Genomic DNA, 57,671 nt, shown 5'->3' on the forward strand with positions numbered 1-57,671 from the left:
GGCAGATATACCTGAAAAATTACGCTGATCTATGATTCGTAACTCTTCTCCTCTTCTAAAATTGTATCCTAATCTTATATTAAATCCGCCTTCTGGAAACAATTCGGCTCCTAAAATAGTATGCCTAATAACTTGACCTAAAAAACCTATTTTTTCTGATGTACTATTACCTCCTAAATCACTAGTAACACGTGCAGGGTTAGGTCTAGCAATTGGCCAATTCTGAAGATTTTCGAACGTTACATGCCAACGAATAGGTACATTTTCTAAACGCTGAGACATACCAAAAGAAACCTCAAAAGGCAAACGCTCATTCAAATCTGCATACGTTGTTATTTGGGTTCCTAAATTCCTAATTGACAAAGCCGCATGAAAATCTAAATCTTCATCTATATATAATAATCCTAAATCTACAGCAGCACCTAATGAATTGTATTGTTCTAATCTAGAAGTAATTAATTTTGCATTGGCTCCAAAATAAAAATCGGAATACCCTATCTGAAGTGCATATCCAAACGATAAAGCTGCTTCATTACCAGTAAAAGTGCCTGTAGAATTACCATTTTCGTCATAACCATCAAACGATCCATAGTTTACATAAGTAATTCCTGCGTGAAATGTTTGAGTACGTCTATCTACTGTGTATGCATATGCTGCTGTACCATAACTAATTCCCCCCAAATAATTTGAATAATTTATAGCTAACTGGTTATCCATATCTACATTTATAGTAGCAGGATTAAAAAGTGCTTGAGTTACATCGTAATCTACATTAGTTATTACTTTCCCACCTAATGCAGCTTGACGAGGTGACGACACCAAATTAAGAAATTGATAGGTAGCCTCTCCTCCAACTTGTGATATAGCAGTCACACACCAAGAGAAACAAATAAAAGTGATAATTTTCTTTAACATATTTACGATACAAAGTAAGCAAATCTATCTTTAAACGTTAGCAAGTTTTTTTTATTTTAAAACATAAAAAAACCTCGAAAATAAAATCGAGGCTTTTCGGTTTTTAAATTTTATAATTTCTTAGCGTTTTTAACTTTTTGATTAGTAAGCGCTAATTTTATAACATCACTCATATCTGTCACATAATGAAACGTTAAGCCTTTTAAATATTCAGGTTTAATTTCCTCAATATCTCTACGGTTTTCTTCGCACATTAAAATTTCTTTAATTCTAGCACGTTTAGCAGCCAAAATCTTTTCTTTAATACCTCCAACAGGTAGCACTTTTCCACGAAGTGTTATTTCGCCTGTCATTGCTAAACTTTTCTTTACTTTTTTCTGAGTAAATAATGACACTAAAGATGTTAGCATAGTAACACCTGCACTTGGTCCATCTTTTGGGGTTGCTCCTTCTGGCACGTGAATATGTACTTTATACTTATCAAAAACAGCTATATCAATACCAAATTCATCGGCATTTGCTTTTATATATTCCATGGCAATAGTAGCAGATTCTTTCATAACCTTACCAAGGTTACCAGTAATAGTTAATCCTCCTTTACCCTTAGAAAGAATAGATTCTATAAATAAAATATCGCCACCAACACGTGTCCAAGCTAACCCTGTAACAACGCCTGCAACATTATTATTTTCATATTTATCGCGTTCTAATTTTGGTCCGCCTAATACTTCTATAACATCATCATTAGATACTTTTATATCGTAATCTTCTTCCATGGCTATATTCTTAGCAGCATAACGTACCATTTTAGCTACTTGTTTTTCTAAACCACGAACACCTGATTCTCTAGTATAACCTTCAACAATTTTCTCTAATTGAGGTTTTGCTATTTTTAAGTGTTTATCGGTTAAACCATGTTCTTTCAACTGCTTTGGTAATAAATGACGCTTTGCAATTTCTACTTTTTCTTCAATTGTATAACCAGAAACATTTATAATTTCCATACGATCTAGTAAAGCTGGCTGTATAGTAGATAAACTATTTGAAGTTGCAATAAACATAACTTTAGAAAGGTCGTAACCCATTTCTAAAAAGTTATCGTAAAACTCGCTATTTTGTTCAGGATCTAAAACCTCTAACATGGCAGAAGAAGGATCGCCTTGATTAGAATTAGATAATTTATCAATTTCATCTAAAACAAATACAGGATTTGATGTCCCTGCCTTTTTAAGACTCTGAATAATACGACCTGGCATTGCACCAATATAGGTTTTTCTATGTCCTCTTATTTCTGCTTCGTCACGTAAACCACCTAATGAAATACGCACATATTCTCTACCTAAAGCTTCTGCAATAGATTTTCCTAAAGATGTTTTCCCAACTCCTGGAGGGCCGTAAAGACATAAAATCGGAGATTTCATATCATTACGAAGTTTCAATACCGCTAAATATTCGATGATTCTTTTCTTAACATCTTCTAATCCGAAATGATCGCGGTTTAAGACTTTCATAGCATGTTTTAAGTCGAATTTATCCGTGCTAAACTCATTCCAAGGTAAATCTAAAAACAGCTCTAAATAGTTACGTTGAATAGAATACTCTGCCACTTGCGGATTCATGCGTTGCATTTTGGCTATTTCTTTGTCAAAATGTTTAGCAACGTCTTCATTCCATTTTTTATCAACAGCACGCGCTTTCATATCTTCAATTTCTTCATCATGACTTACGCCTCCCAATTCTTCTTGAATGGTTTTCATTTGCTGATGCAAGAAATACTCACGTTGTTGTTGACTCATATCCATCTGTACTTTAGATTGGATATCGTTTTTAAGTTCTAGCTTTTGAAACTCAACATTCATAAACTTAAGCGTTGCCAGTGCACGCTTTTTAAGGTCATCCATTTCTAAAAGCGTCTGTTTTTCATTAACAGACAAATTCATATTAGACGACACGAAGTTTACTAAAAACGAATTGCTTTCAATATTTTTTATAGCGAAAGAAGCTTCACTAGGAATGTTTGGACTTTCTTTAATAATCTCTAAAGCTAAATCTTTAATAGAGTCTATAATAGCCGTAAACTCCTTGTTTTTAATAGCAGGTTTAGCTTCAGGTATATCTCTGATGGTGGCATTCATATAAGGTTCTTCGGTAAGTACCTCGGCAACCTTAAAGCGTTTTTTCCCTTGTATAATAACTGTTACGTTACCATCAGGCATTTTTAAAACACGTAAAATTCTAGCAACAGTTCCTGTTTCATGAATTTCTTTAGCCGTTGGATTTTCAACCGATTCATCCTTTTGCGCCACAACACCTATAACTTTTCCGCCTTTATTAGCATCATTTATAAGCTTAATAGATTTATCTCTGCCAGCAGTAATAGGAATTACAACACCAGGAAATAACACGGTATTACGTAATGATAAAATTGGCAGTGTTTCTGGCAATTCTTCATTATTTATTTCTTCTTCATCTTCAGGAGTCATTAATGGAATTAACTCTGAGTTTTCATCAAATTCCTGTAATGACAAACTGTCAAGGGTAGTAAATTTAGATTTCTTCATATATATATTTAAGTCAATGTGTCACCAAAACACATTAATCTTTTAAGATTAAAAATTATATAAAATTTTAAACAACTGAAAATCAATATTTTAAATTTAAAATAATTGATTCAACTTTTATATAAATTCAATAGCTATGCCATTATGCAGAATTCAATAACTAAATTTAATTATTACATTTTCCCAGCTTTCTGTAAAGCAAATAATAATAAAATAGGCAAAGCAAGTATTCCCACAAAAAGTAAATTGGTTTCAAATAGCCAAGGCGCAAAAACCAATGTAATAATATAGCCGCCAATAGCTCCACCAAAATGCGCATCATGGCCTATGTTACCTATTCTTTTTTTCATTCCGTAAATTGAATAAAGCAAATAGCCTATTCCGAAAACAAAACCTGGTATAATTATATTTATTTCCATCCAAGGGTCAAATAAAATTGCCGAATAGATAACTCCAGTAACCGCTCCACTAGCACCTACAGCATTATAATGATATTCATTTTTATGAAAATAAAATGATAATAAATTTCCAAAAATCAAACTTCCTAAATAAACAGCTAAAAAACCTATGGTTCCTAATTCATAAATGACTCTTCCAGAAAAAAAATAAAGTGTCACCATATTAAACAACAAATGCTGAGTATCTACATGTAAAAACCCTGAGCTAAACAAGCGTATTTTTTCTCCACGCTTTAAACCTCCAACATTAAACTTATATTGATCGAAAAAACTATAATCACTAAAGCCTTTATAAGATATAATAACATTAGCTGCTATAATTATAATTGTAACTAAATCTAAATTCCCCATTACTTAAAAGTTTAATTTCTAATTAGCATATATTTGCTGTTACAAATCTAAAATTAATTCATGCAATTTCTAGCATATATTCTTGTTTATCCACTTTTGTGGTTAATTTCTATTTTGCCCTTTAAAATATTATACTTTGTATCTGATGGTGTCTATATATTACTGTATTACATAATTGGGTATAGAAAAAAAGTAGTAACAAGTAATTTAAAGCTTGTTTTTCCAGAAAAAACAGAAAAAGAAATAACAATTATTAGAAAAAAATTCTATCACCATTTATGTGATATGTTTTTAGAAATGGCCAAAACCATGACTATTTCTGAAGCATCATTAAGAAAACGTTTTAAAATTAAAAATCCTGAAGAATTAAAACGACTTGAAGGTCTAAACAAAAGTATTATTCTCATTTTTGGACATTATGCTAGTTGGGAATGGTCTATTGTAATTCAAAACTACATTAACTTTAAAGGTCTAGCTGTCTATAAACAATTGGCAAACAAATATTTTGATAAATTAGTTAGAGATATTCGATCAAAATTTAACACCTCATTAATTAGCACAAAGGAAACCATAGCAGTTATTAACAAAAACGAATCTAATGGTATTAAAAGTATCACTGGATTTTTGAGCGACCAATCTCCTAGGCTTAGTAAAGATGTGCATTGGAGTGCTTTTATGGGTATAGAAGTTCCTTGTTTTACAGGTGCTGAACGTTTAGCTAAAAAATTAGATTTATCGACAGCGTTTTTAAAAGTAACAAAAACAAAACGTGGACACTATGAAGCTGAAATTATGACGCTTGCTGAAAACTCTAACGACTATAACGATTACGAACTTACTGATATGTTTTTAAGTGAAGTTGAAAAACAAATTTATGATGCACCTGAATATTACTTCTGGACACATAAACGCTGGAAACATAAAGGAAAGAAATAAAAATTCATAATTATTTAAAACGACAAAGCAATCTTGTAACAAGATTGCTTTGTCGTTTTTATTTTACTAAATAGTTTTAAATTTTAGCTATAGCTCCAATTTCTTTAATAAACTTATCAGCTAAAGCATCTGCTTCATCTTGAGATTTTGCTTCTGTATATATTCTAATAATTGGCTCTGTATTACTTTTTCGTAAATGCACCCAACTTTCAGAAAAATCTATTTTAACCCCATCAATAGTTGTTAGCTGTTCATTTTGGTAACGATCTTCCATTGCTTTTAAAATACCATCAACATCTAAACCAGGTGTTAATTGTATTTTCTTTTTACTCATAAAATAATTAGGATATGTTTTTCTAAGTTGGCTAACACTCATCCTTTTATCTGCTAATAAACTTAAAAATAGAGCAACTCCAACAAGAGCATCACGTCCATAATGCGAAGCAGGATAAATAATGCCTCCGTTACCTTCACCACCAATTACTACTTTATTCTTTTTCATGAGTTTAACCACATTTACTTCACCTACAGCACTTGCTTCATAAGTGCCTCCATGTTTTTCTGTAACATCGCGCAAAGCTCTAGTAGAACTCATATTACTTACTGTATTACCAGGGTTTCTACTCAAAACATAATCGGCACAAGCTACTAAAGTATATTCTTCACCAAACATCTCACCATTTTCATCCATAAACGCTAAACGATCTACATCTGGATCTACTACAATTCCAAAATCGGCTTTATGTTTTTTTACAGCTTCAGATAAATCTGTTAAATGTTCTTTTAAAGGTTCTGGGTTATGAGGAAAATGTCCAGTTGGTTCACAATATAATTTAATAACATCAACGCCTAAACGTTCTAATAATAATGGAATTGCAATACCACCTGTAGAATTTACGCCATCAACCACTACTCTAAAACGAGCTTCTTCAATTGGTTTTACTGTTACTAGTTCTAAATCCAAAACTTCAATAATATGTAAATCTATATATGCTCTATTCTTTGTTATACTTCCTAAACTATCGACATTAGCAAAATTCATAGCATCACTTTCTGCTATTTCTAAAATTTTAGCCCCTTCATCTCCATCAAGAAACTCACCATCTTTATTTAATAATTTTAATGCATTCCATTGTTTTGGATTATGACTTGCAGTTAATATTATACCACCATCGGCATGCTCCATAGGAACTGCAACTTCTACAGTTGGTGTTGTAGAAAGACCTAAATCAACCACATCAATTCCTAGTCCAATTAAGGTATTCATAACCAAATTCTGCATCATCTTACCAGAAATACGTGCGTCTCTACCAACAACTACTTTGTAGTTCCCCTTGTCACGTTGCTGCTTAATCCAAACTCCATAAGCAGATGCAAATTTAACTGCATCAATTGGCGTTAGGTTTTCGCCTACTTGTCCGCCAATAGTTCCTCTAATTCCTGAAATTGATTTTATTAATGTCATAGTTACTTTTTAGTTAAAAAAACAAATATAGTATTTCAAACTTGTATTTGTTAATTCGTTATTCGTAAATTTCACAAATGAATTATTTAGCACATATATACCTTTCTGGAGATAGTGATTTAATTACAATCGGTAATTTTATAGCCGATGGCATTAAAGGAAAAGATTACAAAAAATATCCTAAAGACATTCAAATTGGCATTTTATTGCACAGAAACATTGATACCTATACTGATGCGCATAAAACCGTTAGAAAAAGCACGAAGCGTTTACATGAAAAATACGGACATTATTCTGGTGTTATTGTTGATATTCTTTACGATCATTTTTTAGCTAAAAACTGGAGTAAATATTGTAATATACCTTTAGAAGATTATGTAAACACTTTTTACGATTCTCTTGAAGTACATTATGATATGTTACCTTTAAGAATTCAAAAAATGATGCCTTTTATGATAACCGATAATTGGCTATTTAGCTATGCGTCTATTGAAGGGATTTCTAGAGTTTTAGATGGTATGAACAGGCGAACTAAGAATCGTTCTGGTATGAATGAAGCTATTCAAGAGCTAGAAGAATTTTACAATGAATTTGAAAATGAGTTTACAATATTCTTTGATGAGCTAATTACTTTTTCTAAACAAAAGCTAGAAAAGCATTCTTTAGAATTACTTTAAAAAATTTGTTTCGCCAGAATTCCTTTTTCAAAGATTAACTACAAACTCTTTTACCGATAATCGAGGACATATAACATCTATCGGTTTTTATCGTTTTCACTATATTAATTAGCTATTAATTAATAATTTAGAGGCATATTAATTATTTATCTAAAAGTTTAATAATTAAATCTATGCCCATCAAATCAAAAAAAATATTAAAAATAGTAACAGGTGTAATTATTTTCTTCACATTACCAAGCTTACTTTTTTTTGGTTTTCTTTATTTTAAATACAATGAAGATTTACCTACTGGTTTAGAAGGTGATCAAGCAGATGCTCTAGCTAACAAAATGCTAAATGCATTAAACTATGAAGCTTACAAAAATACAGATTACATAGAATGGACTTTTAAAAAACGTCGTCATTATAAATGGAATAAAACAAAAAAAATCTGTGAAGTATATTGGAAAGAAAACAAAGTGATTCTCGATCTAAACAACTACTCAAAAAGTAAAGTTTATATACATGGTTTTATTATAGAAAGTGAACTAAGAGAAGAGCTTATTGAAAAAGCTCTTAAATTTTTTAATAATGAGTCTTTTTGGTTAATTGCGCCTTATAAAGTTTTTGATGATGGTGTAGAACGCAAACTAGCTACTTTAGAAAATAATACAGAAGCCTTGTTAGTTACATACAAAACTGGCGGCTCAACACCAGGAGATTCATACTTATGGTTGTTAGATAATACTGGCAAACCCAAAGCTTTTAAAATGTGGACTTCTATATTACCCATTGATGGCTTAGAGGCTTCTTGGTCAAATTGGGTTACTTTAGATAATGGTGTATTATTACCTACATTTCATAAATTCCTTTTCTTTGGCTTAGAGATTACCGATATTAAATCTTCTAATTAATCCTTTCAATATCAAAAAATTAACATTATACAAATCACTATCTGCGAATTCAATAACTAAAAAAATACTATCTCTTTCAATTGCTTCTAATCTGTTGTAATAAATGCCTCCTAAATAATATTAATAGGTCACACTAGATATCACTAATGTATTTCCAAATTCTTAATGATTTCATGAGTTAAATAAATAAATTTTAATATATATAAAATCATATTATATTAAAATTTAGTAAATTTATAAAATTGGTCGCCGTACAATAGTAACACCAAAATATTTATTGACTTATTATATTGCATGTTATATCTAATAAGTTATAGTTTTTTTATAGCTAAAATTTTAGAATAATTTTCAACTAATAATATTAATCTTAAAACTAAAAAAAATGAAACAAAAACTACTTTTAATCATATTACCAATGTTGCTTTTTACAGCAACATTACAAGCCCAAGACATAAAATATTGGGACTTTGGAGCCAAAGAACTAGGTGCTGGATATGAAAACATGCTTCCTTTAGAATATTTAAATGCCTTTGCTAACTACAATCGCCAAATAGAATATAATGATGGAACTAATATTTACACACCAAATGCTGGTTATGTTAATGAAAGCGGACAAAGCCGTGAAGCAATTTACAATACTACTTTTAATGCAAATTACGCTTCTGGCAATTTTCAAATAACATCTAAAGGTTCTTCACCTACACCTCCAGGAGGAACTTTATTAAGTGGAGAAAGTTTATATACAAAACCACCATTACCAGATTTAGATGGTACCATTGATTTGGTTTTTGCTAGAGATAGTAATAGTGATAGAATTATAACTACAAGAAAAGATATTACTCGCTATGATGATCCTTTAACTATGCCTGATGGAATGGATAAAGATTTATTTCCTGGTTGTATACAATTTACAACACCAGGAGATAAAAGATACAATACTAGTAGATATAGAGGTTTTAGTATAAATTTAGAAGCTGGACAATGGATTACTGTTGTAGGATCTGGACAATATACAGATATTGAAGGTGATGGAAGCTTAGGCTTTAAGACTGGTTATTTTAGTTTTGAAACTTTAGGAGGAACAGGAGCAGTTGTAGAAGTTGCAGATCAAGGTGAGGGTCTAGGTAATTTTGATGGACCTATAGACGGAACTGATAAAGGTGATGAAGCTGTTAGAGTTATGCAGTTTCAAGCAATAGATGCAGGATATTATAGACTTGCCAATAGAGGTGGTAAAATAAGAGTTTATAGAATATATTTAGGTCAAGTTGACGCTTCTCTTGGTGCGGGTCTTGAAACTAAAATTTATGTTAATGGTGTTTACAGTAAAACATTAGGTTTAGAAAAAAACACTCGTGTCTCAACGGATGTAAAAGCTGTTAACAATAGAGTATATATCTCAAACGTTAAATCCCAAACCGAAGTAAAAATTTATAATATTACTGGTGCTTTAGTTAAATCTATCAAAACAAATGAAGATACTAATTTCACATTTAAGTCTGGTCTTTGGATCGCTACTGTAAAAAATGCAGAAGGTCAAAAATCGGTAAAATTACTTACTAGATAATAATCTAAAAATTATAATTTTTAAAGGGTGTGTATTATAAAATACACACCCTTTTTGTTTCAAATTATGCAAAGTTACAAAATTGGTCGCCGTTCAAAAATTACACCCTTACTCTATTATTTTGATAATATTGTATAATAAATTTATTTACAATGCAAAAAAAATTACTTAAATACATTTTACCTCTCCTGTTTTTTACAGCAATTTTACATTCCCAAGATATTAAATATTGGGATTTTGGAGCTAAAGAATTAGGAGATGGATATGAAAATGTAATGCCTTTAGAATATTTAAACGCATTTGCTAACTACCAAAGACAAATTGAATATATTGATGAAAATGGAGTAGCAAGATTTCCAAATGTAGGTTTTGAAAATGAAAATGGTCAAAGCAGAAATTCAATTTTCTTAGCTACTTTTAACTCAAATTATGCAAGTGGAGATTTTGAATTATCTGCAAGAGGCACAATTCACACACCACCAGGTGGGACTTTATTAAGTGGAGGTAGTGATTCTACAAAACCTAAAAACAAACCAGATTTAGACGGATCTACCAATTTAGTTTTTCAAAGAGATAGTAATAGCGACAGACTTCTAACCACAAGAACCGATATTACAAGGTATGACGATTTATATACTATGCCTGATAGTATGGATTCTAATTTATACCCTGGTTGTATCCAATTTACAACTCCAGGAGAAGAAAGATGGGACAAAAGAGATGGTCGTGGTTTTTTAATAACTTTAAATGCAGGACAATGGGTAACCATAATTGCTTCAGGGCAATATACTGAAATTGGAGATAATGGAAGTTTAGGTTTTAGCACAGGCTATATTAAATTTGAAACGTTTTTAGGCTCAGGAACACCTGTTAACATTGATGATAAAGGCGCAGGTACTGGTAGTGTTTCCGGACCTATAAATGGCATCGATACAGGAGATGAAGCTGTAAGAGTTATGCAGTTCCAAGCAGTTGACGCAGGAACTTACAAACTTGCAAATAGAGGTGGTACAATACGTGTTTATAGAATATATTTAGGCAAAGTAGACGCTTCTCTTGGGGATAACCTTGAAACTAAAATTTATGTTAATGGTGTTTACAGTAAAACATTAGGTTTAGAAAAAAACACTCGTGTCTCAACGGATATAAAAGCTGTTAACAATAAAGTATATATCTCAAACGTTAAATCCCAAACCGAAGTAAAAATTTATAATATTACTGGTGCTTTAGTTAAATCTATCAAAACAAATGAAGACACTAATTTCACATTTAAGTCTGGTCTTTGGATTGCTACTGTTAAAAATGCAGAAGGTGAGAAATCAGTAAAATTACTTACTAGATAATAATTTAAAAATTATAATTTTTAAAGGGTGTGTATAATATAATACATACCCTTTTTGTTTCAAATTATACAAAGTTACAAAATCGGTCACCGCTCAAAAATTACACAGTTTTATTATTCATTTACCAATATTGCATATTACACTTTACAATTCAGACACAAACTAATTTATAAACTATTACAATTATATGCATAAACGTTTTTCAGGTGTTGTAGTACCCATGATAACACCACTAAATAAAGATTTCACTGTAGATATTGACGCTGTAAAAAGGCTTGTAACTTTATTTTCAGAAAACAATATACATCCGCTTGTTTTAGGAACCACCGGTGAATCTAGCTCTATAAATGAAACCGAAAGTTTTAGATTGGTTAAAGCCGCTGTAGATTCTAAAGGAGAAAACCAATGTATTTATGCAGGTTTAGTTGGCAATCAGGTTGGTGATTTAATTAATCGTGGTAATACATATATAGAAATTGGAGCCGATTGTGTTGTTGCTACGCTTCCCTCATATTACGGACTTACCCCAGAGCAAATGACTTCTTTTTACAAAACACTTGCTGACAAAATATCTGGACCAATAATGATGTATAACATTACAGCAACTACTCAAATGTCTATTCCATTAAATGTAGTGGAGAACCTATCTACACATCCAAACATATGGGGACTAAAAGATTCTGAGCGAGATGAAAATCGCATGAAAAAGTTTATAAACTTATATAAAGAAAATGAAAACTTCTCTTTTTTCTGTGGTTGGGGCGCTCAAAGTGCTGAAAGTTTAAAACTAGGTGCCGATGGAATTGTTCCTAGTACTGGTAATTATGTGCCAGAAATGTATAAAGCGTTCTATGACGCTGCATTAAAAAAAGATTGGAATAATTGTGATAGATTACAAGAAGAAACTGATGTGATTGCACAACAATATCAAAAAGATAAAACCTTAGGACAATCATTAGCCGTTTTAAAGTCGCTATTGAACATAAAAGGAATATGTAATAAAACCATGATGCCACCATTAACCGAGGTGGATTAATAAATACCAATTAAACTAAATTATTATGCTAAACATTCATTGGATTGATATTGTTATTGTAATTATTTCTGTTGCCTTTACTCTAGGAGCAGGTTTTTACTTTGCAAATCGACAAAAAAGTTCCGATCAATATTTCTCAGGAAGTAAAACTATACCAGCTTGGGCAATTGGAATTTCAATATTTGCAACTTTAATAAGTAGTGTTACATTTTTAGCATATCCAGCAGCGGCTTACAAATCTAACTGGATTTTACTCGTTCAAGGTTTAATGGTGCCTATTGTACTAATTGGGTTAATTTGGGTTATTGTGCCACTGTTCCGAAAAGTAATCAGATTAAGTACCTATGAATATTTCGAGCGTCGTTTTAGCGTATTTGCAAGAATGTACAGCTCTGTCGCCTTTATTTTAACGCATTTTTCAAAAATGGGAACCGTTTTATATTTGGTAAGTTTAGCGTTAGCAACACTTACAGGTATAGATGTTACTACCTTTATTTTATTTTTAACAGTAATCATTATAATTCTAACATTATTAGGCGGTATGGAAGCTGTTATTTGGATGGATGTTATTCAAGGTTTTTTACTTATTGGAGGCGGATTGTTATGTGTAGGTATTTTATTATTTAATTCTGAAGGAGGTGCTGGACACATGATAAGTGAAGCCGTTTCAATGAAAAAAATAGATTTTGGCCCTTATGATTTTAGTTTTTCAGAATTAACCTTTTGGGTACTGGTTATTAATGGAGCATTTTATGCTTTACAGAAATATGGCACTGATCAAACCATTGTGCAGCGCTACTTAACTGCCAAGAATGATAAAGATGCTAAAAAAGCCGCCTATATTGGTGTTTTAGCAAGTGTCCCTGTTTGGGGTTTATTTATGCTTATTGGCTCTTTGCTATTTGTATTTTATAACACAGGAGGAGCCAGTTTACCAGAAGGTATGAAAGCAGACCAAGTATTTACGTATTTTATTGGAACCGAATTACCCGTTGGTGCCGTAGGCTTAGTACTAGCTGCTTTAATTGCAGCAGCAGTTTCTAGTTTAGATTCTGATATGAATTGTTTAGCAGCTATTGGTGTCGAAGATTTTTATCAGCGTTTCAACCCTAATCGTACAGATAAACAACGCCTAATTGTTGGGCGTTTATTGGTATTATTTGCAGGAATTTCTATGGCAGGTGTCGCATTATTATATGCTGCATGGAGCGGACAAGGTGTATTAGGTGTCGTTTTTAAATTATATGCCATTTTCTCAGCCGGTATTGTTGGAATCTTTCTTTTAGGACTATTCTCAAAACGAGCTAACAAACAAGGTTTGCACATTGGTATTGCGACTTGTATCATTTTTACAGCTTATGCCATATTAACAACAACAAAAATTGGAGATGCGTTAATATTAGATTTAGGTGATTATAATTTTCCACATCATAAATACATGTTAGGAGTTTATAGCCACCTAATTGTATTAGTCGTTGGTTATTTTGCTAGTTTCCTGTTCAAATCTGAAGAAGTAAAAGACGAATTAACCATCTACGGATATTTCAAATTAAAAGAAAAAGAATCATAACATACAAAATGAATTCAATCACATTATTACAACCTCAAAAAATTGTTTTCGGAGAAGATTCAATAAAAGATCTTTCAAAAGATGCTATTATAGAAAATTCAAACAGTATATTATTATTGGTTGCAACACCTCTATTATCTGCTGTTAAAACAACCGTAAAAGATATTCAATCTAAAAACAAAACAGTTCTACTTGTAGAATACAAATATGTTGGAGAACCTACATTTGCTCAATTTAATGAACTTATAGAAGCAACCAAATCATCCAATCCTGATTGTATCATTGGTGTTGGTGGTGGAAGCGTATTAGATTGTGCAAAACTACTTGCTGCACTCATCAACAATGAACAAAATCTTGAAGATATTGTAGGTATTGGTTTTTTAAATGGAAGAAAAATAAAACTAATTTGTATTCCTACTACATCAGGTACAGGAAGTGAAGTGTCACCAAATGCCATTTTATTAAATGAAGAAACACAAGCTAAAAGCGGTATTATTAGTCCTTATTTAGTGCCAGACGCTTGTTATCTCGACCCAATATTAACACTTACATTACCTCCAAAACTAACCGCTGAAACTGGTATTGATGCTTTATCGCATTGTATTGAGGCCTACACTAATAAATTTGCACATCCAGCAGTTGATACTTACGCATTAAAAGGCATCCAGCTTATTTCTGAAAACATTCAAAAAGCTTATGAAGATGGAAATGATATTGAAGCGCGTTCTGCCCTATTATTAGGTTCAATGTATGGAGGCTTATGTTTAGGACCTGTAAACACTTCTGCAGTTCATGCATTATCCTATGGATTAGGTGGAAAATTCCACATTGCACATGGTTTATCAAATGCTATTTTAATGCCCGGAGTGTTACGCTTTAATTTATCGGCAAACCCGAAAAGACATGCCGATGTAGCACGTGCTATGGGAATAACGTGGAATGGTAAGGATGAGCATATTGCAACCGTAGGTATAGAAAAAATTGAAGCCTTATCAAGAGCATGTAATATACCACAAAAACTATCTGAAATTGGAGTTTCTGAAAACGATATTCCCGAACTAGCAGACATCGCTATGAAAGTAACTCGATTGCTTAAAAACAATCCAAGAGAAGTTACACGAGAAGATGCTATAAATATTTATACAAAATTGCTTTAAAATAAAATTGATGAAATCAAAAATAGGAATTTCAATGGGCGATCCTGCAGGCATTGGTCCAGAAATAATCATAAAAACATTAGCATTACAAGATGTTTACAATCGATGTAACCCTTTAGTTGTTGGAGATGCACAAACCATGCAAAATGAAATAAACGCATTAAAATCTTCATTAAAAATTAATGCGATTCAAAATGTAAAGGATGCTAAATTCGAATGTGGGATTATTGATGTTTACGATTTAAAAAATGTTGATAATGCTAATTTACAACCAGGAATGGTTACCGCCATGGCTGGAAAAGCAGCTTTTGAGGCTGTTATAAAAAACATAGAATTAGCTTTAGCTAAAGAAATTGATGCTACAGTTACAGCGCCTATTAATAAAGAATCTATCCATAAAGCGGGACATAAATATTCTGGGCATACTGAAATTTATGCAGAATACACAGACACTAAAAAATTCGCTATGCTTTTGGCTGATGAAAACTTTAGAGTGATTCATAACAGTACACATGTTTCATTGCGGCAAGCCTGCGATTTATGCAAAACAGATCGCGTATTTGAAGTGATTACTTTATTGGATGATGCTTGCAAAAAATTCGGTATTAAAACCCCTAGAATAGCCATTGCAGGATTGAATCCGCATGCAGGAGAAAATCAATTATTTGGAGATGAAGAAGTCAATGAAATAATTCCAGCTATAGAAAAAGCGAATGCATTAGGCTATACTGTTGAAGGCCCTTTTCCTCCAGATACTATGTTTGTAAAAGCAGTACAAGGAAAATTTGATGGCTGTGTTGCTATGTATCACGATCAAGGTCATATTCCGTTTAAATTAGAAGGTTTTAAATGGGATAATGAAAAGGAAACCATGAAGAGTGTTAAAGGGGTTAATATCACTTTAGGTCTGCCTATTATTAGAACTTCTGTAGATCACGGAACAGCATTTGAAATAGCGGGACAAGGTATTGCTTCGGCTGATGCTATGCTTGTTGCTATAGATTATGCTATTGTAATGGCAAAACACAAAAAATAATGATAACTGTAATTGCAGATGATATAACAGGTGCTGCTGAAATAGCAGGAATTTGTCTTCGCTACGGCGTAGAGGTTTCTTTTGGGATTGATACGATTCCAGAGAAAGAAGCTGCGGTTAATATTATTGCTACCGATTCACGATCAATGACAGAAGATGAAGCTTATGAAACGCATTTTCATCTAGCCGAAGACATTTTGAAAAAATCAAACAGTATCTTATTTAAAAAATGTGATTCTGTTTTAAGAGGCCATGTTTTAACAGAACTTTCAGCTTTACTTGATGTACACGAGAAAGACCGTGTGCTTTTACAACCTTCAAATCCTGAAGGAAATCGCTGTATAAAAAACGGCACTTATTTAATAAACAACATCTCCATTGAAAAAACGGGATTTGCAACCGATCCTGATTTCCCTTCAAAAACAGCCTCAGTAAAAAATCTTATTCATAACAGATGTAATAAGCCATCTAAAATAGACATCCATACAGGAACTATTACAAAAATCAATTCAAAAGGTATTTTTATACCAGATTGCGATGCTGTAGAGGCATTAAAGCAATCCATCAATTTATATACTGATGATACTGTTATAGCAGGAAGTGCTGCTTTTTTCGAGCAATTACTAATAAAAATGAAATTAGCAACTTCAAAAATTAATCAAACGAAACACAACTATAAAAATGATTATGTACTCCTTTCAGGAAGTACGCATCCTAAGAGTGTTCAGTTTTCAAAAAATTTAGAAAAAACAAATTGCCCTTTGGTAACGTTTCCTAAAATTCTTCTTGAAGACAAACTCAACCAAAATGCTTTAAACGATTTTATAGAAAAAATATCTGGTATCTATAATGATAATAAAAAAGTAGCTTTAAGAATTTCAAATGAAATCATTCAACTTAAAAATAGTTCATTAAATTTAAAAACCAGAATGAGCTTAATAGCAAAAAGATTTGTGGAAGCTTCTAATACAAATAATCTTTTTATTGAAGGTGGTGCTACTGCCTACGATTTGTTAAACGAATTACATTGGAAATCGTTTACACCAATTGAAGAACTGGCATCGGGTGTTTTTAGAATGCAATATGATAATAACCCTAATAAATATATTACCATAAAGCCAGGGAGTTATGAATGGCCTAATGGATTATTAAATTAATTTTTAAGATAGAATAAAATAAATGATAACATTAAAAGGAATAGCTTGGAATCATACTCGCGGATTTACCTCGGTAGTTGCGACAGCACAACGATTCGAAGAGTTACACCCTAACATACGAATTACTTGGGAAAAGCGATCCTTACAAGCCTTTGCAGATGCCTCTTTAAATGAATTAACAAGTCAATACGATTTGCTAATCATGGATAATCCCCATGTTTCCATAGCAGCAAGAGATCAGGTTCTTTTGCCATTTGATGATTATTTGGATGCCGATTTTATAAAAGAATTAGCAAATAATAGTGTAGGGAAATCGCATGCCAGCTACAATATGAATGGTAAACAATGGACTTTAGCAACCGATGCTGCTACACCCATTGCTACGTGGAGAGAAGATTTAGTTAGTCAGCAAAACATACAAATCCCTAAAACTTGGAAGGAATTATTAGAACTAACAAAAACAGGAAAAGTCGCTTTTGCATCCATTCCTATTGATACCTTAATGCATCATTACATGATGTGTATCGCTTTGGGAGCCAATGTTTTTGAAAGTAAAACGGAAGTAGCGCCTCGTCATATTATGATTGAAGCTATAAAAAACTATAAAGAACTAGTCGATTTAGCACCGTCATTTTGTTTAGAAATAAATCCTATAAAAATGGCTGAACATATGACACAAACAAATGATATAGTTTACAGTCCGTTTAATTATGGATATTCAAACTATTCGAAAAAAAACTATGCAGATCATACTTTAAAAGCAGGAGGCTTGGTTACTTTTAATGGTAAAAGACTGCGTTCTACCTTAGGAGGCGCAGGTATTGCGGTATCTTCAAAAACAGAACACGCAGATGCTGCCATGAAATATGCTGAGTTTATAGCTACAGAAAAAATGCAATCTGGATTGTATTTTGACTTTGGAGGACAACCAGGACACAGAAAATCATGGTTAAATGATGATGTAAATAAGCAGTGTAAAGACTTTTTTAAAGACACCTTACAAACTTTAGATGAAGCCACTATGCGTCCACAATATTATGGTTATATGCATTTTCAAGATGAAGCAAGTCCTGTTATTCATGAAGCTGTATCAGGCAAAGTTTCTGTTAAAGCAGCTATAGACAAAATGAATGACATTTATAAAGAATCATTAACGCATTAATAAAATAAAACAGTGAAGCCATTAGAAGGTTTATTGGTATTAGAGTTTTCTCAATTTTTGGCAGGACCTTCGGCAGGTTTAAAATTGGCCGATTTAGGTGCGCGTGTCATTAAAATAGAACGTCCCGTTAAAGGAGAAGCTTGCAGGCAATTAAGCATTAAAGATTTGTTTGTTGATGACAGCAGTATGCTGTTTCATACTATCAACAGAAATAAAGAATCGTTTGCGGCTAATTTAAAAGATCCAAACGATTTAGAACAGGTAAAAAAACTAATAGCCAAGGCTGATGTTATTACGCACAATTTCCGACCTGGCGTTATGGAAAAAATAGGATTAACGTTTCAAGATGTTTTAAGCATTAATCCAAAAATAATTTATGGTACTATTACCGGTTATGGAAGCGAAGGTCCGTGGGCAAAAAAACCAGGACAAGATTTATTAGTACAATCACTTTCAGGATTAACATGGCTAAGCGGAAAGAGTAGCCAAGGCCCTGTGCCTTTTGGATTGGCGGTTGCCGATTTAATGTGTGGTAATCATTTTGTACAAGGCATTTTAGCAGCTTTACTTAAACGTGCCAAAACAGGAAAAGGTGTTTTAGTTGAAGTAAGTTTGTTAGAATCAATTTTAGATGTGCAATTTGAAGCTTTAACTATTTATTTAAATAATGGTGGGCAATTAGCAGATAGAGGAAATGTAAAAGGCAGTGCTCATGCTTTTTTAAGTGCGCCTTATGGTATTTACGAAACCAATAATGGCTATATAGCTTTAGCCATGGGCGATTTAATGCAATTAGGTGATATTCTTAATGTTGATTTAAGTGCTTATTCTAATAAAAAAACGTGGTTTACAGGACGAGCAGCTATTAGAAAAATACTTAGAAAGCGAATAACCACTAAAAGTTCAGAACATTGGATTGAACTTTTACGAAAAAATGGCATGTGGTGTGAAAAAGTATTGAATTATAATGATTTGAATAATCAAACCTTTATAAACGATTTACAGCTAAAACAAATTGTAAAAAATGCTGAAGGAAAAGAAATGATAACCACAAGATTACCAATACAATTTGATGGCAATATTTTGACAAGTATTAAAGCGGCGCCACAAGTTGGAGAAGATAATAAAACGATTCACGAACAATTTTTTAATAATTAAATGCGACCATTAGAAGATTATTTAATAGTAGATTTTAGTCAGTTTTTATCTGGCCCATCCGCTAGTTTACGATTGGCAGATTTAGGTGCGCGCGTTATTAAAATTGAAAAACCTATTACAGGAGATATTTGCCGTACACTGTATTGTTCCGATTTAATAATGAATGAAGAATCCTCCATTTTTCATACTATAAATAGAAACAAAGAGTCTTTTGCAGCCGATTTAAAAGATGCTGAAGATCTAAAAACAATTAAAGTATTATTGGAAAAAGCAGATGTTGTAATGCATAATTTTAGACCAGGTGTTATGGAACGCATCGGGCTAAGTTACAACGATGTTAAAGCTATAAATCCCAATGTTGTTTATGCCGAAATATCTGGCTATGGCAATCATCCCGATTTAATTAAACATCCCGGGCAAGATTTATTGCTACAGTCCTTAACAGCTTTGACTTGGTTAACAGGCAATAAAAACGATGGTCCTGTTGCTATGGGTTTATCTATCGTCGATATGTTGGCAGGCGCTCATTTAGCACAAGGTATTTTAGCGGCACTTTACAGAAAAACGGTTAGTAATATGGGAGCATTTGTTCAGGTAAGTATGTTAGAATCGGCAATCGATTTTCAATTTGAAACCATTACAACTTATTTTAATGATGGCGGTGAGCTTCCTGTTAGAACAAAGAGCAATAATGCACACGCATATTTAGGCGCACCTTATGGGATCTATAAAACGAATAATGGCTTTTTAGCACTAGCCATGGGATCAATTCCTGTTTTATCAGAATTATTAAACTGTGAGGAGTTGTTGCAGTTTCCAGAAAACACCTTTGAATTACGTAACGACATCAAAAAAGTATTAGCAAAACATCTTAAAACACAAGATACAGACTACTGGCTAGCTATTTTAGAACCCGCCGATATTTGGTGTGCGAAAGTGTTAAACTATCAAGAACTTTTTGAAGAAGACGGTTTTAAAGTCTTAGATTTTATTCAAAAAGTAACCATGGGAGATGGCTATTCATACGAAACCACACGCTGTCCTATTAAAATTGATGGCGAACTATTAACATCAAGTAAAGGCTCTCCTAAATTAGGTGAACACAACAAGAAAATATTAGAAGAATTAATCAATATGTAATGGAAAAGATAAGAATTGCAGTTCGGAAATTTGATCCTTTTGAAACAACACTTCAAAAATTGTGGGATGCTTTTTGTTTAGAAAACAACCTGTCTATTGAAGCAGAAATGATTCCTTTAGTACTTCATGACTTATACGAACAAACCTTAGCAAATCATGGTTTAAAAAATGGCGATTGGGATATTGCTCATATTAATACAGATTGGATTTTTGATGCAGTAAACGCTGAAGCAGTTGAAAATTTATCACCGCTAATAAATCAAAATCCACCTCAAGATTTTCCTGAAGGTTGGCACAAATCCCTACTCCACTTACAAGAAATTAATAATCAAGTTTATGGATTACCATTTCATGATGGGCCAGAATGTTTAATTTATAGAAAAGATTTATTTGAAAATAAAACAGAGCAAACAACCTTTAAAAACCAATATGGTTACGATTTACAACCACCAAAAACGTGGAATCAATTCACTGATATAGCAGCGTTTTTTAATCGTCCAGAACAAAACCTATATGGTTGTGTATTTGCTAATTATCCTGATGGCCATAATATGGTTTTCGATTTTTGTTTGCAATTATGGACACGTGGTGGTTCGTTATTAGATGATAATAATCAAATAAACATCAACCAACCAGAAGCTATTGAGGCATTAGATTTCTACAGAAAACTCGTAAACAATCAAAAAACAACACATCCAAAATCAAAAGAATTTGGTTCTGTAGAAGCAGGTATGGCATTTGCTACAGGTGAAGCTGCCATGGCAATAAATTGGTTTGGCTTTGCCTCAATGTGCGAAGTTATCGATGATTCTAAAGTAAAAGGAAACGTTGATATTGCCGAATTACCTCATAGTGAAAATCACAAATCAGCATCCTTAAATGTGTATTGGTTATACACTATTGGTTCAGGAAGTAAAAATAAAAAAATAGCCTATGATTTTTTAAGATTCGCAACCACGGCCAAAAGCGATAAACTTTTAACTAACGAAGGCGGTATTGGTTGTAGAAAATCAACTTGGAATGATACAGAAATCAATAAAACCATTCCCTATTATCATAAATTAAGTAGGCTTCACGAAAACGCATTAACGCTTCCACAAACACCTATTTGGCCAAAAGTGGCAGCCCTAATTGACGCTATGGTTTTAAACGCTATAAATGAAAATGTACCATCAAAGCAACTATTAGAAGACACACAAAATAACATCCAAAAAATCATTTAAAATGCATATCACTTATAAACCTTTGTTACCTAAAACACAGCAACCAATTATTATCATTGGCGCAAGTGGTATTGTAAAAGATGCTCATTTACCAGCTTATAAAATGGCAGGTTTTAAAGTATTTGGAATAACAAACCGAACTATTTCAAAAGCACACGTTATGGCAAAAGACCATAATATTGAGCATGTATTTGATACCGTTGCTGATGCAGTAAAACACGCACCTAAAAATGCGGTTTATGACATTACGGTATTGCCAGATCAATACATAGGCATTTTAGAACAATTACCCGATGGTGCTGCTGTACTTATTCAAAAACCAATGGGTAACGATTATAAACAAGCCAAAGAAATTGTAGCTGTTTGTGAGCGTAAAAACCTAGTTGCTGCCATCAATTTTCAATTACGATTTGCATCGTTTGTTAGTGCAGCAAGAAACATTATCGATCAAGGGCTTATAGGCGATTTATACGATCTAGAATTTAAAGTCACCGTAAATACACCTTGGGAATTATTTCCTGTTATTAAACAACATCCACGCTTAGAAATACTATTTCACAGCGTACATTATATAGACTGTATTCGCTCGTTTTTAGGAAATCCAAACGGCGTTATGGCAAAAACTTGGAAGCATCCATCAAAAGATTTGTCCTCGTGTCGCTCTACTATCATTTTAGATTATGGCGATACCAAAAGTGTTAAAATAAACACCAATCACGACCATCATTTTGGAGCAGAACATCAAGAAAGTTATATAAAATGGGAAGGCACAAAAGGCGCTATAAAAGCCAAAATGGGCTTGTTAATGAATTATCCTGATGGTTTACCAGACATTTTTGAATACGCCATTGCAGAAGCTGGAAAGCCATACGAATGGAAAACCATCGATTTGGAAGGCTCATGGTTTCCAGAATCATTCATCGGTACCATGTCTAACTTAATGCGCTTTAAAGAAGGTTCAGACAAAGTGTTACACGCCAGTGTTCAGGACGTTTTAGATACTATGAAAGTGGTTGAAGCTTGTTATGTTAGCAATAAAAACGGCGGTGTTTCATTAAAAGATTTAAATTAATTGGGCGTTACCTTAATCCTGAATTAAGTTCAGGGTTAAGGTCGGGCTTTACGCTGTATCTTTTGTTTTTTTGTCATTCCTGAACAGGCAAGAATCCACAATCAAATAAAATAACATCCTAAAAACTAGGAATGTTTTTTTTATAAAAACAAAAGGATGCCGCTGCAATCCCTAACGCACAGAGTAACTATAAACAATAAAACGATTAAAAAAATAAGATATGTATTTCAAATCAACATTTTTCGAAGATTATAAATTAGACGACAAACGTGTTACCTTAGGAAGAACTATAACCGAAACCGATTTCGTTGTGCACGCAGGACATACAGGCGATTTCTTTCCGCATCATATGGATAAAGCTTGGTGTAAAACACAACCCTTTGGACAACGTATTGCACATGGCACCATGATTTTTAGTATAGGTATCGGTTTAACAGCTTCCGAAATAAACCCTGAAGCATTTTCAAAAGGCTACGATAGAATGCGATTTGTAAAACCCGTTCACATTGGTGATACCATTCATTCTGAAATTACCATTTCAAATAAAGCCGATGCAAAAAGACCTGAAATGGGAACTGTAACCGAACATGTTGAAATCATAAATCAAAAAGGCGAAGTTGTTTTGGTTTGCGATCATTTATTACTCGTTAAAAGAAAAGCTTAGAATCACCCATTAGATTATAATTGCTAATGAGTTTCAAAATAATCAACTAACTAAAAAAAAACCAAAATGAGTGCACCAAATTCTTTAATAGGAACGCTTCTTCATGCAGTAGGAGGCATATCAGCAGCAAGTTGTTATTTACCAAGTACCAAAACAAAAGGATGGTCATGGAATACCTATTGGTTAGCACAATCCATTTTTGCATGGCTAGTCATGCCTATGCTATTAGCTTGGTTAACGGTACCTGATTTTTTTTCCATAATGGCTGAAGCACCTTCAAAACCCTTTTGGATGGCCTTTTTGTTAGGTGGTATTTATGGTTTTGGTGGTATGTCTTTTGGCAAAGCCATTAACCATATTGGTTATTCTTTAACCTATACTATTGCTATTGGTATTTCTGCGGTAATTGGTACGGTTATGCCACTTATGGTGTTTGGTGGTTTTCAAGATTTCTTCACAAAACCAGGAGGTAGTATTGTCCTTTTAGGAATGCTATTATCTATTCTTGGGGTTGTTATTTGTGGATGGGCAGGTTTTAAAAAAGAAAAAGATATAAGTAGCGAAAAACTAAACAAAACGGGCTTTAACATGATGTTAGGTTTAGCATTGAGTATTATTGCAGGCGTACTTTCTGGGGTGTTTAATCTATCTTTAGAATTTGGGCAACCTATTGCAGATATGGCAGCCGAAAATGGTGCAGGTCATTTTGAAGGAAATGCGAAACTAGTAGTATCAACCTTAGGTTGTTTTGTTGTAAACTTTATATGGTATTTAGTCTTAAGTTTTAAACAAAATACAATAAAGGAATTTTTCCCTAAAAAAAATACAGCAATAGAAGTACCTAAAAGCAATCTTTTAAGAAATTGGTTCTTATCATCTTTAACAGGTATGTTATGGTGTTTACAGTTTTTCTTTTATGGCTTAGGACATGTAAAAATGGGAGAATTTCAGTTTGCTAGTTGGGTATTACATATGTCTATGCTTATTTTCTTTAGTTATATTGTAGGTGTAATAATGAAAGAATGGAAACATGTAAAAAAAGAAACCTATGCAATCCTAGTTATTGGATTAGTTGTTTTAATTGTTTCATTTTGTGTTACGAGTTATGGTAGTTATTAAGTATTATTCTTTTAAAAATTAATTTAGTAACTAACATTTTGAGAAAGGTCTCTTTTTTAAATATATTTGAATAATTAATTGATTACCTTTTTATTAGTAATCAATTTAAACAAAAATAAATTTATGATTATTAAATATACTAGAATAAATACCACAGTAAAAATTGTATTAATTACATTATGTTTTACTTTTCTTTTTAATTGTAAAAACTCTAAAAAACAACAAGCTCAAAATAACACAACCGAATGGACACTAGCGAATATCCTAAAAACAAAACCTAATAATCTAGAAATTAGTGGTAATCCTAAAATAGTTCAATCTTCACATGGTGAAGCCGTTTATTTTAATGGAATTGATGATGCTTTATTCATTAATGAAATGCCTCTAAAATCGGTAAAGGAATTTACTATAGAAATGATTTTTAATCCGTCATTAAATTCTCCTTTTGAGCAACGTGTTGTTCACATGGGTGAAGTTTCTGGAGATAGAATGTTACTAGAAATAAGAGCTTTAGAGAATAACTGGTATTTTGATGGTTTTGTAGCTTCTGGAGAAAATAAATTAGCACTCATTGACGAAAACTTGTTGCATCCTTTAGGGCAATGGTATCATGTTGCTTTAGTTGTGTCTGCAAATAGTCTTAGTACCTATGTTAACGGAAAACTTGAATTAACAGAGCCTTACACGTTTAATCCTATTGAAACAGGTAAAAGTTCTGCAGGTGTACGATTAAATAAACGCTCTTGGTTTAAAGGAGACATATACAAAGTTAAAGTGTCTCCAAAACAACTTAAACCAAATGAATTTATGAGTTTTTAAAGCAAGAATCATGAATTTGAATTATTAAGAATTCTTTCCCATTTGTTTCCAAATTCATGTTCTTTATTTGTATTAAAACCAACTAAGTAATATGAAAACAGCGAACCACTATCTACTTCTTTTCATAATTTTAATAGTAGGACTAAAACTAGACGCACAAGAAAAAACATCTAAAGAACAAGTATTAGGAACCATGCTTAAAGCAACCGAATTTATGGTTGAAGAAGTTAGTACTAATGGTGGTTATGTTTGGTATTATATGCCAGATTTTTCACGACAGTGGGGAGAAATGGAAGCTTATAAAACCATGATCTGGATGCAAGGTGCTGGAACAATTGGTATGGGACACCTATTTTTAGATGCTTACAGAGCTACTCATAACGAATACTATTATGAAGCTGCTAAAAAAGCAGCAGCAGCGGTAATTTGGGGGCAAAGTCATGAAGGTGGCTGGAATTATATGGTAGATTTTGCAGGAGATCGATCACTAAAACAATGGTATAATACTATTGGCAAAAATGGATGGCGACTAGAAGAATTTCAGCATTATTATGGAAATTCAACTTTTGATGACGATGTTACTACGGATGCCACAAGATTTTTATTAAGGATGTATCTAGAAAAAATGGATCCTTCATACAAACCTGCCTTAGATAAAGCTATAAATTTCATTTTAATTAGTCAATATCCTAATGGTGGTTGGCCACAAAGGTATCCTCTAATGTATGATTATAGTAAAGATGGACTTCCAGACTATTCATCATTTTACACATTTAATGACGATGTTATTTGGGAGAACATTAATTTACTTATTCAATGCTATTTAGTTTTAGGAGAACAACGGTTTCTTGATCCAATTTATCGAGGTATGAATTTTTATAAAATATCACAAGATAGTTGCGGTGCTTGGGGACAACAAGTAGATATGGAAATGAAAGCTGCCAGCGCTAGAACCTATGAACCTGCTGCTTATTTACCTGGAGCAACTAGCGAAAACACTTTTCTTTTAATGAAGTTTTATGAATTAACGGGTGACAAATCTTTTTTAGATGGTGTCCCAAAAGCTATTAGTTGGTTAGAAATAGTAAAACTTCCTGCTGACAAAATTGAAAAACATAGAACACACTCAACCTTTGTAGATGTTAAAACAAATAAAGCCATTTATGTGCATAGAAAAGGCTCTAATGTAAAGTATGGTAGATATTATGTAGATGAAGATGATAAAAATCTATTGTCTCATTATTATGGAAAAAGTGGTGTGCCTCTCCAGAAACTTAAAAATGAATACAATAAAATCTCAAAACTAACTCCTGAAGAAGTTTCTAAAAATTCTCCTTTAAAACCAGCACAATTTAAAAATGAAGAGACACCTCAAAAATATTACAATTTAAATAGGTTTAGCTTTCAATTTAAGGTTGATGAAGCTAAAATAATAGAAATTATTAATGCATTAGATAACCAAAACCGTTGGCTAACAACTAAGGCATATATTAGTAATCCATATATTGGAGACGGTGTAAAAACAGAACTCACCAATGATTATAACTCTACAAGGGTTGGTGATGAAACTGACACCTCTCCTTTTAGAAATAAAACAAATCAAAAATATATTTCAACAGGGAACTATATTAAAAACATGAAATTTCTAATTAATTATCTAAACGCAACAAATCAATAATATTTGATAAGCTTATTGATAAAATAAAACAGGAATAAACTTCACAAGAATTTAACATCAAAAATTGTAACTTTGCGCTTTTGCCTATTTATGAGCCAATTTAATGATTTTATTGAAGTAAAAGGAGCCCGAGTTCACAATCTTAAAAATATTGATGTTTCCATTCCTCGTGAAAAACTGGTAGTTATTACAGGATTATCAGGCAGCGGAAAATCATCATTAGCTTTTGATACTATTTATGCCGAAGGACAACGTCGTTACATTGAAACATTTTCGGCCTATGCTAGACAATTTTTAGGAGGTTTAGAACGCCCTGATGTAGATAAAATTGATGGCCTTTCCCCCGTTATTGCTATTGAGCAAAAAACAACCAGTAAATCACCACGGTCTACTGTAGGTACTATCACTGAAATTTATGATTTTTTACGTTTATTATTTGCGCGTGCTAGCGATGCGTATAGCTACAATACAGGCGATAAAATGATTAGTTATAGTGATGAGCAAATTAAAGAACTTATTATTAAAAACTTTAACGGAAAGCGAATAAATATTTTAGCTCCTGTAGTACGCTCCCGTAAAGGTCACTATCGTGAACTGTTTGAACAAATAGCGAAGCAAGGTTTTGTTAAAGTTAGAACCGATGGCGAAATTAAAGACATTGTAAAAGGCTTAAAATTAGATCGCTATAAAAATCACGATATTGAGATTGTTATTGATCGCTTAAAAATTGATGATACAGCTGATAATGATAAACGCCTTACCGAAACCATAAACACGGCTATGTATCATGGTGATGATGTATTAATGGTTTTAGATCAAGACACTAAAGAAACACGCTATTTTAGTCGGAATTTAATGTGTCCGTCAAGTGGTATTTCATATCCAAACCCTGAACCCAATAATTTTTCATTTAATTCTCCAAAAGGTGCCTGCGATAATTGTAATGGCATTGGCGAATTATATCAGGTAAACGAAGATAAGATTATTCCAGACGATTCTCTTTCAATACAAAATGGAGCTCTAGCACCTCATGGCGCGGAAAAAAATAGTTGGATTTTTAAACAGTTTGAAACAATTGCGCAGCGTTTTAATTTTAAACTAACCGATGCGTACAAAGATATTCCTGAGGAAGCCAAACAAATGATTTTGTATGGTGGTAACGATAAATTTTCAGTTGAGAGTAAAACATTAGGTGTTACCCGCGATTATAAAATAGATTTTGAAGGCGTTGCTAATTTTATTGAAAATCAATATAAAACAGCAGAATCAACCTCTTTAAAACGTTGGGCTAAAGATTATATGGACAAAATTAAATGTCCGGTTTGTGAAGGTTCTCGTTTAAAAAAAGAATCACTTTATTTCAAAATAAACAATAAAAACATAGCCGAACTTGCTAATACAGATATTGTTGAATTAGCCAATTGGTTTAAAGATTTACACAATCACTTATCTGAAAAACAACTTAAAATAGCCGAAGAAGTTGTAAAAGAAATAAAATCAAGATTACAGTTTTTATTGGATGTTGGTTTAAATTATTTATCATTAAACAGAAGTTCTAAATCGTTATCCGGTGGAGAAGCACAGCGTATTAGACTAGCTACACAAATAGGTTCTCAATTAGTTGGAGTCCTCTATATTTTAGACGAACCTAGTATTGGTCTGCATCAACGCGATAATGAAAAACTAATTAATTCGTTAGTATCTCTTCGTGATATTGGTAATTCAGTTATTGTTGTTGAACACGACAAAGATATGATTGAACGTGCTGATTATGTAATTGACATTGGACCTAAAGCTGGAAAATATGGTGGTGAAATTATTAGCATCGGTACACCCGAAGAACTTTTAACTCACGATACCTTAACTGCCGATTATTTAAATGGTAATAAAGAAATAGAGATTCCTAAAAAACGACGCAAAGGCAACGGCAAATTTTTAGAACTTAAAGGTTGTACAGGTAATAATTTAAAAAATGTATCGGTTAAATTTCCTTTAGGAAAAATGATTGGTATTACTGGTGTTTCTGGTAGTGGTAAATCGACTTTAATTAATGAAACCCTCTACCCAATTTTAAATGCACATTATTTTAATGGCGTAAAAAAACCCATGCCTTACAAGAGCATAAAAGGTTTAGAACACATTGATAAAGTTATTGATATTAACCAATCGCCTATTGGTAGAACACCACGTAGTAATCCAGTAACTTACACAGGTACTTTTAGTGAAATTAGAGCATTATTTGCTAAAATCCCTGAAGCTATGATTCGCGGTTATAAAGCAGGACGTTTTAGCTTTAATGTAAAAGGCGGACGTTGTGAAACCTGTCAAGGAGGTGGTTTACGTGTTATTGAAATGAATTTCCTTCCTGATGTGTATGTAGAATGTGAAACTTGCCAAGGAAAACGTTTTAACCGTGAAACTTTAGAAATTCGTTATAAAGGAAAAAGCATCAGCGATGTTTTAAATATGACCATTAATGAAGCTGTAGATTTCTTTGAACACATTCCAAAAATTTACAACAAACTAAAAACCATCAAGGATGTTGGATTAGGTTATATAACATTAGGGCAACAAAGCACAACCCTATCTGGTGGAGAAGCTCAACGTATAAAATTAGCAACCGAATTAAGTAAACGAGATACAGGTAATACTTTTTATATTTTAGACGAACCTACAACAGGATTGCATTTTGAAGATATTCGAGTATTAATGGTTGTGCTCAATAAATTAGCCAACAAAGGAAATACCGTATTAATTATTGAACACAATTTAGACGTTATTAAAACCGTTGATCATATTATTGATATTGGCTATGAAGGCGGAAAAGGTGGCGGACAAATTATAGTTGAAGGTTCTCCAGAAGACATTGTGAAACATAAAAAAAGTTATACAGCTAAATTCTTAAAAAAAGAATTAGATTTATAACCAATAAAATTTACTAATTAATGACTTGTTTAAACAAGTTAATAAAAACATAAATACAGAAGTATGGTAACAGAACATCATCCTAAAGGCTGGAACGAAATAAAAACAAACGATTCTTGGGCTATTTTTAAAATCATGGGCGAGTTTGTCAATGGTTTTGAAAAAATGAGTAAAATAGGTCCTTGTGTCTCAATTTTTGGATCTGCAAGAACAAAACCTGAACACAAATACTATAAACTAGCAGAAAGTATTGCTAAAAGTATTGTAGAATCTGGCTATGGTGTTATTACTGGTGGTGGTCCTGGTATTATGGAAGCAGGTAATAAAGGCGCACATTTAGGTGGAGGAACTTCGGTTGGATTAAATATTGACTTACCTTTTGAGCAACATGATAATCCTTATATAGATTCTGATAAAAGTTTAGATTTTGATTATTTCTTTGTTAGAAAAGTCATGTTTGTAAAATATTCTCAAGGTTTTGTAGTCATGCCTGGAGGTTTTGGAACCTTAGACGAATTATTTGAAGCCATAACACTTATTCAAACACATAAAATTGAAAAATTTCCTATAATATTAGTTGGTACCGATTTTTGGGAAGGACTTATGGACTGGGTAAAATCTACACTTTTAGAAAAATTTGGCAACATCAGTGCAAAAGATTTAGATTTAATACATTTAGTTGATACTGAAGAGGAAGTTATAAATATATTAGATGCATTTTACGAAAACTCTGAATTAAGCCCTAATTTTTAATACATACATATTTTTGTTACAGCTCTTAATTAATAATTAATAGCAAAACCGTCTTATTTTGCTATATTGCAGTGCCTTGAATGACTAATGAACCTTTAATGATTTTAATACATTGAAATTACGCCTTTTAATTTGCACCATATTTACCCTAATTTTCTTTACAGGCTTTGGTCAAAATAAAATTGATTTAAAGGCTGTTTTTGATATGGAGTCTAAACAGATAAAAATATCTCAAACCATTCAATATCATAATACTTCAAACAACGTATTAGATACTATTTATTTAAACGATTGGAATAATAGTTACTCAACTAAAAAAACGCCTTTAGCTCTTAGAATTGCTGACGAATACAATAATAAATTTCATTTAGCTAAAAATGAAGATCGTGGCTACTCTGTAATTACATCAATAAAACAGGACAATAAAAATCTAGTATTCAATCAATTAAAAGACCAAATAGATATTATTCAAGTTGCTTTAAGCACACCTTTAAAGCCTAATAATTTTTATACTATTAATTTAGAATATATAGTACAAATACCTAGCGATAAGTTTACAAGCTATGGCTATACCAGTTCTGGAGATTTAAACTTAAGGTATTGGTATATAACTCCTGCTGTTTATAATGGCCAATGGCAATATTATAGTAATAAAAATTTAGATGATTTATATATTCCAAAGGCAGATTTAACATTAAAAATTGAACACCCAAAAGGTTATACACTAACTTCGGAGTTAGATATTAAAAACAAAGAGGAAGACTCGAACAAACAAACAATAATATTAGAAGGAAAAAACAGATTAAACAATAAGTTATTCCTAAATAAAATCTCTAACTTCAACGCCATACAAACTGATGATTTTACAATAATTTCCAATATTAATGATGATGGCTTAGAAGTAATTGATAAAGTATTAATTACAGAAAAAGTGACAAATTTTTTATTAGATAATTTTGGGAAGCACCCTCATAACAAACTTCTTTTAACAGACATTGATTATAATAAAGATCCTATTTATGGTTTGAATTTTTTGCCTAAATTCATAAAACCCTATCCTAACCATTTTCAATACGAACTCAAGCTATTAAAAATAGCACTACACAATTACCTTGAAAACACTTTATTAATAAATCCAAGAAAAGAACAATGGTTATTTGATGGTCTTCAAATTTTCTATCTAATGAATTATGTAGACGAACACTATCCTAACATGAAATTTTTAGGCTCATTAGCCAATTTTTGGGGTATGCGTTCTTTTCATGCAGCAGATATGCGTTTTAATGATAAATACATTCTTGTATTTATGCTAATGGCTAGAACTAATAAAGATCAAGTATTAACTATGCAAAAAGATTCTTTGCTAAAATTTAATAAAAATATTGCTAGCAAATATAAAGCTGGTATTGGTCTTAAGTACTTAGATGATTTTGTTAATAGCCATGTTTTAGAAAACACAATAACTTCTTTCTTAACTGAGAATAAACTTAAAGAAACAACAACAAAAGACTTTGAAAGCTATTTAAAATCTAAGACCAATAAAAATATAGATTGGTTTTTCACAGACTATCTTACCACTCGAAAAAAAATAGACTTCAAAATAAAAAAAGTTATAAAAACGGATGATTCCATTACGCTAACTATTAAAAATAAACGAGATAATAGTATGCCTGTTTCGTTATACACTTTAAATAATGATAGTATTATCTCGAAAACATGGATTGAAAATATTCAAGAAAGTAAAACAATAACAATTCCAAAAAACAATGCTAACAAACTGGTTTTAAATTATAATCAAACTATTCCAGAAGTAAATTTAAGAGATAACTGGAAGTCTTTAAAAGGCTTCTTTTTCAATAATAAACCATTACAATTTAGACTTTTTAAAGATATTGAAGATCCTCACTATAGCCAAGTGTTTTTTATGCCTGTAGCTGAGTTTAATAATATTTATGATGGGCTTACCTTAGGTATAAGAACCTATAATACTACTATTTTAAGAAGACTCTTTAATTATAAATTCGAACCTGTTTATGCTTTTAAATCTAAATCTTTAACTGGATCTGCTGCCATTTCTAAAATTCATTATTTAGAAAATAGCAGCTTATTTTATATTAATTATGGAGTTGTTGGAAGCTATTCTTCCTATGCTCCAGATTTGTTTGTAAAACAAATAACACCATCCATAACTTTTTTGTTTAGAGAGAAAAATGATTTTAGATCCAATAAACGTAAGTCTCTTATTTTTAGATATGTAAATATACAAAGAGATAAAGATGAAAATAATACATTGACTAGTGATGAGCCAAATTACAGTATATTTAATGCTAGATATGTACATTCAAACGACAACCTAATTAATTTTAGCAAATGGCGTACAGATCTTCAAATTGCTAAAAAGTTTAGTAAAGTATCTTTTAATTATGAATACAGACGTTTGTTTGAAAGTAACAGACAATTAAACTTAAGAATATACGCTGGAGCTTTTTTAACTAATAAAAATGATCCTTCATCGAATTACTTCAGCTTTGCATTAGATAGACCTACCGATTATTTATTTGATTACCCTTATCTAGGACGCTCTGAAGCTTCAGGCCTTTTTAGCCAACAATATATAACCGCAGAAGGTGGATTTAAATCTAAACTAGATACCCCTTTTGCTAACCAATGGATTACATCGATAAATAGTAGTACAACATTATGGAAATATGTTTTACTTTATGGAGATATTGGTTTGGTAAAAAACAAATTTAAATCGCCTCATTTTGTATATGATTCTGGAATCAGATTAAATCTAGTAACTGATTATTTCGAAATTTACTTTCCCTTATACTCCAATTTAGGCTGGGAAATAGGGCAACCTAATTATGATGAAAAAATAAGATTTAAGTTTACTGTAGACCCACAAGCGCTTTTAGGTTTATTCAGAAGGAGATGGTTTTAAATCAGTTAAATATTGCGTTTTTATCACGAAAAATAGGTTTTAAATATATTATTATCATTTTACATAAGAATATGTGAATTATTTTAAAAATTACTCAGTAATTTTAAAGTTTATATAATTGCAAAAAAGAGAAACTTTACCTACTTTTGCAAAAGTGAAATTCTACCAATATGCAAACCATTCCAGACTTGAAAAACAATATATCATTTGAAGACTTTAAAACAGAAGTATTAAATGATTATAAAATTGCAGCAACAAGCAGAGAATGTAGTATTCTTGGCCGCAGAGAAGTATTAACAGGAAAAGCAAAGTTTGGTATTTTTGGTGATGGCAAAGAAATACCCCAACTAGCCATGGCTAAAGCCTTTTTAAAAGGCGATTGGAGATCTGGATATTATAGAGATCAAACATTCATGATGGCTATTGGAGAACTATCTCTAGAACAATTTTTTGCTGGATTATATGCTAATACTAATTTAGAATTAGAACCCATGTCTGCAGGTAGACAAATGGGAGGCCATTTTGTAACACATAGTTTGAATGATAATGGAAGTTGGAAAGATTTAACTGAGCAATACAACTCTAGTGCCGATATCTCACCAACTGCTGCACAAATGCCTCGTTTGTTAGGTTTAGCACAAGCTTCAAAAATATATAGGCAAGTTGGAGGTATAAATACTACTCATTTTTCAAAAAAAGGAAACGAAGTTGCTTGGGGAACCATTGGAAATGCCAGTACAAGTGAAGGGCTCTTTTTTGAAACTATAAATGCAGCAGGTGTACTTCAAGTACCTATGATTATTAGTATTTGGGATGACGAATATGGTATTTCAGTACACGCTAAACACCAAACAACAAAAGAAAACATCTCAGAAATATTAAAAGGTTTTCAAAGAAATAAAGAGGAAAAAGGCTTCGAAATTTTATGCGTAAAAGGTTGGGATTATCCTAATCTTATTGAAACATATCAAGAAGCTTCTACTATCGCAAGAGAAGAACACGTACCTGTTTTAATTCATGTTTTAGAATTAACACAACCACAAGGGCATTCTACTTCAGGCTCTCATGAACGCTATAAAAGTGTAGAACGATTAGATTGGGAAGCCAAATATGATTGTAATACTAAAATGAGAGAATGGATTATTGAAAGCGGCATTGCTACCAATGAAACACTCATTGAAATTGAAAGAAACATAAAACGAGATGTTAGAGTAGCTAAAAAAAATGCTTGGACTACGTTTTTAAAGCCTATTCAAAAAGAACAACAAGAATTGCTTTCTATATTAACTCAAGTAACATCATCCAGTGTTAACGGTATATTCATTAAAAAACTTAAAGATTCGTTAGCTATTATTGATGAGCCAACAAGAAAAGATATATTATCACATGCTAGAAAAGCATTAAGATATACTATTGGTGATATTTCCACAGAAAAAAAGTTGCTTAGTAATTGGGTTAATGAACTTTTTAATAAAATACAACCTAAATTTAGTTCACATTTATATTCAGAAACAAATCGATCTAATATTCTTATTAAAGAAGTTAAACCAAGCTATGAAGATGATGCTCTTCAAGTTGATGGTCGTATTATTCTTCGTGATAATTTTGATGCCATTTTTCAAAACTACCCTGAAGCCTTAGTTTTTGGTGAAGATTCTGGTAATATTGGTGATGTAAATCAAGGTTTAGAAGGTTTACAAGAAAAATATGGTGAATTACGAGTTGCCGATGTTGGTATACGCGAAGCATCTATCATAGGTCAAGGCATAGGTATGGCACTTCGCGGATTAAGACCCATAGCAGAAATACAATATTTAGATTATATTCTTTATGCTATACAAATTATAAGCGACGATTTAGCGACAACTCATTATAGAACAAAAGGCAAACAAAAGGCTCCATTAATTATAAGAACTCGTGGACACCGATTAGAAGGTATCTGGCATTCTGGTTCACAAATGGGAGGCATTCTTAATTTAGTTAGAGGAGTACATGTTTTAGTGCCAAGAAACATGACAAAAGCAGCAGGTTTTTATAATACACTTTTACAAGGTGACGATCCTGCAATAGTAGTTGAATGTTTAAACGGTTATAGATTAAAAGAAAAAATGCCTAATAATTTAGGTATTGTTAAAACACCTATTGGTGTTGTAGAAACTGTAAAAGAAGGTACAGATATTACTTTAGTTTCTTATGGTTCTACGCTTCGCATTGTAGAAGAAACTGCTAAAGAATTACTATCTATTGGCATTGATGTTGAAATTATTGATGTACAATCATTGCTGCCATTCGATTTAAATCATGATATTGTTAAAAGCATTGCTAAAACAAATCACGTTATGATTATTGATGAAGATGTTCCTGGAGGTGCTTCAGCATATATTTTAAATGAAATTTTAAATACACAGAAAGCATTTCAATATTTAGATAGCGAACCAAAAACATTAACTGCTAAAGCGCACAGACCTGCTTATGGTAACGATGGTGATTATTTCTCTAAACCATCTGCCGAAGATATTTTTGAAGCAGTTTATAAGGTTATGCATGAATTAAACCCTACAGATTTTCCTAAATTGAGATAAAATAAAAACGAAATAAATAATATTTTAAACCATTACACTTGTAATGGTTTTTTTATATTTATAAACAAATGAAAATAATGGATAAAAAACCACCATTAATAACCAGAGATTGGTTGGCTATAGAACGAACAAAACTAGCTAACGAAAGAACCTTTCTTGCCTATTTTAGAACGTTTATTGTATTTCTTGGAACAGGAATAACATTATTAAAATTAGAGTTCTTTTCTGAAATGAAATCCTTTGGTATTATTTTATTAACAATATGTCCTGTAATATTAATTATTGGTTTGTTACGGTTATATTCGGTAAAACGAACGATAAAAAAACACTATAAACTTTAAATGAAAGCAGTCTCAGTTGTTACTATAAAAAAAGAATTAAAACATCTGTCTTCTAACGAATTAATGGAGTTATGCTTGCGCTTATCTCGATTTAAAAAAGAAAACAAAGAGCTTCTTACTTATTTATTGTTTGAATCTGCTGATGAAGATGGTTATATACAAACCGTTAAAACCTACATGGATAATGAGTTTGAATTAATAAATAGAGATAGTTATTTTTACATAAGAAAGAGTGTACGCAAAATTCTTAGAAACGTAAAAAAGTATGTTCGATATTCTCAAAAGAAAGAAACCGAAGTTGAACTCCTACTCTACTTTTGCGAAAAACTAAAATATTTTAAACCTACAATAAAAAGAAGTACCCAGCTACAAAACATGTATGATAGACAAATATTACTTTCTAAAAAAATAATAGCATCTTTACATGAAGATTTACAATACGATTATAATTTGATGCTTGAAGATTTATAATTTATTTATAAAATGATTCCAATAATAGAAACAAAAAGATTAATACTCAGAGAATTTAACTTAAATGATTATAAAGAAGTTTATGAATTTGGGTCTAATACTGAAGTTAATAAATACACCGGAGACAAAGTAATTGAATCATTAAATACTGCCAAAGAAATTATCAAAAATGTTTGGTATAAAGATTACTTTAAATATGGTTATGGAAGATGGGCAGTAATTTATAAACCTGAAAATAGAATTATTGGTTTTGCGGGCTTAAAATATTTACCTGAATTTAATGAAACCGATATAGGTTTTAGATTTTTACCAAAATATTGGGGTATGGGGTTAGCGTCTGAAGCTTCAAATAAAATTATTGAATATGGTTTTGAAAAATTAAAACTTAATAGAATAATAGGTATTGCTTTAGCTGAAAACATAGCTTCTTGTAAGGTTCTTGAAAAAATAGGATTGATACTTTACAAAACAGATGAATATAATGGAAATGGAATAATGTATAATTGGTATAAAATAGAAAAATAATATTATTTACAATTCCATATGTGAAAACTGAAAATAAAGCTTATTCAAAGTAATTAAAATACACTTTAATATTTATTTCTTTTTAACCACACAAATTACAACGCTTTGTTTGAATGCTTGCAGCAATATTTTATCTTTGCAAGCTTAATACGTTAATGATTTATGAAGATTTCATACAATTGGATAAAACAATTCTTAAAAATAGATTGGACTCCAGAACAAACCAGTGAATTACTTACAGATTTAGGACTAGAAGTTGAAGGTATTGAAGCCTATCAATCTGTAAAAGGGGGATTAGAAGGTATTGTTGTTGGAGAGGTTTTAACTTGTATAAAACATCCAAATGCAGATAAACTAAAAGTAACCACTGTAAATATTGGCTTAGAAGCTCCTGTGCAAATTGTTTGTGGCGCACCAAATGTAGCCGCTGGACAAAAAGTACCTGTTGCAACAATAGGAACTACGTTATATTCTGAAGAAGGAGAAGCTTGGACCATAAAAAAAGGTAAAATTAGAGGCGAAGAAAGTTTCGGAATGATTTGTGCCGAAGATGAACTAGGTTTAGGTAAGTCTCATGAAGGTATCATGGTTTTAGACGATACTTTAAAAGTAGGAACACCTGCAGCTGATATTTTTGATATAGAAAACGATCAAGTTTTTGAAATTGGCTTAACACCAAACAGAGCAGATGCCATGAGTCATCTAGGAACTGCTCGTGATTTAAAAGCAGGTTTAGTACAAAAAGATATTAATTTAGAATTAATAACACCATCGGTTAGTGCGTTTCATGTTGATAATCGTACATTAAAAATTGATATTGATGTAAAAAACAAAGATTTAGCACCTCGTTATTGTGGTGTAACTATTTCTGGTTTAAAAGTTAAAGAATCTCCTACTTGGTTACAGCACCGTTTAAAAGCAATTGGATTAAGCCCAATAAACAACATTGTTGATGCTACAAATTATGTGTTACATGATTTAGGACAACCGTTACATGCTTTTGATGCTGTTAAAATTTCTGGAAATAAAATTGAAGTAAAAACTTTAGAAGCAGGCACTAAATTTGTGACTTTAGATGGTGTAGAACGTGAATTACATGAAGATGATTTAATGATTTGCGATGAAGAAAAACCTATGTGTATTGCAGGTGTTTTTGGTGGCCTAAATTCTGGAGTTACTGAAACTACAACAAGTATCTTTTTAGAAAGTGCCTATTTTAATCCTGTAAGTATTCGAAAATCAGCTAAACGTCACGCTTTAAACACCGATGCTTCTTTTAGATTTGAACGTGGTATTGATCCTAATATTACTGAGTATGCATTAAAACGCGCAGCCCTATTAATTCAGGAAATTGCTGGAGGAGAAATTACATGTGATATTCTAGATGTATATCCTAATAAAATAAAAGATTTTGAAGTTCGCCTTAGTTTTGATAGTGCAAAAAAATTAATTGGTGAAGAAATTCCAAAAGAAACTATTAAACGTATTTTAGCTTCCTTAGATATAAAAGTAAATAATGTTACCGAAACAGGGTTAGGTTTAACCGTACCTGCTTTTCGCAATGATGTTATTAGAGAAGCTGATGTTATTGAAGAAATTTTACGTGTTTACGGTTATAATAATATAAAAACTACCGAAAAATTAAATGCCTCTATTTCTTCAACCACACGTTTTGAAGATTATAAAATTCAGAATATTATAGGGAATCAATTAGCTTCTCAAGGTTTTTTTGAAATTCTTTCAAACTCTTTGACAACGCCTAATTATGCAGCATTAAGTGAGCAATTAAAAGAAGAGCATAATATTTCTATGCTTAATCCTTTAAGTAATGATTTATCTGTTTTAAGACAGTCTTTATTATTTTCAGGACTAGAAGCCCTATCTTTTAATATCAACCGAAAACGAAGTGATTTAAAACTTTTTGAATTTGGAAAAACTTACCACGGTTATAAAGATAAGCGTGAAGAATATAAACATTTAGGACTATTTATTACAGGAAATCAATCACGAGAAAACTGGTTATCGCCCTCTAAAAAAGGTGATTTCTTTTACTTAAAAGGAAATATTACGACTGTTTTAGAACGTTTAGGAATTTCTAGGTTTAATGAAAGCCCTGCAGCTAATGATTTATTTAGTGAAGGCTTAAGTTTTAGTCAAGGAAAAACAAAGTTGGTTGATTTTGGTATCATTAAGAATCCTATTTTAAAACATTTCGATATTTCTCAAGAAGTATTATTCGCAGATTTTAATTGGGATACTATTTTAGAAATTGTAAAGAGAAATAAAATCACTTTTAAAACCATTGCAAAGTATCCAGCTGTTAAGCGTGACTTTGCATTATTATTAGATGACAATGTATCTTTTGAATCTATTTATAAATTAGCAAAACAAAGCGAAAAGCAATTACTTAAAAGTGTTAATTTATTTGATGTTTACCAAGGTAAAAACCTTCCAAAGGGTAAAAAGAGTTATGCTGTTAGTTTTACATTACAAGATGAAAACAAAACGCTTAACGACAAGCAAATAGATAAAATAATGTCTAAATTACAATCTAGTTTTGAAACACAACTTGGTGCAGAATTAAGATAAAATATTATATATTTTTAAAAGTCAGCATTAGCTGGCTTTTTTTATTGATGAGTTTTGGGTTTAGATTTATTAATAATAAAATGAGCTATAATAATGCTAAACGAAATAAAAAGATATAGATTAAAAACACCTAACCTTGGGCCTGAAGTTGGTTTATAAAGAACAAACGAAAAAATGAAAGTCAAAATATTTAAAATAACAACATAAAAAACATAGGTCTTATTTAGTAACAAGCTACGGTATGCGCTTAAATTAAATAAAAGTTTGAAATCGTTTAGAAAAAAAGCTCCAAAAATTGGCCAAAAATAAAATAAAGGAATAACAAATAACCTTACTTCTCTAGCTTTAGTGTTTAAAAACACTATCAATGTATTAATGATTAAAGTTATTAAAAAAGCCTTAATCAATTTACTATTTATAACACTTACCTGTTTTTTATTCCTATAATAATAACATAAAAAATACAAAGGCAAAGCATATATCAATAACATCGAACAAATAGATTCAATAGCAAATTGAAAACTTTGCAAATTCCATTTAATATATGAAAATCGTTGTAAAAAATATTGTTTTGAATCATGCTTAGAATCATTATCAACCATTATAATATATACATAAAACAAATACACTACTATAGGAATTAATATCCCAGATGTTTTTTTTAAAAACTCTAAACTCTTTAAATTTTCTGTTATACTTTTTTTAAAATTATATATAAAAACAAAAAACAATCCTGGTAATAATATAACACCACTCTCTCTTATAATTAGGCTAATTGAAAAAAGAAAAATAAACCACCAATACTTGTTTTTAAAAAACAATAATAAACTAGATAAAATAAAACAAAACTGCAACGGTTCATCATAAGTATAAACTGGCGGGAAAAATGCAAATAAATTAGAGAAACATAAAAAATATGCAATCATACTGATAAGACTAAATTTTGAGTTTTGCGTTATTTGCTTCGATAGAAAATATATAAGCACACCACTTAAAAACAAAAAGAAAAAATTTACAATTACAAATGAAAGTCCTATTTCTAAATTTAAAATATTTGATAATCCTTCAATGCACCAAGTAGTAATTTTTCTTCTAAGAAATACTGGGTGGAATTTATGTAAATTAACCGTTTCTGATAATGCCTCATTAGATATTGAAAGACCTCCTCCATTTATCATAGTAGTTATTCCTGTTTTCAAATGTATAAACAGAATAAACAAAGTAAAGAATGCACTAATTAAAATCGTACCGACTTGTTTCATGTATTAATTTATGAGTACAAACTTATAAAAGAAATCTTATAAAATCTTACTTATTTTTTGTATATTTAAGAGAACACATAAACATAAGACATCATGATTGATTCAAACTATATCAAAATTTATACTGGAGAATTAATAATTGTACAACGTATAATTTCTGAACTAGAAAAATTAGATATTATCCCTGTACTTAAAGATCAGACAGACTCTGGTTTACTTCCAATATTTGGTACATCAAATACTATTTTCAAACAGGTTTATGTTCACAAAGATGAAATTGAAAAAGCAACTCCAATTATTGAAAGCATTACTACAGAATTAAAAGACTAATATTAATCTTTATAATAAAAAAAGGATGCTCTGAATAAATTCAGAGCATCCTTTTTTTATACTTACTATTTAAGACCTTTAAACAGTATACATTTTATCACGCAATTCCTTTATTTTCTTGTCTTGCATGTATTCATCAAACGTTGTGTATCTATCAATAACGCCATTTGGAGTTAATTCTACCACTCTATTACCTACCGTTTGCGCAAACTCATGATCGTGTGTTGTGAATAAAATAGTGCCTTTAAAATTCTTTAATGAATTATTAAATGCTGTAATACTCTCTAAATCTAAGTGATTTGTTGGCTCATCTAATTGAAGTACATTCGCTCTTGTCATCATCATTCTAGATAACATACAACGTACTTTTTCTCCTCCAGATAATACCGATGATTTTTTGAAAGCCTCTTCCCCACTAAAAATCATTTTTCCTAAAAAACCACGAATGTTAACTTCTTCACGTTCCTCTTCGGTTTTCGCCCATTGGCGTAACCAATCAATAAGCGTTAAATCATTATTAAAAAACTCACTATTATCTAATGGTAAATATGATTGTGTAGTTGTTACACCCCATGCAAACTTACCTACATCAGCTTGTTCTTTATTATTTATAATTTGATAAAAAGCTGTTGTTGCTCTAGAATCTCTTGAGAATACAACTACTTTATCACCTTTTACTAAATTTAAATCAATATTTCTAAACAATACTTCACCATCAGTAGAAGCACTTAAACCTTCAATATTAAGAATTTGATCTCCAGCTTCTCTTTCGCGTTCAAAAATAATAGCAGGATAACGACGGCTTGTTCTTCTAATATCACCAATATCAAGTTTATCAATCATCTTTTTTCTACTAGTTGCTTGTTTACTTTTTGCAACATTGGCAGAAAAACGACGAATAAACTCTTCTAACTCTTTCTTTTTCTCTTCGGCTTTTTTGTTTTGTTGTGCGTGTTGGCGTGCTGCTAATTGAGACGACTCATACCAAAACGTATAATTACCAGAATAATGATTTACCTTTCCAAAATCGATATCAGAAATATGTGTACAAACAGCATCTAAAAAGTGTCTATCGTGCGATACTACAATCACACAATTATCATAATTAGCTAAAAAGTTTTCTAACCATGAAATAGTTTCATAATCTAAATCATTGGTAGGCTCATCCATAATTAAGACATCCGGATTTCCAAATAAAGCTTGTGCTAATAACACACGTACTTTTTGTTTTCCATCTAAATCGCCCATTAATGTATAATGAAACTCTTCTTTAATACCTAAGTTAGATAACATGGCGGCTGCATTACTATCGGCATTCCAACCATCCATTTCTTCAAAACGTACTTGAAGCTCACCTATCTTATCAGCATTTTCATCAGAATAATCAGCATAAAGCGCATCTATTTGAGTTTTAATCTCAAACAATGGTTTATTTCCCATTAAAATAGTTTCTAAAACGGTGTGCTCATCATATAAATTATGATCTTGCTCTAACACAGACATACGCTTTCCAGATTCTAAAGACACATGACCTGAAGTTGGCTCTTGCTTGCCTGAAATAATCTTTAACAAAGTTGATTTCCCTGCTCCGTTTGCACCAATGATGCCGTAGCAATTACCATTATTAAATGTGGTATTTACTTCATCAAAAAGAACACGTTTTCCGAATTGAACCGAAAGATTAGATACTGATAACATAGAGATTGTTTTATATTTTACTCAGATGTTTATAATTTATTAATAAAGACTTGATAAACTTTCAATATAATAAGATTTACTCCTTGACATATATCTGTTTTGAAAGTTTTTGCAAAAGTAGAAAAATCAATTGGTAAGACGAAACATAGCGCATCTATTTTTCTGTAATCTCTCTTGCTATACGGTTTGTTGATGTAAAAAGATTTAACAACGCATTAACATGAGTTTATGAATACAAGCTATATTTTTGTTAGTAATTATTTGCAGAGGGACTTATGAAATTATTTTTATCAGTTATTATATCATCACTTATGCTTTTTGGATGTGAAAATGATTCCAATAAGGCTGAAGGTAATTTTGCCTATTTGGGTGGTGAAATTATTAACCCAAATAATAACTTAATAATTTTATCTAAATCGAACACTGTCATAGATACTATTAAGCTAGATGGCAGAAACAGATTTATATATAAAATCAACAACCTAAAAGAAGGCATTTATACTTTTAAACATGGTGGCGAATTTCAAATAGTTTTTTTAGAACCAAATGATAGTCTACTATTAAGATTAAACACCATAGATTTTGATGAATCTTTAGTGTTTACTGGTGTTGGAGCTAAAAAAAACAACTACTTAATTAATGACTTTCTAGAAAATGAGAAAATTGAAAAAAAAATTTACAAGTATTGTCAGCTAAGTCCAGAAGATTATCAAGACAAATTAGATTCACTCTCATTACTAAAAAAACAAAAACTAACTGCTTTTTTAAAAAAATATAAACCTTCTAATTTATTTGAAAAAATAGCAAAAACCAATAACGAATATAACTACTACTTTAGTAAAGAAGTATACCCGTTATGGCACCGTGGCGATAGCAAAAAAGATGTTTTAAAATCGTTACCAAAAGATTTTTACAATTACAGAAAAAATGTTAGCTATAATGATAGTTTATTAAAGGAAAATAATTTCATTTATAATAATTTTTTAAAATCTAGTTTCAACAATTTAGCTCTTCAAGAACATTTTGGCCATCATAAACTTGATGATCAATTTAAAAGAAGTGATTTATGCTATAATATAGACCGGCTTAATCTTATAGATAGTTTAGTTAGTAATCCGTATATAAAGGATGATTTACTGTATCACTTTACAGTAAACTATATTTCGAGAAATAAAGACTTAAAAAATAATGATGTGATTTTAAACGCCTACTTGAAAAAAAGTAAAGATGAAAAAGGTAAAAAAATGATAACGCGTTTTACTAATTCAATAAATAATTTAAAAATTGGATCGGTAATTCCGAACGTTACTTTAATTAACTATAAAAATGATGAATTAAATATTAATAACCTTGTTAATTCTCCAACTGTTATAAGTTTTTGGTCTCATACATATTACGCCCACTTTAAAGATAACCACATAAAAATCAACGGTTTAAAGAAAAAATATCCTGAAGTTAGGTTTATTTCTATTAATATTGATGACTACGACATAAAAAAATCGAAACAGTTTTTAAAAGAAAACCGCTATTCATGTAGTGATGAATATCACTTTAAAAATCCTGAAGCATCAATTGAAACTTTTGCAATTCATCCTATGACTAAAACTATTCTTATAGATGAAAACAAAAAGATTGCAAATAGTAATACCAATATATTTTCTAGAAATTTTGAAGAACAACTTTTAGGCTTAATTAATAAATAGCCCTATAGTTTATAGTGGTTCATAATGAGTTTTTCATAAACGGTGTCTGGTAAAACTCGTTTTAAAACAATAGAAAATTTCTGCATAAACTCCCCTACTTTATAATGTACTTTAGGTGTACTTGTATTTATAATTTTAAATACTTCTTTTGCCATTAAATACGGATCGCTACCATTATCAACATGCGTATTCATAAGGTCTAAAGTATCACCGTAAGGCTTTTTATAAGGAGAATCATCTAAAAGCGGAGCGTGGTATCTTCCTGCAGCAATATTAGTAGCAAAATCACCCGGAGCTACATTAGTCATTTTTATATTAAAATCTTTTATTTCCATTCTAAAAGCCTCCGTTAAAAGTTCTAAAGCACCTTTACTAGCACTATAAATACCTCTATAAGGCAAGCCCATATAACCTGCTATTGATGTAATGTTAATAATTAAACCAGATTGTTGTTTACGCATTTGTGGCAATACCGCTTTAATAACTTTTATGGGGCCGAAAAAATTAGTTTCAAAATTAGCTTTAATTTCTTCTTCTGGTACTTCTTCAATAGGCCCCGTAATTCCGGCTCCTGCATTATTTATTACAACATCTAATTGTCCTTCTGTTTCAATTATAGTCTTAACTGTTTGTAAAACAGTATCATTATTCGCTACATCTAAAGCTAAAATAGGAAACTTGCTTTCAGGATAATTATCTGGATTTCTGCTGGTTCCATAAACTTTAAAACCTTTTTCACTTAAAAACTCTCCTATAGATTTACCAATACCAGAAGAACCTCCTGTTATTAAAACAACTTTAGACATACTCTTTATTATTTATTCCTTAAAAATACAATATTAATTATAAGATATCCTCTAATGAGGAAATGTTCAAAAACTAAAAAATCTTGATTCGCCATAGCTTTCAAGATTTGAGTTTATTGTACAAAAAAAGGCAAGCTACCTACATCACACCGCTACGACCATTTACCTTTGCTTCGTTCCCGACCTGGAGGATTCAACAGGAGCTGGTTGTGTAGGACTTGCCGAGTGCAAAGATACAACCTTTTAAAAATTTCACAATGATTTTTTAAACTGATTTTAAATAAATACCTTGCTTAAAATTTTACAGTAGCCATGAAAATTATTAAATACTTAGCAATCATATTTTTAAGCGGATCTCTTATTGCATGTGGATCAAAAACAGGTCATAAAAAAAATGATTTTTCTATTAAAACTAACGCTATAAAAGGTAATATCTCTATCAATGAGACCCTAAAACTATCTATAGAAAACAAAAAAAAATATACAATAGATTCTATCACTTATACTTTTGAAGGCAAATATATAAGTGATAAAATTAGTTTGAAAAATCGAAAATTAGGAAAACAAACAATTGAAGCTAATGTATATTTCAACAACGAAAAGCAAACTGTAAATACTACGATTACTATTTTAAATAATGAAGCACCTAAAATTTACACGTATAAGATTATTAATGAATACCCGCACGATATAACATCTTATACACAAGGCATTGAATTTGCTAATGATAATTTATATGAAAGTACTGGTCAATACAAAGAATCTAAACTCAGACATATTGATTATAAAACAGGTGACATCATAAAAAACATAGATTTAGCAGATGAATACTTTGGCGAAGGTTTAACTATTTTACATGATAAAGTATATCAATTAACTTGGAGAGAAGGTACAGGATTTGTTTACGATATTAATTCTTTCAACAAATTAAGTAGCTTTAAATATGGTAATAGTAAAGAAGGCTGGGGACTTTGCAATAATGATAACATAATATATAAAAGTGATGGTACAGAAAAAATATGGCTATTAACCCCTGAAACTTTAGTTGAAGAATCTTTTATTCAAGTATATACAAACAAAGGAAAAATTATTGGTATCAATGAAATGGAATGGATAAATGGAAACATTTATGCAAACCGATACCAAAAAGATGGCGTTGCGATTATTAATCCTAAAAACGGAGCCGTAATTGGTGTTATAGATTTTTCGCCTTTAAAAAAGTTAGTAACTCAACACCAAGGTTTAGACGTACTAAACGGGATTGCTTTCAACCCAATTACAAAAACAGTATTTGTTACTGGAAAACGTTGGGATAAATTATTTGAAGTTGAGATTATTGAAAAGTAAAATAGTTATTATTTTCTCGGTAAAATTTTTCACTCTTTTGTCATAATTGTTACCTAAAAATCAGGCTTTAAAAAGTATCTTTGTGATACTATTTTAAAGCCTAATTTTATGGATAATTTAGATGCTGCTAGGTTACAAATGGCATTTACCCTAATTTTTCACATTGTGTTTGCTTGTATTGGTATGGTAATGCCTTTTTTTATGATTGTTGCTCATAAAAAATGGCTAAACACAAAAGATCCTATTTATTTAAAACTAACTAAATCATGGCAAAAAGGTGTTGCCATTTTTTTTGTTACAGGCGCAGTTTCTGGAACTGCCTTATCATTTGAATTGGGGTTATTGTGGCCAGAATTCATGAAATATGCTGGTCCTATAATAGGCATGCCTTTTTCATTAGAAGGTGCTGCTTTTTTTGTTGAAGCCATAGCCTTAGGATTTTATTTATATGGTTGGAAAAAACTGCCTGAAAAATTTCATTGGCTTACAGGTGTTATTGTTGGTATTTCTGGTGTTTTGTCGGGTATACTCGTAGTATCTGCTAATGGATGGATGAATGCACCTTCTGGGTTTGATTATATAAATGGTGAATTTTTAAATATAGACCCCGTAAAAGCCTTGTTCAATCCTGCTTGGTTTACTCAAGCTTTACACATGACACTTGCTGCCTTTACAGCAACAGGGTTTGCTGTAGCAGGTATTCATGCTTTTCAAATATATAAGAAGCAACATGTAGAACTTCATAAAAAAGCTTTTAAAATCGCCATAACCTTTGGAGCTATTGCTGCTATTTTACAACCATTAAGTGGCGATATTTCTGCAAAAGATATAGCACAACGCCAACCAGCTAAATTAGCTGCTATGGAAGCCCATTATAAAACAAGCAAAGGCGCTCCTCTTTATATTGGAGGGATTGTAGATGAAGAAAAACAAGAAGTATCGTATAAAATTGAAATTCCGAAGGCGCTTTCTTTTTTAGCGTTTGGAGATTTTGATGCCGAAGTAAAAGGACTTAACGATTTTCCTGAAGATGAAAGACCTAAAGTTGCCATTGTACATTATGCATTTCAAGTTATGGTGGGTATTGGCACGCTACTTTTAATAGTTGGAATTTTATTTTTTATAAGTTTAAAAAAGAAAAAATGGTGGCTTAATAAACGGTTTTGGTTGCTATTTACCATATTAGCTCCTATGGGGTTTATAGCACTAGAAGCTGGTTGGATAGTTACCGAAGTTGGTAGACAACCATGGATTATTCATAATATTATGAAAACAAAAGATGCCGTTACTCCCATGCCAGGAATGGTATATAGCTTTTATATGTATGTGGTACTTTACAGCATACTAACTGTAGCTGTAACATGGCTTATGATGCGTCAAATAAAATCGCTTAACAATTCTAAACTAGCTTAATATGTTATACGTTGTTTTATTCTTTTTAATGTTTTCGTTACTACTTTATGTTGTTTTAGCTGGAGCCGATTTTGGAGCAGGTATTATTGAATTATTTTCTTCTGAAGACAATCAAATCATCACAAAAAAAACGGTGTATCGTGTTATGGGGCCTGTTTGGGAAGCAAATCATATATGGATTATTATTCTTATGGTTATTTTATGGGTAGGTTTTCCAGATTTTTATAACGTGCTTGTTGTGTATTTACATGTTCCGTTAACCCTTATTTTATTAGGAATTACGCTAAGAGGGGTTGCTTTTGTATTTAGACATTATGATGCATATAAAGATAGTTCGCAAATTCTATATGATTGGATGTTTAGAATATCCAGCCTCCTCACTCCTATTTTTTTAGGAACCACTTTTGGTGCTATGTTATCTGGCCAATTAATTATAACTGACAACTATGAAAATTTCACCTTTTACGAATTGTTTATAAACCCTTGGTTTAATGGTTTTTCTATTTTAGTAGGATGTTTTTTTGCGGCACTATGTGCCTTTTTAACTGCTGTATTATTAATTGGTGAAGCTAATGATGAAGATACAAGCATATATGCTAAAAAATCTAAAATAGCTACCATTATTGTAATTGCAATGGGATTTGTTTTATTATGCTATGGCTTTATTTATAATGTATCCTTTGTAACCGATTTTATAGACAATCCTTATGCTATAAGTTTGGTTGTTTTGTCGGCTATTTTAATATACCCTTTATTGAAAAGCATAAAAAATGCTCATCAAATTATTAGCCGATATTTAGCAGGCATACAGGTTGTATTAATTATGATTGCTGCTTTTATTACACATTTTCCAGATTTAATTATAGCAGCTAATAAAGAAATTAGCCTTATAGATACGGCAGCAACTGAAAGTGTTATCACAGTTTTGGGTGCTTCGTTAATTGTTGGAGGGCTTATTATTTTACCTGGCTTATTTCATTTATTTAAGTCTTTTAAAATGATTAAAGTTTTTGAAAGGTAGAATTACTTACAACTAAAATGATTTCACTCACTAGAAAGGGGCGTTCACTCATTTTTAGTTTTATTTAATGTTTTTCTTATAGTTATTTGAACTATGAGAAAAGTAATAACTATTGATATTCCGAAACCATGTCATGAAGACTGGAACACTATGACTCCAGAAGAAAAAGGTAGACATTGTGCTGTATGTAAAAAAACTGTTTATGATTTTACTTCAAAAACAGACGAACAAATTGTACAAACATTCACTAAAAATGGAAATGTTTGCGGGCGATTTAAAAACACTCAATTAAAACGTGATTTAGTCTTTAGCAGAAAAGAAAAAAACAATTATTTATCTTATGTAGCGTCTGGACTATTTGCTCTTTTAGGAATCTCGAGTCAGGAATCATTTGCTCAAGAGAAGCCTCAAACGGTTCTAGTTGATAAAACACATAATCATGAGATTCAAGGAAAAATTAAAAGCACTCCTAAAGTAGAAAACAACTTAATAAAAGGTGTTATTTTGGATGCTGATAAAATACCTTTACCTGGAGCTAATATTATTATTAAAAGTTCTAAAATTGGTACAACAACAGATTTTGATGGAAACTTTTCTATTGAAGCTAAAGCAGATGATATATTAATAATAAGCTATGTTGGCTTTATAACTAAAGAGCTTAAACTAACTGCTGATTTTTCTAAACCTATTTTATTAGAATTAGAAGAAAGCTACCTTGGTGGTATTGTAGTAGTTGGAGGTGCGACATCTTGTACTTCAACATACCAATTAACTCCTGAAGAAGTATTGGAACAAAAAAGAAAAAGAGAATTTGCCAGAAAAAATGGTGCTGCCTTTTATAAAAGACAAAGAAAAATACGCAAACAAAAATTAAAAAATGGTGAAATTGAGCGCACTAATGTTGGTAAATTGTTTTATAAAATCACTAACCTTTTTAGGTAGTAGTGTTTTGCGTTATGGATAGTAGTGACAGCTTTTGGCGAGGTGAGTCTCGAGCCAAAACTATAACGGATAGCCAGACCTTGGTCCTGACCTAAACCCAGGATAAAGATAACGCCCTAATTATTTTTTGACTGGTATTTAAAAAACGAATAAGAAACAGGAATAAACATAAAGCCAAGAATTACAAACAATAAAAAGGCCTTTTGTAAATTAAAAGCATGTGCTAAATAGCCTATTAACGGCGGACCTAATAACATACCAAAAATAGCATAGGTAGTTATTATAGAAATTGCCATACCTGGAGAATATTTTTTTGAAGTTCCTGCTAACGATATTGTCATTGGAAAAATAGCTGCTGTACCAAATCCTACCAAGCAAAACCCGAATAATGCCGACCAAAAATAAGGAAATACAATTGCTATTAACATGCCAGATGAAATGACTACTGAGCTTAAAATATATGTTTTTTGTATTCCTATTTGGTTTACCAATCTATCTGAAAAGAACCTAGATAATGCCATGGTTAGCATAAACATAAGGTAGCCATATGTAAAGACGTCTTCTTTTACAACTTCTTTAAAATACACCCCACTCCAATCAAACATGCCGCCTTCACATATGGCACCTATAAAAATTATAACGCCCAAATACAATATAAATGGATCTGGCTTACCTAATATTAATTTGTTACCTGATGATGATTTATCGTTTTTTAGTGTGTATTTATAAGCTATTAAAGCTATTAACAACACCATTATTGAAATAATAGACAAGTGTATTTGAATAGCAATATTCATTTTCACCATTAATGTAGAAAACCCAACTCCAACTAATCCTCCTGTACTCCAAAGACCATGAAAAGTTCCTACAACACGTTTCTCAAACTTTTTTTGCAAGGTTATAGATTGTGTATTCATAGAAATATTTATGATACGCATACAAAATGAAAAAAAGCAAACGGCAGCTACTAATAAAAAAGGAGTGCTTGCAAAACCTATTAAGGTAAGTGATATAGAAAAAAAGATAAAGGCTACTATTAAAGGGGTTCTACTATCAAACTTTGATACTAACCAACCAGAAATGGGTAATCCTATGAGAGAACTTATTGGCATTGCCAAAAGAATAGTTCCTAATTCGGCCTCATTAAAATTAAAAAAAGATTTTATTGTTGGAATTCGAGACGCCCAACTAGAAAAACAAATACCTGATAAAAAAAAGTATGTGCTTAACGCTATACGCTGTTTAGACCTTAATTCCATTAACTCATTTTTTTTGAGCCGCAAAAATAGTCGAATTCGTTGATATTATTATATTAAATATTTATGATTTTAATGTAACCTCAGCTAAAAAAGATTATAATTCTTTTTTATTTATAAAGCTATTTATGCACCGCACTTTGCACACAAGGGCAATCGCTAATACCTTGTAAAAAATTCAACCCAATAGTTATAACGTGTGTTCCAGAATTATAAGCTGATAACTCATTAGTCGTTATTTGATAAGCATACCCAAAATAGAAAACACTCTTTTGAAACCCTACCATAGGACCTATGTTTAAAGGTTTTAATAATTGATCGTTAAGGAAACGATACGAGATACCTGCCCAAACATAATCTTCTTTTCTATTAAACTTTCGTACTTTAAAATTTAAATCGGTACTAGAACGTTTATCGCTCGCAAACATTTGGTAATATACAGATGGTTCAAACTCTAAACCACTTTTTTTGGGGCCATTAAAAGTGTACCCCGAATATATTTGATAGTTTAAAAGCAAGTTAGGTTCTGCTACCCTAATATTATTATCAATATCTTTATCTAAAAGATTATTAACATTAAAACTTAAAAAAAAACCTTTATTTCTATACAAAAAACCAGCATCAAAATTGTTATTCGAAGTTCTTCTATCATCTGTAACAAAAGGATCTATAATTGGGTTTTCATAAGTGGTATTAAAATTATTAATATCTATTCTGAAATTATTAATGTTATAAGAAATACCAAAAGATAAATATTGTTTAGAATAATAATCTAAGGTAAGATGATGTGCAAAAGAAAACTTAAAACCTGTTTGAATAGTATTTCCATTTCTATCATTATACATTGAAAATCCGACACCTGAACGATTTGATATTCTAAAATCACCATAAAGCGATTGATTATCTGGTGCTCCTTTTATACCAACCCATTGTGTCAATCCGTTAGCTCTTATTTTTAAATTATCACCAATACCTGCATATGTTGGAGATACAACAAAATTATTATCTGCTAAATGCTGTGTAAAAACAGGCAAATTCAATTCCTGTCCATAGCTGTTTGCTATAAAAAAGAAAAGTATATATATAATTAATTTTCGCATTTGTTTATTTATATTTAATGGTTAATACCATTAATTATCCTTATCTATAAAGCGTAAAGTGTCCTACAAATTGACGATTATCTTTTGTATCATTTAACTTTACAACATACCAATAATCTCCAGTTGGAAGTTCTGCTCCATTATATCTACCATCCCATTTTTCACCAACTCGTAAGGTGGCAATTTTACGACCATATCTATCAAAAATATTAAACTCTAGGTCTTTATATTGATTAGTACATCCTGGCCCCCATTCATCTAAATTACCATCATCATTAGGTGTAAAATAATTAGGTATACATACATCTATGTATTCATAATACCGTGTAGCAGAAGCTACACATCCAAAACGGTCAGTTACAGTAACTGTATAATCTCCAGATGCATAAATAATAAATGTGTTTTCACTACCATATGGCTCTCCATTTAATGTAAATTCATAATCACCAGATCCACCAGATGCAACAGCAACAATTTGATTTAGTTCACCATCTTGTAATACCAATGTTAAAGGATCATAAACTAAAATATCAAAAAAGTCTGTTCGTTTAATACAACCATTTGTATGACTTACATCGATATAATGATTTAAGCCTTGAGGTACATTTATAAATACATTACTTGTTTGATATGGGCCTCCATCTAGTGAATAGCTTAAATTTGAAAGATCTGTAATACTGGCATCAACACTAACTGTTACAGTATTAGTTGATAAATTATTTGAACAACCATATTCTACATCTACAAACGGATTAATAAGTACAGATTCGGGGAACGTTATATTCCATTCAGACTCACAACCTAGAGCATCACTTACATAAACAATATGATCGCCACCAGATAAACTTGTAAAATCAAACTGTGCTTGAGTTAAAGTTCCTGTTGTATAAATACCATTAATATCATCTAAAGCAACACTGTATGGCATCTCTCCTCCAGATATTTCTATGCTAAAAGCTCCATTATCATCTCCATTACACAATTCTGGAATTATAGAATTTGGTACAATACTAAGAGAAACAGGTATAGGATCGTTAATTACAAAATCAAAAAGAACAAAACAACCTAGTTCATCTTGTGCTATAGCTTGATAATTTCCTGATGCTAGATTTTCAAAAATTGGTGATTCAAAAAATTGATTTAACTGTGGTGAAATAGCATATTTTATAATTCCTGTTCCACCAGTTGCTACAATTTCTAACAAGCCATTATTAGCTCCAGTACAAGTAACATTTGTAACATTAAAATTAATATCTAATGGCAAAGAAGGTTCTGTTATTGGAATGATTGTAGATGTTGTAAAACAATCTCCACTATCTACTCTTACTTGATAAGAACCAACAGAAAGATCTGTAAAAACACCCGTAGCATTTTGATTAAGTGGTGAAATATTAGTTCCTGTGTCATCTTGTAAAGTATAAACATAACTTCCTAAACCACCTTGAGCAGTTGCAACAATAACACCTGTAGAATCACCAGCACAATTAATTTTAGCGTTGGTAGCATCAATTGTAACTTCTAATACTGGAAGCGGATCAATAGTTATTTCATTTGAAACATTAGCATTACAACCATTAGCATCTCTAACGTAATACATATAAGAACCATCACTAACAGGGATTATAACAGATGAAGAAAATGAACCTAAAACTGTTGTAAAAGTTTCAGTAGCACTATATTCATAAGTTCCAGAACCTCCTGTAGCACTTAATTCTAATGTTGAATCAGTCAAACAAGTTTGGGATACTACTTTAACTAATGATGCCTGTACTTCTGTTGGCTCTGTAATTATAATATCTGCAGAAGTAAATTCACAATTATATCCATCAGTGATAACTACATTATATGTCCCTACTCCTAATCCTGTAAAAACAGGAGAAGATTGTGGTCCAGATGATGTTATAGTAGGAGATAGCATATTTAATGTAAATGAATAATTACTTACTTGCCCGCCTGTAACTGCACTTGCTGTTATACTTGCATTAGTATCTCCAAAACAAGTTAATAATGTTGTATTTGCTGTAACAACAGCATCAATAGGATCTGGAATAATAAGAGTAACATCATCTGAAGCTATACAACTTCTTGCATCTCTTACGTTAACCGTATAAACTCCTGCAGATAAATTTGTAAATGTTCCGTTTGAAGAATATGCAACCGTTGCTGCTCCTGTTAATTCATATTCATAAGTTCCCCAACCTCCACTTGCAACTGAAGTGATTGTTCCTTTATCGTCATCACAAGTTACACTAGAAGTTTCTGTTGCGACTACTGATAATACTGATGTAGGGCTTGAAATAATTACAGTTCCTGTAGTTGCAGAACAAAAAGGACTTGATGTTTCATTTATAACAACCGTATAACTATCGGCTAAAAGACCAGAAACCAATACTGGATTCGTTGTCGTATTAGCTGAAACTACACCAAAAACAGAAGTAGAAGAGCTATCAAAAACCTCATATGTATAAGATCCTGAATACCCACTAACATTAATTTCAAATGTTCCATTATTATCTCCAAAACATGTTACAGCAGTTGGAGATGTAATAGTTATGCTTGGAAGTGTTGCAGCTTGCAAAAAGACCTCTACACTTTCAGAACACAAGGTTACTGTATCTGTAATAGCTACAGTATATGTGCCTGATGGGACACCAGAAAACACATTACCACTTAAACTTATTGAAGCAGGGCTTGGACTAATAGAATAACTATAAATTCCTGTTCCACCTGAACCTGTTACTGCTATTTCTCCATCAGCGTCATTACATGTTGGTAATGTTGTAACATTAGGTATTATAGCTATTGGTGCTACAATATCTATTGATACTAAATTACCACATCCGTTAGCATCCTGTACCTCAACAGTATGTGTTCCCGAAGCTAAATTTGATATAGAAAATGGTGTTGTACGTGTTTGAAAAACACCGCCATCTATACTATAACTATATGGGGCAATGCCTGCTGTAGTTAATGTTACATCTATTTCAAAGTTACCTTCTGTTACAGTACATTGATTGTTTAGAGTAGCTGTAATTACTGGTTCTGGATCAGATGGTAAAACTAAAACAGGTGTAGACCTAATACAACCATAAGCATCTTTAACATGCACATAATAACTATTTGCATCCATATTAAACACATTAGTTAATGCCCAAGATGGATCAGTATCTAAAGGAGGCGTTGCTGATGTAGTTATTTGATATAAATATGGTGCTGTACCATCTCTTGCAATAGCATTAATAACTCCTGAATTCGGATTACAATTAGCATTCTTATCTACAGTAGCAGAAATATTTAAATCGAATGCTGATTCTGAAATATTAAAAGGAACACTTACTACACTACAACCTGAATTTGTTGCTCCTGCCCCTTCGGTAATTAAAACAAAATAATTACCAAAATCTAGTGATCCAAAATTTGAAACATTTAATGTACCATTTACTGGAATAGTTCCAGTTCCTGAAATACCTGTAGATGTTAAAGTTTGCGAATCAAATATTTCATAAGTAATATTTGTTGTAGCAGGATAAACACTTGTTACATCAAAACTTACATTACCATCAGCGCTTCCAACGCAAGTAATATTATTGGAGGTTAATGCATTAGTTGTTAATGTTGAATTTGTTGGAATTGGAGTTGTAGACGTTTCATAATAATAACAACCTGTTGACTCATCAAAAACAATAAATGTATATGTTGCTCCTGGTATTAAATTATTAAACGTAGTTTGCTTACTAGCTATAGCATCTTCATCTTGCCAAGGAAAAGCTGTTGGAGCCGTATATGTCATTCCTGGTCCAGTATAAATTGCAAAATGAAATGGACCTGCACTAGCAAGAGCAGTACCTACAGCAACTAAGGCTGAACCTCCTGTAGAACAATCTGCTGGCGGTGAGGAAACTGTAATATCAAAATGGTCTGGCGGCGATGCCACTAATACATCTTGTATTAAAACAGAACAGCCATTAGCATCAACAACGTTAATTTGATATAATCCAAAATCAACTACATCAAACGTAGTAGAAATAGAACCAGAAGCATTAAGTTCTGAGTCAAAATATCCGTTTGTTCCTGTTACAAAATAATTATAAGGTGCGGTTCCTCCAGATACACCATCAACAACAACCGAACCTTTTGAAACACCTCCTATAGGGTCGCATGTTATTGGTTCTGGATGATAAACAACATTTATAGGATCAGGTGCTGCAATTGTTAAAGTTGCAGTATCCATACAAGATTTAGAATCGGTTACAGTAACGGTGTAATTACCAGAAGGCAGTCCACTAGTTTGACTGCCAAAATTACTTCCAGTTGTATCATTACGAACATTAATTGTAAATGGTGGTGTGCCAACAGAATTATTAATAGTAATATCTATAGTTCCGTTTGTATCACCACTACAAATATTTGGAGTTGATGAAATTGAACTTATTTCAGGTAATGAAATAGCATTAATTGTTTGAACTCCCGATTCGGTAGTACATCCATTTGCATCGGTTATTT

43 protein-coding genes and 1 other RNA gene (2 of these 44 only partly in view) are annotated in these 57,671 nt (G+C 31.4%); 33 read left to right on the plus strand and 11 right to left on the minus strand.

Annotation, left to right across the window (positions count from 1 at the left end):
- The 3 genes from porQ to ACH5TW_RS06565 form a co-directional block, all read right to left on the minus strand.
- A protein-coding gene (gene porQ, locus ACH5TW_RS06555; protein WP_439335700.1) for a type IX secretion system protein PorQ crosses the window boundary here: on the minus strand, positions 1 to 915 show its 5' portion. It extends 105 nt beyond the left edge of the window; only the first 915 of its 1,020 coding nucleotides appear in the window; it begins with the start codon at positions 913 to 915; its stop codon lies beyond the left edge, outside the window.
- Between the two features lie 110 nt (positions 916 to 1,025).
- The gene (gene lon / locus ACH5TW_RS06560) at positions 1,026 to 3,476 is read right to left on the minus strand and encodes an endopeptidase La (RefSeq protein WP_439335701.1); all 2,451 of its coding nucleotides are present in this window, start codon (positions 3,474 to 3,476) and stop codon (positions 1,026 to 1,028) included.
- Between the two features lie 173 nt (positions 3,477 to 3,649).
- Positions 3,650 to 4,285, minus strand: coding sequence for a rhomboid family intramembrane serine protease (locus ACH5TW_RS06565; protein ID WP_439335702.1), 636 nt, complete (start codon positions 4,283 to 4,285; stop codon positions 3,650 to 3,652).
- 60 nt (positions 4,286 to 4,345) lie between these two features.
- Between ACH5TW_RS06565 and ACH5TW_RS06570 the strand changes: the two genes are divergently transcribed.
- Positions 4,346 to 5,221 carry a lysophospholipid acyltransferase family protein gene (locus ACH5TW_RS06570; protein WP_439335703.1) on the plus strand — a complete coding sequence of 292 codons (876 nt, stop codon included), beginning with the start codon at positions 4,346 to 4,348 and terminating at the stop codon, positions 5,219 to 5,221.
- A gap of 76 nt (positions 5,222 to 5,297) precedes the next feature.
- Here the strand turns inward: ACH5TW_RS06570 and glmM are convergent, their stop codons facing one another.
- The gene (gene glmM, locus ACH5TW_RS06575) at positions 5,298 to 6,686 is read right to left on the minus strand and encodes a phosphoglucosamine mutase (protein WP_439335704.1); all 1,389 of its coding nucleotides are present in this window, start codon (positions 6,684 to 6,686) and stop codon (positions 5,298 to 5,300) included.
- 77 nt (positions 6,687 to 6,763) lie between these two features.
- Between glmM and ACH5TW_RS06580 the strand changes: the two genes are divergently transcribed.
- The 26 genes from ACH5TW_RS06580 (at position 6,764) to pheT (ending at position 40,290) form a co-directional block, all read left to right on the plus strand.
- Positions 6,764 to 7,363 (plus strand): acyl carrier protein phosphodiesterase, encoded by a 600-nt coding sequence (locus tag ACH5TW_RS06580; protein ID WP_439335705.1) that lies wholly within the window; start codon positions 6,764 to 6,766, stop codon positions 7,361 to 7,363.
- A gap of 173 nt (positions 7,364 to 7,536) precedes the next feature.
- The gene (locus tag ACH5TW_RS06585; RefSeq protein ID WP_439335706.1) at positions 7,537 to 8,259 is read left to right on the plus strand and encodes a hypothetical protein; all 723 of its coding nucleotides are present in this window, start codon (positions 7,537 to 7,539) and stop codon (positions 8,257 to 8,259) included.
- Positions 8,260 to 8,641: 382 nt separating this feature from the next.
- The gene (locus ACH5TW_RS06590) at positions 8,642 to 9,826 is read left to right on the plus strand and encodes a T9SS type A sorting domain-containing protein (protein ID WP_439335707.1); all 1,185 of its coding nucleotides are present in this window, start codon (positions 8,642 to 8,644) and stop codon (positions 9,824 to 9,826) included.
- Between the two features lie 152 nt (positions 9,827 to 9,978).
- Positions 9,979 to 11,169 (plus strand): T9SS type A sorting domain-containing protein, encoded by a 1,191-nt coding sequence (locus ACH5TW_RS06595; protein ID WP_439335708.1) that lies wholly within the window; start codon positions 9,979 to 9,981, stop codon positions 11,167 to 11,169.
- Between the two features lie 187 nt (positions 11,170 to 11,356).
- Positions 11,357 to 12,205 (plus strand): dihydrodipicolinate synthase family protein, encoded by an 849-nt coding sequence (locus ACH5TW_RS06600; protein WP_439335709.1) that lies wholly within the window; start codon positions 11,357 to 11,359, stop codon positions 12,203 to 12,205.
- A gap of 25 nt (positions 12,206 to 12,230) precedes the next feature.
- Complete coding sequence (locus ACH5TW_RS06605; RefSeq protein WP_439335710.1) at positions 12,231 to 13,775, plus strand: sodium:solute symporter family protein; 1,545 nt, start codon at positions 12,231 to 12,233, stop codon at positions 13,773 to 13,775.
- An 8-nt stretch (positions 13,776 to 13,783) separates the two neighbouring features.
- The gene (locus ACH5TW_RS06610; protein WP_439335711.1) at positions 13,784 to 14,932 is read left to right on the plus strand and encodes an iron-containing alcohol dehydrogenase; all 1,149 of its coding nucleotides are present in this window, start codon (positions 13,784 to 13,786) and stop codon (positions 14,930 to 14,932) included.
- 10 nt (positions 14,933 to 14,942) lie between these two features.
- Positions 14,943 to 15,968, plus strand: a complete 1,026-nt coding sequence (gene pdxA / locus ACH5TW_RS06615) for a 4-hydroxythreonine-4-phosphate dehydrogenase PdxA (RefSeq protein WP_439335712.1) — start codon at positions 14,943 to 14,945, stop codon at positions 15,966 to 15,968.
- Positions 15,968 to 17,125, plus strand: a complete 1,158-nt coding sequence (locus ACH5TW_RS06620) for a four-carbon acid sugar kinase family protein (RefSeq protein WP_439335713.1) — start codon at positions 15,968 to 15,970, stop codon at positions 17,123 to 17,125. The genes pdxA and ACH5TW_RS06620 overlap by 1 nt, the downstream gene beginning before the upstream one ends.
- Before the next feature lie 22 nt (positions 17,126 to 17,147).
- Complete coding sequence (locus tag ACH5TW_RS06625; RefSeq protein ID WP_439335714.1) at positions 17,148 to 18,287, plus strand: ABC transporter substrate-binding protein; 1,140 nt, start codon at positions 17,148 to 17,150, stop codon at positions 18,285 to 18,287.
- Positions 18,288 to 18,299: 12 nt separating this feature from the next.
- Positions 18,300 to 19,445 (plus strand): CaiB/BaiF CoA transferase family protein, encoded by a 1,146-nt coding sequence (locus tag ACH5TW_RS06630; protein ID WP_439335715.1) that lies wholly within the window; start codon positions 18,300 to 18,302, stop codon positions 19,443 to 19,445.
- The gene (locus tag ACH5TW_RS06635; protein ID WP_439335716.1) at positions 19,446 to 20,585 is read left to right on the plus strand and encodes a CaiB/BaiF CoA transferase family protein; all 1,140 of its coding nucleotides are present in this window, start codon (positions 19,446 to 19,448) and stop codon (positions 20,583 to 20,585) included.
- Positions 20,585 to 21,808: an ABC transporter substrate-binding protein gene (locus ACH5TW_RS06640; protein WP_439335717.1), complete on the plus strand. Its 1,224-nt coding sequence runs from the start codon at positions 20,585 to 20,587 to the stop codon at positions 21,806 to 21,808. Before ACH5TW_RS06635 ends, ACH5TW_RS06640 begins: the two co-directional genes overlap by 1 nt.
- A 1-nt stretch (position 21,809) precedes the next feature.
- Positions 21,810 to 22,880 (plus strand): Gfo/Idh/MocA family protein, encoded by a 1,071-nt coding sequence (locus tag ACH5TW_RS06645; protein ID WP_439335718.1) that lies wholly within the window; start codon positions 21,810 to 21,812, stop codon positions 22,878 to 22,880.
- Positions 22,881 to 23,100: 220 nt separating this feature from the next.
- On the plus strand, positions 23,101 to 23,544 hold the full coding sequence (locus tag ACH5TW_RS06650) for a MaoC/PaaZ C-terminal domain-containing protein (RefSeq protein WP_439335719.1): 444 nt from the start codon (positions 23,101 to 23,103) through the stop codon (positions 23,542 to 23,544).
- A 66-nt stretch (positions 23,545 to 23,610) separates the two neighbouring features.
- Positions 23,611 to 24,663, plus strand: coding sequence for an L-rhamnose/proton symporter RhaT (locus ACH5TW_RS06655; protein ID WP_439335720.1), 1,053 nt, complete (start codon positions 23,611 to 23,613; stop codon positions 24,661 to 24,663).
- Positions 24,664 to 24,786: 123 nt separating this feature from the next.
- Entirely contained in the window at positions 24,787 to 25,482 is a 696-nt protein-coding gene (locus tag ACH5TW_RS06660; protein WP_439335721.1) for a LamG-like jellyroll fold domain-containing protein, read from the plus strand.
- 91 nt (positions 25,483 to 25,573) lie between these two features.
- A complete protein-coding gene (locus ACH5TW_RS06665; RefSeq protein WP_439335722.1) occupies positions 25,574 to 27,160 on the plus strand; it encodes a pectate lyase in 1,587 nt (528 codons plus the stop codon).
- A gap of 90 nt (positions 27,161 to 27,250) precedes the next feature.
- A complete protein-coding gene (gene uvrA / locus ACH5TW_RS06670; RefSeq protein WP_439335723.1) occupies positions 27,251 to 30,085 on the plus strand; it encodes an excinuclease ABC subunit UvrA in 2,835 nt (944 codons plus the stop codon).
- A 63-nt stretch (positions 30,086 to 30,148) separates the two neighbouring features.
- Positions 30,149 to 30,838, plus strand: a complete 690-nt coding sequence (locus ACH5TW_RS06675) for an LOG family protein (RefSeq protein WP_439335724.1) — start codon at positions 30,149 to 30,151, stop codon at positions 30,836 to 30,838.
- 112 nt (positions 30,839 to 30,950) lie between these two features.
- Entirely contained in the window at positions 30,951 to 33,782 is a 2,832-nt protein-coding gene (locus ACH5TW_RS06680; protein WP_439335725.1) for a gluzincin family metallopeptidase, read from the plus strand.
- Between the two features lie 170 nt (positions 33,783 to 33,952).
- A complete protein-coding gene (locus tag ACH5TW_RS06685; protein ID WP_439335726.1) occupies positions 33,953 to 36,364 on the plus strand; it encodes an alpha-ketoacid dehydrogenase subunit alpha/beta in 2,412 nt (803 codons plus the stop codon).
- Between the two features lie 77 nt (positions 36,365 to 36,441).
- Positions 36,442 to 36,705, plus strand: coding sequence for a DUF202 domain-containing protein (locus ACH5TW_RS06690; RefSeq protein ID WP_439335727.1), 264 nt, complete (start codon positions 36,442 to 36,444; stop codon positions 36,703 to 36,705).
- Positions 36,706 to 37,176 carry a hypothetical protein gene (locus ACH5TW_RS06695; RefSeq protein ID WP_439335728.1) on the plus strand — a complete coding sequence of 157 codons (471 nt, stop codon included), beginning with the start codon at positions 36,706 to 36,708 and terminating at the stop codon, positions 37,174 to 37,176.
- A gap of 12 nt (positions 37,177 to 37,188) precedes the next feature.
- Positions 37,189 to 37,701: a GNAT family N-acetyltransferase gene (locus ACH5TW_RS06700; RefSeq protein WP_439335729.1), complete on the plus strand. Its 513-nt coding sequence runs from the start codon at positions 37,189 to 37,191 to the stop codon at positions 37,699 to 37,701.
- 162 nt (positions 37,702 to 37,863) lie between these two features.
- Positions 37,864 to 40,290: a phenylalanine--tRNA ligase subunit beta gene (pheT, locus tag ACH5TW_RS06705; RefSeq protein ID WP_439335730.1), complete on the plus strand. Its 2,427-nt coding sequence runs from the start codon at positions 37,864 to 37,866 to the stop codon at positions 40,288 to 40,290.
- 41 nt (positions 40,291 to 40,331) lie between these two features.
- Here pheT and ACH5TW_RS06710 read toward each other — a convergent pair whose 3' ends face one another.
- A complete protein-coding gene (locus ACH5TW_RS06710) occupies positions 40,332 to 41,489 on the minus strand; it encodes a putative hexosyltransferase (protein ID WP_439335731.1) in 1,158 nt (385 codons plus the stop codon).
- A gap of 156 nt (positions 41,490 to 41,645) precedes the next feature.
- Between ACH5TW_RS06710 and ACH5TW_RS06715 the strand changes: the two genes are divergently transcribed.
- Positions 41,646 to 41,882, plus strand: coding sequence for a putative signal transducing protein (locus tag ACH5TW_RS06715; RefSeq protein WP_439335732.1), 237 nt, complete (start codon positions 41,646 to 41,648; stop codon positions 41,880 to 41,882).
- 78 nt (positions 41,883 to 41,960) lie between these two features.
- Here ACH5TW_RS06715 and ACH5TW_RS06720 read toward each other — a convergent pair whose 3' ends face one another.
- Positions 41,961 to 43,580, minus strand: a complete 1,620-nt coding sequence (locus ACH5TW_RS06720) for an ABC-F family ATP-binding cassette domain-containing protein (RefSeq protein WP_439335733.1) — start codon at positions 43,578 to 43,580, stop codon at positions 41,961 to 41,963.
- A 275-nt stretch (positions 43,581 to 43,855) separates the two neighbouring features.
- Between ACH5TW_RS06720 and ACH5TW_RS06725 the strand changes: the two genes are divergently transcribed.
- Entirely contained in the window at positions 43,856 to 45,283 is a 1,428-nt protein-coding gene (locus tag ACH5TW_RS06725; protein ID WP_439335734.1) for a TlpA family protein disulfide reductase, read from the plus strand.
- Between the two features lie 2 nt (positions 45,284 to 45,285).
- Here the strand turns inward: ACH5TW_RS06725 and ACH5TW_RS06730 are convergent, their stop codons facing one another.
- Both ACH5TW_RS06730 and ffs read right to left on the minus strand, forming a co-directional pair.
- Positions 45,286 to 46,089, minus strand: coding sequence for an SDR family oxidoreductase (locus tag ACH5TW_RS06730; RefSeq protein WP_439335735.1), 804 nt, complete (start codon positions 46,087 to 46,089; stop codon positions 45,286 to 45,288).
- 125 nt (positions 46,090 to 46,214) lie between these two features.
- Positions 46,215 to 46,313, minus strand: an RNA gene (ffs, locus tag ACH5TW_RS06735) — signal recognition particle sRNA small type.
- Positions 46,314 to 46,401: 88 nt separating this feature from the next.
- Here ffs and ACH5TW_RS06740 point away from each other — a divergent pair.
- The 4 genes from ACH5TW_RS06740 to ACH5TW_RS06755 all read left to right on the plus strand — a co-directional run bounded on the left by ACH5TW_RS06740 (position 46,402) and on the right by ACH5TW_RS06755 (position 50,812).
- Positions 46,402 to 47,436 (plus strand): glutaminyl-peptide cyclotransferase, encoded by a 1,035-nt coding sequence (locus ACH5TW_RS06740; RefSeq protein ID WP_439335736.1) that lies wholly within the window; start codon positions 46,402 to 46,404, stop codon positions 47,434 to 47,436.
- 108 nt (positions 47,437 to 47,544) lie between these two features.
- Positions 47,545 to 48,849 (plus strand): cytochrome ubiquinol oxidase subunit I, encoded by a 1,305-nt coding sequence (locus ACH5TW_RS06745; RefSeq protein WP_439335737.1) that lies wholly within the window; start codon positions 47,545 to 47,547, stop codon positions 48,847 to 48,849.
- A gap of 1 nt (position 48,850) precedes the next feature.
- Positions 48,851 to 49,870 carry a cytochrome d ubiquinol oxidase subunit II gene (locus ACH5TW_RS06750; RefSeq protein WP_439335738.1) on the plus strand — a complete coding sequence of 340 codons (1,020 nt, stop codon included), beginning with the start codon at positions 48,851 to 48,853 and terminating at the stop codon, positions 49,868 to 49,870.
- Between the two features lie 93 nt (positions 49,871 to 49,963).
- A complete protein-coding gene (locus tag ACH5TW_RS06755; protein WP_439335739.1) occupies positions 49,964 to 50,812 on the plus strand; it encodes a carboxypeptidase-like regulatory domain-containing protein in 849 nt (282 codons plus the stop codon).
- Positions 50,813 to 50,928: 116 nt separating this feature from the next.
- Here the strand turns inward: ACH5TW_RS06755 and ACH5TW_RS06760 are convergent, their stop codons facing one another.
- From ACH5TW_RS06760 to ACH5TW_RS06770, 3 genes are all read right to left on the minus strand, one after another.
- Positions 50,929 to 52,071 (minus strand): MFS transporter, encoded by a 1,143-nt coding sequence (locus ACH5TW_RS06760; protein WP_439335740.1) that lies wholly within the window; start codon positions 52,069 to 52,071, stop codon positions 50,929 to 50,931.
- Positions 52,072 to 52,190: 119 nt separating this feature from the next.
- The gene (locus tag ACH5TW_RS06765; protein ID WP_439335741.1) at positions 52,191 to 53,168 is read right to left on the minus strand and encodes a PorP/SprF family type IX secretion system membrane protein; all 978 of its coding nucleotides are present in this window, start codon (positions 53,166 to 53,168) and stop codon (positions 52,191 to 52,193) included.
- Between the two features lie 40 nt (positions 53,169 to 53,208).
- Positions 53,209 to 57,671, minus strand: the 3' portion of a protein-coding gene (locus ACH5TW_RS06770; protein WP_439335742.1) for a T9SS type B sorting domain-containing protein. 3,868 nt of this gene lie beyond the right edge of the window; 4,463 of the gene's 8,331 nt are visible here — the last part of the coding sequence; its start codon lies off the right edge, out of view; the stop codon is at positions 53,209 to 53,211.

This window comes from Thalassobellus sediminis, assembly GCF_044386045.1.
Classification (GTDB): domain Bacteria; phylum Bacteroidota; class Bacteroidia; order Flavobacteriales; family Flavobacteriaceae; genus Thalassobellus; species Thalassobellus sediminis.

Coding starts and splice junctions, on each gene's coding strand:
- lon (WP_439335701.1), bottom strand. CDS start 3,476: ATGAAGAAATCTAAATTTACTACCCTTGACAGTTTGTCATTACAGGAA.
- ACH5TW_RS06565 (WP_439335702.1), bottom strand. CDS start 4,285: ATGGGGAATTTAGATTTAGTTACAATTATAATTATAGCAGCTAATGTT.
- ACH5TW_RS06570 (WP_439335703.1), top strand. CDS start 4,346: ATGCAATTTCTAGCATATATTCTTGTTTATCCACTTTTGTGGTTAATT.
- glmM (WP_439335704.1), bottom strand. CDS start 6,686: ATGACATTAATAAAATCAATTTCAGGAATTAGAGGAACTATTGGCGGA.
- ACH5TW_RS06580 (WP_439335705.1), top strand. CDS start 6,764: ATGAATTATTTAGCACATATATACCTTTCTGGAGATAGTGATTTAATT.
- ACH5TW_RS06585 (WP_439335706.1), top strand. CDS start 7,537: ATGCCCATCAAATCAAAAAAAATATTAAAAATAGTAACAGGTGTAATT.
- ACH5TW_RS06590 (WP_439335707.1), top strand. CDS start 8,642: ATGAAACAAAAACTACTTTTAATCATATTACCAATGTTGCTTTTTACA.
- ACH5TW_RS06595 (WP_439335708.1), top strand. CDS start 9,979: ATGCAAAAAAAATTACTTAAATACATTTTACCTCTCCTGTTTTTTACA.
- ACH5TW_RS06600 (WP_439335709.1), top strand. CDS start 11,357: ATGCATAAACGTTTTTCAGGTGTTGTAGTACCCATGATAACACCACTA.
- ACH5TW_RS06605 (WP_439335710.1), top strand. CDS start 12,231: ATGCTAAACATTCATTGGATTGATATTGTTATTGTAATTATTTCTGTT.
- ACH5TW_RS06610 (WP_439335711.1), top strand. CDS start 13,784: ATGAATTCAATCACATTATTACAACCTCAAAAAATTGTTTTCGGAGAA.
- pdxA (WP_439335712.1), top strand. CDS start 14,943: ATGAAATCAAAAATAGGAATTTCAATGGGCGATCCTGCAGGCATTGGT.
- ACH5TW_RS06620 (WP_439335713.1), top strand. CDS start 15,968: ATGATAACTGTAATTGCAGATGATATAACAGGTGCTGCTGAAATAGCA.
- ACH5TW_RS06625 (WP_439335714.1), top strand. CDS start 17,148: ATGATAACATTAAAAGGAATAGCTTGGAATCATACTCGCGGATTTACC.
- ACH5TW_RS06635 (WP_439335716.1), top strand. CDS start 19,446: ATGCGACCATTAGAAGATTATTTAATAGTAGATTTTAGTCAGTTTTTA.
- ACH5TW_RS06640 (WP_439335717.1), top strand. CDS start 20,585: ATGGAAAAGATAAGAATTGCAGTTCGGAAATTTGATCCTTTTGAAACA.
- ACH5TW_RS06645 (WP_439335718.1), top strand. CDS start 21,810: ATGCATATCACTTATAAACCTTTGTTACCTAAAACACAGCAACCAATT.
- ACH5TW_RS06650 (WP_439335719.1), top strand. CDS start 23,101: ATGTATTTCAAATCAACATTTTTCGAAGATTATAAATTAGACGACAAA.
- ACH5TW_RS06655 (WP_439335720.1), top strand. CDS start 23,611: ATGAGTGCACCAAATTCTTTAATAGGAACGCTTCTTCATGCAGTAGGA.
- ACH5TW_RS06660 (WP_439335721.1), top strand. CDS start 24,787: ATGATTATTAAATATACTAGAATAAATACCACAGTAAAAATTGTATTA.
- ACH5TW_RS06665 (WP_439335722.1), top strand. CDS start 25,574: ATGAAAACAGCGAACCACTATCTACTTCTTTTCATAATTTTAATAGTA.
- uvrA (WP_439335723.1), top strand. CDS start 27,251: ATGAGCCAATTTAATGATTTTATTGAAGTAAAAGGAGCCCGAGTTCAC.
- ACH5TW_RS06675 (WP_439335724.1), top strand. CDS start 30,149: ATGGTAACAGAACATCATCCTAAAGGCTGGAACGAAATAAAAACAAAC.
- ACH5TW_RS06685 (WP_439335726.1), top strand. CDS start 33,953: ATGCAAACCATTCCAGACTTGAAAAACAATATATCATTTGAAGACTTT.
- ACH5TW_RS06690 (WP_439335727.1), top strand. CDS start 36,442: ATGGATAAAAAACCACCATTAATAACCAGAGATTGGTTGGCTATAGAA.
- ACH5TW_RS06695 (WP_439335728.1), top strand. CDS start 36,706: ATGAAAGCAGTCTCAGTTGTTACTATAAAAAAAGAATTAAAACATCTG.
- ACH5TW_RS06700 (WP_439335729.1), top strand. CDS start 37,189: ATGATTCCAATAATAGAAACAAAAAGATTAATACTCAGAGAATTTAAC.
- pheT (WP_439335730.1), top strand. CDS start 37,864: ATGAAGATTTCATACAATTGGATAAAACAATTCTTAAAAATAGATTGG.
- ACH5TW_RS06715 (WP_439335732.1), top strand. CDS start 41,646: ATGATTGATTCAAACTATATCAAAATTTATACTGGAGAATTAATAATT.
- ACH5TW_RS06720 (WP_439335733.1), bottom strand. CDS start 43,580: ATGTTATCAGTATCTAATCTTTCGGTTCAATTCGGAAAACGTGTTCTT.
- ACH5TW_RS06725 (WP_439335734.1), top strand. CDS start 43,856: ATGAAATTATTTTTATCAGTTATTATATCATCACTTATGCTTTTTGGA.
- ACH5TW_RS06730 (WP_439335735.1), bottom strand. CDS start 46,089: ATGTCTAAAGTTGTTTTAATAACAGGAGGTTCTTCTGGTATTGGTAAA.
- ACH5TW_RS06740 (WP_439335736.1), top strand. CDS start 46,402: ATGAAAATTATTAAATACTTAGCAATCATATTTTTAAGCGGATCTCTT.
- ACH5TW_RS06745 (WP_439335737.1), top strand. CDS start 47,545: ATGGATAATTTAGATGCTGCTAGGTTACAAATGGCATTTACCCTAATT.
- ACH5TW_RS06750 (WP_439335738.1), top strand. CDS start 48,851: ATGTTATACGTTGTTTTATTCTTTTTAATGTTTTCGTTACTACTTTAT.
- ACH5TW_RS06755 (WP_439335739.1), top strand. CDS start 49,964: ATGAGAAAAGTAATAACTATTGATATTCCGAAACCATGTCATGAAGAC.
- ACH5TW_RS06760 (WP_439335740.1), bottom strand. CDS start 52,071: ATGGAATTAAGGTCTAAACAGCGTATAGCGTTAAGCACATACTTTTTT.
- ACH5TW_RS06765 (WP_439335741.1), bottom strand. CDS start 53,168: ATGCGAAAATTAATTATATATATACTTTTCTTTTTTATAGCAAACAGC.